The organism is Pontibacter qinzhouensis (assembly GCF_008017455.1).
Lineage (GTDB): Bacteria > Bacteroidota > Bacteroidia > Cytophagales > Hymenobacteraceae > Pontibacter > Pontibacter qinzhouensis.
On the sequence record NZ_VRTY01000043.1, the window covers coordinates 1 to 47,373 of the forward strand.

Annotated in this window: 53 protein-coding genes; 27 read left to right on the forward strand and 26 right to left on the reverse strand. The window is 48.9% G+C overall.

The features are described from left to right. The coding region (locus tag FVR03_RS24740; protein ID WP_222707225.1) for a hypothetical protein at positions 1-223 on the forward strand (223 nt) is incomplete at its 5' end. Between the two features lie 112 nt (positions 224-335). Here the strand turns inward: FVR03_RS24740 and hemB are convergent. Together hemB and rocD are read right to left on the reverse strand one after the other, a co-directional pair. Beyond that, positions 336-1,310, reverse strand: a complete 975-nt coding sequence (gene hemB / locus FVR03_RS12365) for a porphobilinogen synthase (RefSeq protein ID WP_147922065.1) — start codon at positions 1,308-1,310, stop codon at positions 336-338. Between the two features lie 342 nt (positions 1,311-1,652). Beyond that, positions 1,653-2,894 (reverse strand): ornithine--oxo-acid transaminase, encoded by a 1,242-nt coding sequence (gene rocD, locus FVR03_RS12370; protein ID WP_147922066.1) that lies wholly within the window; start codon positions 2,892-2,894, stop codon positions 1,653-1,655. A 415-nt stretch (positions 2,895-3,309) separates the two neighbouring features. Between rocD and FVR03_RS24405 the strand changes: the two genes are divergently transcribed. The 6 genes from FVR03_RS24405 (at position 3,310) to FVR03_RS12395 (ending at position 6,266) form a co-directional block, all read left to right on the forward strand. Further along, positions 3,310-3,483, forward strand: coding sequence for a C1orf53 family protein (locus FVR03_RS24405; protein ID WP_255474200.1), 174 nt, complete (start codon positions 3,310-3,312; stop codon positions 3,481-3,483). Positions 3,484-3,626: 143 nt separating this feature from the next. After that, entirely contained in the window at positions 3,627-3,866 is a 240-nt protein-coding gene (gene rpmB, locus FVR03_RS12375) for a 50S ribosomal protein L28 (protein ID WP_147922067.1), read from the forward strand. Positions 3,867-4,263: 397 nt separating this feature from the next. After that, positions 4,264-4,452, forward strand: coding sequence for a 50S ribosomal protein L33 (gene rpmG, locus FVR03_RS12380; RefSeq protein WP_147922068.1), 189 nt, complete (start codon positions 4,264-4,266; stop codon positions 4,450-4,452). A 3-nt stretch (positions 4,453-4,455) separates the two neighbouring features. After that, positions 4,456-4,608 carry a DUF4295 domain-containing protein gene (locus FVR03_RS12385; RefSeq protein ID WP_147922069.1) on the forward strand — a complete coding sequence of 51 codons (153 nt, stop codon included), beginning with the start codon at positions 4,456-4,458 and terminating at the stop codon, positions 4,606-4,608. Positions 4,609-4,729: 121 nt separating this feature from the next. Further along, complete coding sequence (ftsY, locus tag FVR03_RS12390) at positions 4,730-5,692, forward strand: signal recognition particle-docking protein FtsY (RefSeq protein WP_147922070.1); 963 nt, start codon at positions 4,730-4,732, stop codon at positions 5,690-5,692. A gap of 7 nt (positions 5,693-5,699) precedes the next feature. Further along, positions 5,700-6,266 (forward strand): peptidase associated/transthyretin-like domain-containing protein, encoded by a 567-nt coding sequence (locus FVR03_RS12395; RefSeq protein ID WP_147922071.1) that lies wholly within the window; start codon positions 5,700-5,702, stop codon positions 6,264-6,266. A gap of 190 nt (positions 6,267-6,456) precedes the next feature. On the opposite strand, the gene FVR03_RS12400 is transcribed toward FVR03_RS12395, so the two are convergent. Beyond that, positions 6,457-7,401 carry a manganese catalase family protein gene (locus tag FVR03_RS12400; RefSeq protein ID WP_147922072.1) on the reverse strand — a complete coding sequence of 315 codons (945 nt, stop codon included), beginning with the start codon at positions 7,399-7,401 and terminating at the stop codon, positions 6,457-6,459. A 514-nt stretch (positions 7,402-7,915) separates the two neighbouring features. Between FVR03_RS12400 and rimO the strand changes: the two genes are divergently transcribed. Next, positions 7,916-9,229, forward strand: a complete 1,314-nt coding sequence (gene rimO / locus FVR03_RS12405) for a 30S ribosomal protein S12 methylthiotransferase RimO (RefSeq protein ID WP_147922073.1) — start codon at positions 7,916-7,918, stop codon at positions 9,227-9,229. Positions 9,230-9,380: 151 nt separating this feature from the next. On the opposite strand, the gene FVR03_RS12410 is transcribed toward rimO, so the two are convergent. After that, positions 9,381-9,761 (reverse strand): PH domain-containing protein, encoded by a 381-nt coding sequence (locus FVR03_RS12410; protein ID WP_187270150.1) that lies wholly within the window; start codon positions 9,759-9,761, stop codon positions 9,381-9,383. 164 nt (positions 9,762-9,925) lie between these two features. On the opposite strand from FVR03_RS12410, the gene bshC reads away from it, so the two are divergent. After that, a complete protein-coding gene (gene bshC / locus FVR03_RS12415) occupies positions 9,926-11,509 on the forward strand; it encodes a bacillithiol biosynthesis cysteine-adding enzyme BshC (protein WP_255474196.1) in 1,584 nt (527 codons plus the stop codon). Beyond that, positions 11,509-12,090, forward strand: coding sequence for a 5-formyltetrahydrofolate cyclo-ligase (locus FVR03_RS12420; RefSeq protein ID WP_147922074.1), 582 nt, complete (start codon positions 11,509-11,511; stop codon positions 12,088-12,090). Before bshC ends, FVR03_RS12420 begins: the two co-directional genes overlap by 1 nt. A gap of 216 nt (positions 12,091-12,306) precedes the next feature. Here FVR03_RS12420 and FVR03_RS12425 read toward each other — a convergent pair whose 3' ends face one another. From FVR03_RS12425 to mnmC2, 5 genes are all read right to left on the reverse strand, one after another. Beyond that, a complete protein-coding gene (locus tag FVR03_RS12425; RefSeq protein WP_147922075.1) occupies positions 12,307-12,603 on the reverse strand; it encodes a hypothetical protein in 297 nt (98 codons plus the stop codon). A 261-nt stretch (positions 12,604-12,864) separates the two neighbouring features. After that, the gene (locus FVR03_RS12430) at positions 12,865-13,311 is read right to left on the reverse strand and encodes a MarR family winged helix-turn-helix transcriptional regulator (protein WP_147922076.1); all 447 of its coding nucleotides are present in this window, start codon (positions 13,309-13,311) and stop codon (positions 12,865-12,867) included. Continuing rightward, entirely contained in the window at positions 13,311-13,802 is a 492-nt protein-coding gene (locus FVR03_RS12435; protein WP_147922077.1) for a glutathione peroxidase, read from the reverse strand. The genes FVR03_RS12430 and FVR03_RS12435 overlap by 1 nt, the downstream gene beginning before the upstream one ends. A 312-nt stretch (positions 13,803-14,114) precedes the next feature. After that, complete coding sequence (locus tag FVR03_RS12440) at positions 14,115-14,498, reverse strand: methylglyoxal synthase (RefSeq protein WP_147922078.1); 384 nt, start codon at positions 14,496-14,498, stop codon at positions 14,115-14,117. A gap of 112 nt (positions 14,499-14,610) precedes the next feature. Further along, positions 14,611-15,291 (reverse strand): tRNA (5-methylaminomethyl-2-thiouridine)(34)-methyltransferase MnmC2, encoded by a 681-nt coding sequence (gene mnmC2 / locus FVR03_RS12445; RefSeq protein WP_147922079.1) that lies wholly within the window; start codon positions 15,289-15,291, stop codon positions 14,611-14,613. Positions 15,292-15,409: 118 nt separating this feature from the next. On the opposite strand from mnmC2, the gene FVR03_RS12450 reads away from it, so the two are divergent. Both FVR03_RS12450 and rlmN read left to right on the forward strand, forming a co-directional pair. Continuing rightward, positions 15,410-15,838: a thioesterase family protein gene (locus FVR03_RS12450; protein WP_147922080.1), complete on the forward strand. Its 429-nt coding sequence runs from the start codon at positions 15,410-15,412 to the stop codon at positions 15,836-15,838. A gap of 21 nt (positions 15,839-15,859) precedes the next feature. Continuing rightward, complete coding sequence (rlmN, locus tag FVR03_RS12455) at positions 15,860-16,933, forward strand: dual-specificity RNA methyltransferase RlmN (RefSeq protein ID WP_147922081.1); 1,074 nt, start codon at positions 15,860-15,862, stop codon at positions 16,931-16,933. A 148-nt stretch (positions 16,934-17,081) separates the two neighbouring features. On the opposite strand, the gene FVR03_RS12460 is transcribed toward rlmN, so the two are convergent. Both FVR03_RS12460 and FVR03_RS12465 read right to left on the reverse strand, forming a co-directional pair. After that, the gene (locus tag FVR03_RS12460) at positions 17,082-18,059 is read right to left on the reverse strand and encodes a YihY/virulence factor BrkB family protein (protein ID WP_147922082.1); all 978 of its coding nucleotides are present in this window, start codon (positions 18,057-18,059) and stop codon (positions 17,082-17,084) included. 218 nt (positions 18,060-18,277) lie between these two features. Beyond that, complete coding sequence (locus tag FVR03_RS12465) at positions 18,278-19,732, reverse strand: DUF4403 family protein (protein ID WP_255474198.1); 1,455 nt, start codon at positions 19,730-19,732, stop codon at positions 18,278-18,280. Positions 19,733-20,002: 270 nt separating this feature from the next. Here FVR03_RS12465 and FVR03_RS12470 point away from each other — a divergent pair, with 270 nt between their 5' ends. Beyond that, positions 20,003-21,223 carry a glycosyltransferase family 87 protein gene (locus FVR03_RS12470; protein WP_187270151.1) on the forward strand — a complete coding sequence of 407 codons (1,221 nt, stop codon included), beginning with the start codon at positions 20,003-20,005 and terminating at the stop codon, positions 21,221-21,223. 41 nt (positions 21,224-21,264) lie between these two features. On the opposite strand, the gene FVR03_RS12475 is transcribed toward FVR03_RS12470, so the two are convergent. The 4 genes from FVR03_RS12475 to FVR03_RS12490 form a co-directional block, all read right to left on the reverse strand. Then, the gene (locus FVR03_RS12475) at positions 21,265-21,588 is read right to left on the reverse strand and encodes a thioredoxin family protein (protein ID WP_147922084.1); all 324 of its coding nucleotides are present in this window, start codon (positions 21,586-21,588) and stop codon (positions 21,265-21,267) included. A 194-nt stretch (positions 21,589-21,782) separates the two neighbouring features. After that, positions 21,783-22,436 carry a BT1926 family outer membrane beta-barrel protein gene (locus tag FVR03_RS12480; protein ID WP_147922085.1) on the reverse strand — a complete coding sequence of 218 codons (654 nt, stop codon included), beginning with the start codon at positions 22,434-22,436 and terminating at the stop codon, positions 21,783-21,785. Positions 22,437-22,749: 313 nt separating this feature from the next. Then, positions 22,750-23,484 carry a DUF3891 family protein gene (locus FVR03_RS12485; RefSeq protein ID WP_147922086.1) on the reverse strand — a complete coding sequence of 245 codons (735 nt, stop codon included), beginning with the start codon at positions 23,482-23,484 and terminating at the stop codon, positions 22,750-22,752. Between the two features lie 234 nt (positions 23,485-23,718). Continuing rightward, complete coding sequence (locus FVR03_RS12490) at positions 23,719-24,690, reverse strand: NAD-dependent epimerase/dehydratase family protein (RefSeq protein ID WP_147922087.1); 972 nt, start codon at positions 24,688-24,690, stop codon at positions 23,719-23,721. A gap of 419 nt (positions 24,691-25,109) precedes the next feature. On the opposite strand from FVR03_RS12490, the gene FVR03_RS12495 reads away from it, so the two are divergent. The 4 genes from FVR03_RS12495 (at position 25,110) to FVR03_RS12510 (ending at position 28,410) form a co-directional block, all read left to right on the forward strand. Beyond that, positions 25,110-26,387: a hypothetical protein gene (locus FVR03_RS12495; protein WP_147922088.1), complete on the forward strand. Its 1,278-nt coding sequence runs from the start codon at positions 25,110-25,112 to the stop codon at positions 26,385-26,387. Positions 26,388-26,490: 103 nt separating this feature from the next. Then, a complete protein-coding gene (kbl, locus tag FVR03_RS12500; RefSeq protein ID WP_147922089.1) occupies positions 26,491-27,681 on the forward strand; it encodes a glycine C-acetyltransferase in 1,191 nt (396 codons plus the stop codon). Between the two features lie 225 nt (positions 27,682-27,906). Next, positions 27,907-28,197: a hypothetical protein gene (locus FVR03_RS12505; RefSeq protein WP_147922090.1), complete on the forward strand. Its 291-nt coding sequence runs from the start codon at positions 27,907-27,909 to the stop codon at positions 28,195-28,197. A gap of 18 nt (positions 28,198-28,215) precedes the next feature. Then, a complete protein-coding gene (locus tag FVR03_RS12510; RefSeq protein ID WP_147922091.1) occupies positions 28,216-28,410 on the forward strand; it encodes a PLDc N-terminal domain-containing protein in 195 nt (64 codons plus the stop codon). Positions 28,411-28,924: 514 nt separating this feature from the next. Here FVR03_RS12510 and cdaA read toward each other — a convergent pair. Continuing rightward, positions 28,925-29,776, reverse strand: a complete 852-nt coding sequence (gene cdaA, locus FVR03_RS12515) for a diadenylate cyclase CdaA (protein WP_147922092.1) — start codon at positions 29,774-29,776, stop codon at positions 28,925-28,927. Beyond that, positions 29,773-30,639 (reverse strand): dihydropteroate synthase, encoded by an 867-nt coding sequence (folP, locus tag FVR03_RS12520; protein ID WP_147922093.1) that lies wholly within the window; start codon positions 30,637-30,639, stop codon positions 29,773-29,775. The genes cdaA and folP overlap by 4 nt, the downstream gene beginning before the upstream one ends. Positions 30,640-30,674: 35 nt before the next feature. Here folP and FVR03_RS12525 point away from each other — a divergent pair, with 35 nt between their 5' ends. The 5 genes from FVR03_RS12525 (at position 30,675) to FVR03_RS12545 (ending at position 35,395) form a co-directional block, all read left to right on the forward strand. Beyond that, positions 30,675-31,238 carry a DUF1599 domain-containing protein gene (locus tag FVR03_RS12525; protein ID WP_147922094.1) on the forward strand — a complete coding sequence of 188 codons (564 nt, stop codon included), beginning with the start codon at positions 30,675-30,677 and terminating at the stop codon, positions 31,236-31,238. Then, entirely contained in the window at positions 31,222-32,319 is a 1,098-nt protein-coding gene (locus FVR03_RS12530; RefSeq protein WP_147922095.1) for a BT_3928 family protein, read from the forward strand. Before FVR03_RS12525 ends, FVR03_RS12530 begins: the two co-directional genes overlap by 17 nt. Positions 32,320-32,595: 276 nt before the next feature. Beyond that, positions 32,596-33,657 (forward strand): ABC transporter permease, encoded by a 1,062-nt coding sequence (locus tag FVR03_RS12535; RefSeq protein ID WP_222707226.1) that lies wholly within the window; start codon positions 32,596-32,598, stop codon positions 33,655-33,657. A gap of 475 nt (positions 33,658-34,132) precedes the next feature. Beyond that, positions 34,133-34,642: a shikimate kinase gene (locus FVR03_RS12540; RefSeq protein WP_147922096.1), complete on the forward strand. Its 510-nt coding sequence runs from the start codon at positions 34,133-34,135 to the stop codon at positions 34,640-34,642. A 144-nt stretch (positions 34,643-34,786) separates the two neighbouring features. After that, the gene (locus FVR03_RS12545) at positions 34,787-35,395 is read left to right on the forward strand and encodes a sterol desaturase family protein (protein ID WP_147922097.1); all 609 of its coding nucleotides are present in this window, start codon (positions 34,787-34,789) and stop codon (positions 35,393-35,395) included. Between the two features lie 76 nt (positions 35,396-35,471). Here the strand turns inward: FVR03_RS12545 and FVR03_RS24410 are convergent, their stop codons facing one another. Next, a complete protein-coding gene (locus tag FVR03_RS24410; protein WP_187270152.1) occupies positions 35,472-35,648 on the reverse strand; it encodes a hypothetical protein in 177 nt (58 codons plus the stop codon). Positions 35,649-36,311: 663 nt separating this feature from the next. Here FVR03_RS24410 and FVR03_RS25200 point away from each other — a divergent pair. From FVR03_RS25200 to FVR03_RS12565, 4 genes are all read left to right on the forward strand, one after another. After that, the gene (locus tag FVR03_RS25200) at positions 36,312-37,199 is read left to right on the forward strand and encodes an SRPBCC family protein (RefSeq protein WP_147922098.1); all 888 of its coding nucleotides are present in this window, start codon (positions 36,312-36,314) and stop codon (positions 37,197-37,199) included. Positions 37,200-37,231: 32 nt separating this feature from the next. Continuing rightward, positions 37,232-37,675 (forward strand): VOC family protein, encoded by a 444-nt coding sequence (locus FVR03_RS12555; RefSeq protein WP_147922099.1) that lies wholly within the window; start codon positions 37,232-37,234, stop codon positions 37,673-37,675. 302 nt (positions 37,676-37,977) lie between these two features. Beyond that, positions 37,978-39,297, forward strand: a complete 1,320-nt coding sequence (locus tag FVR03_RS12560; protein ID WP_147922100.1) for a site-specific integrase — start codon at positions 37,978-37,980, stop codon at positions 39,295-39,297. A gap of 200 nt (positions 39,298-39,497) precedes the next feature. Next, positions 39,498-40,565, forward strand: coding sequence for a PDDEXK nuclease domain-containing protein (locus FVR03_RS12565; protein WP_147922101.1), 1,068 nt, complete (start codon positions 39,498-39,500; stop codon positions 40,563-40,565). Positions 40,566-40,603: 38 nt separating this feature from the next. Here the strand turns inward: FVR03_RS12565 and FVR03_RS12570 are convergent, their stop codons facing one another. From FVR03_RS12570 to FVR03_RS12580, 3 genes are all read right to left on the reverse strand, one after another. Next, positions 40,604-41,059, reverse strand: coding sequence for a YhaZ family DNA alkylation repair protein (locus tag FVR03_RS12570; RefSeq protein WP_147922102.1), 456 nt, complete (start codon positions 41,057-41,059; stop codon positions 40,604-40,606). A gap of 34 nt (positions 41,060-41,093) precedes the next feature. Then, the gene (locus tag FVR03_RS12575) at positions 41,094-41,681 is read right to left on the reverse strand and encodes a hypothetical protein (RefSeq protein ID WP_147922103.1); all 588 of its coding nucleotides are present in this window, start codon (positions 41,679-41,681) and stop codon (positions 41,094-41,096) included. A gap of 197 nt (positions 41,682-41,878) precedes the next feature. Then, positions 41,879-42,271, reverse strand: coding sequence for a helix-turn-helix domain-containing protein (locus tag FVR03_RS12580; RefSeq protein ID WP_255474199.1), 393 nt, complete (start codon positions 42,269-42,271; stop codon positions 41,879-41,881). Between the two features lie 236 nt (positions 42,272-42,507). Here FVR03_RS12580 and FVR03_RS12585 point away from each other — a divergent pair, with 236 nt between their 5' ends. Further along, positions 42,508-42,930 (forward strand): helix-turn-helix domain-containing protein, encoded by a 423-nt coding sequence (locus tag FVR03_RS12585; protein WP_147922105.1) that lies wholly within the window; start codon positions 42,508-42,510, stop codon positions 42,928-42,930. 134 nt (positions 42,931-43,064) lie between these two features. Here the strand turns inward: FVR03_RS12585 and FVR03_RS12590 are convergent, their stop codons facing one another. The 5 genes from FVR03_RS12590 to FVR03_RS24415 form a co-directional block, all read right to left on the reverse strand. Further along, positions 43,065-43,658, reverse strand: a complete 594-nt coding sequence (locus FVR03_RS12590) for a hypothetical protein (protein WP_147922106.1) — start codon at positions 43,656-43,658, stop codon at positions 43,065-43,067. Next, a complete protein-coding gene (locus FVR03_RS12595) occupies positions 43,655-44,593 on the reverse strand; it encodes a relaxase/mobilization nuclease domain-containing protein (protein WP_187270153.1) in 939 nt (312 codons plus the stop codon). Before FVR03_RS12595 ends, FVR03_RS12590 begins: the two co-directional genes overlap by 4 nt. Further along, entirely contained in the window at positions 44,590-45,087 is a 498-nt protein-coding gene (locus FVR03_RS12600; RefSeq protein WP_222707227.1) for a MobC family plasmid mobilization relaxosome protein, read from the reverse strand. Before FVR03_RS12600 ends, FVR03_RS12595 begins: the two co-directional genes overlap by 4 nt. Positions 45,088-45,109: 22 nt before the next feature. Next, positions 45,110-46,078 carry a DUF8464 domain-containing protein gene (locus tag FVR03_RS12605; protein ID WP_147922109.1) on the reverse strand — a complete coding sequence of 323 codons (969 nt, stop codon included), beginning with the start codon at positions 46,076-46,078 and terminating at the stop codon, positions 45,110-45,112. 237 nt (positions 46,079-46,315) lie between these two features. Further along, the coding region (locus FVR03_RS24415; protein WP_187270154.1) for a primase-helicase family protein at positions 46,316-47,373 on the reverse strand (1,058 nt) is incomplete at its 5' end.

Genomic DNA, 47,373 nt, shown 5'->3' on the forward strand with positions numbered 1-47,373 from the left:
AAGCAGCAAAGGGGGAAAATACACAAATTGTACTTGTCTAATTTTTCAAGTCAAAACTCGCGTTATTAGGATTTTGTTGGCGCTGAGCCTTTGCCAAGGTTATTACCGCTTGCCCAGACACTCGCAGGAGCTGCGCACGCTGCAAGGTCTTTCCTGCACAATTTCGAAATATTACAAGTTTGACCTCTCAACAATCAACAACGAACAACCAGCAATTATTTAAATCAAAACGGCCTTCCAAAGGTTTTTGCCGTCAGATGAGTCAAGGGTCGGAAAGCCTTACAGTATCCAAGATGGTTGCAAGTAGTTAAGACGCTGCGAGGTCTGTGTATTTCTTATTGCTTTTTCAGGTACTGCGCGTATTCTTTGGCGAAGTAAGTCAGAATTACGTCGGCTCCGGCTCTTTTTATGCCAGTCAGGATTTCGGCCATGGCTTTGTCGTTGTCGAGCCAGCCGTTTTGGGCTGCGGCTTTTACCATAGCATACTCGCCGCTGATGTTGTAGGCGGCAATGGGCAGGTTGGAGTTGTCGCGTAGCAGCTTAATAACGTCGAGGTAAGCCAGCGCGGGTTTTACCATCAGGTAATCGGCTCCTTCCAGGGTGTCGAGTTCGGCTTCTATCAGGGCTTCGCGGCTGTTGGCGTAGTTCATCTGGTACGTTTTTTTGTCGCCAGATTTTGGAGCAGAGCCTAAGGCATCGCGGAAGGGACCATAGAAGGCGCTGGCGTATTTAGCTGTATAAGCCATAATCGCCACCTTCTGAAACCCGTTTTCGTCGAGCACCTTCCGGATGTGCCCAATGCGACCATCCATCATGTCGGAAGGAGCTACAATGTCGGCTCCGGCCTGTGCCTGTGTCAGGGCCATTTTTCCCAGCACTTCCAGCGTCTCGTCGTTTATAATTTCACCGTTTTCCACAATACCATCGTGACCATCGGAGCTGTAAGGGTCCATGGCGACGTCGGTTACCAACGCTACCTCCGGAAAGTTCTGCTTGATGGCGCGGATGGCACTCGGGAAAAGGCCTTCCGGGTTCTGGCTCTCGGTGGCATATTTGTCTTTTATGTCTTCGGAGATGCTCGGGAAAGGAGCAAACACCTTTATGCCCAGGTCCACACAAGCCTGCACTTCTTCCAGTACCTGATCGATGGTGTAGCGGAAAATGCCGGGCATAGAGCTGATTTCTATTTTCTTGTTTTCGCCTTCAATTAAAAACAGCGGAAATATAAAATCGTGTACACCAACAGTCGTTTCCTGCACCATGTTGCGGATGGCCTCTGTCTGGCGGTTACGTCTTGGTCTTCGTATCATTGTGTAAATTATTTTACTGGTCGTCACTTCAGAAAAGCAAAGGTAAGGGGCTTCGCTAAATTAAAAATTAGAAATTCAAAATTAGAAATGTCTGGAAATACACTCCCAGAGCCTTAATAATAGCAATTTGTTAGGTCCCTGATTTTTGAGATGCCATAGTTTTTATAACAGTTTTAGTATGCATGCAAAGATTTGCACATCCCTTTCTTCAATCGGAGAATGAGTGGGTGAGAAAGACATGACCTGGTGCTTCGCTAAATTAACTTCCAGCATAAAACTAGTTTGTGTACCTTCTTACTACCTATAACTACCACCTCTTCTAATTTCTAATTTGCCGAAGCATCAGAAATTCATAATCACGTCTTCTATAATATCGCAGCAGGCGTGCACTTGCTCTTCGGTGATAACCAGTGGTGGTGCAAACCGGATAATGTCGCCGTGCGTGGGTTTAGCCAGCAGGCCTTTGTCTTTCAATGCCACACACACATCCCAGGCGGTACGGCCATCGGCGGTGGGTTCTACAATAATGGCATTGAGCAGGCCTTTGCCGCGTACCAGCGTTACTAGTTCCGGCCGCTGCTGTTTCAGGCGTTCCATGCGTGCCCTGAAAACCTCGCCTATAGCGTTTGCATTTTCGGTTAGTTTTTCTTCTTTTATGACCTGCAGGGCAGCCATGGCTACTACGGCTGCCAAGGGGTTACCGCCAAATGTGGAGCCGTGTTCACCGGGCTTAATGCACAGCATAATATCGTCGTCGGCGAGTACCGCCGATACCGGCAGCACCCCGCCCGACAGCGCTTTACCTAATATCAGGATATCGGCTTTTACCTTATCGTAATAACCAGCCAGCAACTCGCCGGTGCGGCCAATGCCTGTCTGGATCTCGTCGGTTATAAAAAGTACATTGTATTTGCGACAGAGCGCATGTGCGTTGGCCAGGTAACCAGCGTCTGGCACTACTACACCTGCCTCGCCCTGAATGGGTTCTACCATAAAGCCACACACGTTCGGGTTTTCCTGCAGTGTCCGCTCCAGTGCCTCCAGGTCGTTGTAAGGTATAACTTTGTAGCCGGGCATGTACGGGCCGAAGCCTTTAGTAGAATCAGGGTCGGTGGAGAAGGAGATAATGCCGGTGGTACGGCCATGGAAGTTGCTTTCGACCACAACGATTTCTGCTTTATGCGGAGCGATTCCTTTTTTCTGGTAGCCCCACTTGCGGGCCAGTTTAATGGCGGTTTCCACAGCCTCTGCCCCCGAGTTCATGAACAGCGATTTCTGGTAATCGAAATACTCGCAGATGTACTGCTCTGCCAGCCCCAGTTTGTCGTTGTAAAATGCCCGCGAGGTAAGTGTTAGCTGCTGGGCCTGCTCTATAAGCGCGCCAATAATTTTAGGGTGGCAATGTCCCTGGTTCACGGCGCTGTAAGCCGAAAGAAAATCGTAGTAACGTTTGCCCTCCACATCCCAGAGGTACACGCCCTCGCCGCGGGTCAGCACCACGGGCAGCGGGTGGTAATTGTGCGCACCAAACTGGTGCTCGGTATCGATGGCTTGTTGGCTCGAAGTAATGGTTTGCATAGACATAGTTTTCAGGGTTAGAGAGAAACCTACAGTTGCAGGCAGTGGTTATATTTTACAGAGAAAATGCGTAATGGTTGTGAAAGGTAGCATGGAATACGATTTTGTGAATTATTCTAATCAAAAAGGCCTTCCGAAGGCAAAAAGACCCAATACTTTTGTTTTCAGATGTATGCTTCTGTAGCGGCGTTACATGGTAACGCCGTTGCCAGCCGATGGCGTTACAGCCAGCTATAAAAAATGCAGGTTAACAGGCTCAACAGCAAACAGAAAGGCCTTGTTCATTCTACAGCCTCGGCGTTACAGTGTAACGCCGCTACGAAGGCGCTGCTTCTGCGCGGGCAGCTGCAAAATAGACCCTGCTGAAGATTTTTTTCGTTCCGCATTTTGATTGCCTTACCTTTGTTGAAATAAAAAAAGAATTTTGAGCCAGCAATTAAAAGAAGGCGAAGACTATTATCTGAATGAGCAGGGGCTGCTGGTATTTACGGCCAGGTACCACCTGAAACGCGGCTATTGCTGCCAGAACGGCTGTAAGCACTGCCCCTACGGCTTTCGTAAAAAACAGCAGCAGGCTAACCGCGGCGGCAAATAGCACATTGGTTTTTTAGCAGCATAGAGGGCAGGAGAGCCGCTTTAACTAGCTTTGCTATAAAAATATTAGCTATGCTTTTGATTTTCTGTATCTTTTTTATGATCTTTGCACCCCTATTGAAATAATTTAGAAGAATATACAAGATGGCAAGAGTTTGCGACTTAACCGGAAAAAGAGTACAAGTTGGTAATAACGTATCACACGCTAACAACAAGACTAAGCGTAAGTTTTATCCAAACCTTCAGAAGAAGCGTTTTTACATCCCTGAAGAAGATGCATGGATAACCCTGAAAGTTTCTACTTCAGCTTTAAGAACCATTAACAAAAATGGTATTACAGCTGTGTTGAAAAAAGCTGTTGAGCAAGGATATATCCTTTACTAGTAACCATTAACCGGCAACGGGTGCTGCTGGTAGAAGCAAGCTTCGTCAGTAAAGCACGCAACCCGGAAAAGCCATCTGGTAACTTGTAGATAAAGCATACCGGCAACGGAGAGAGCTACTGCTGCGGCAGTTTTCGCCTCGCTCCGTTGCTGTTTTTTTGTATGCGGCTACGGCGCTGATTGCTGTGAAGACGGAGAGAATCCAGGGTGGCGAGATGAAGTGCAGTAAGTATCAGCTTTTTACTTAAGCTCATGCTGAGTCTGGAATCTGATCTGGCGGCTTTAAAAAATAAATAAGAAAATTGCACCAAAGCTTTGAATAAAAACATGCACTTCGTTTGCAATGAATAATTTAAGCTTGTATATTTGCAGTCCTAAATAAAAAATTACTAGTTGAGATGGCTAAAAAAGCAAAAGGTAATAGAATCCAGGTAATCATGGAGTGCACAGAGCATAAAGCTACTGGCCTGCCTGGAACTTCAAGGTACATCACTACCAAAAACAGAAAGAACACTACTGGGCGCTTGGAGCTTAAGAAGTACAATCCTGTATTAAGAAAAGTAACCTTACATAAAGAAATTAAATAGACCATGGCTAAGAAAGTTGTTGCGACCCTGAAAACCGCTACAGGCAAAGACTGGGCAAAGGTAATTAAAGCTGTAAAGTCTCCTAAAACTGGTGCTTACACTTTTAGAGAAGAAATGGTACCTGTTGACAAAGTACAGGAGTTCCTGACCAAGTAATACAACCTGCTACTACTCTACTTTACATAGATAGAATCACGAAGAAGTCCCTTAATATGGGACTTTTTTGGTATATTACCGTGTCACTTGACACAACCTCAACACCCTACACTGAATTAAGATGGGAATTTTTGACTTTTTTGGTAAAGAAAAGAAAAAGGAGTCTCTGGATAAAGGTCTGGAGAAGTCCAAAACCAACTTTTTTGGACAATTAAGCAAAGCCGTAATGGGTAAGTCCACAGTAGATGTGGATGTGCTGGACGAGCTGGAGGAAATACTCGTTAATGCCGATGTAGGGGTAGACACCACCATTAAAATAATCGACCGGATCGAGAAACGGGTTGCGCGCGACAAGTATGTGAGCACCGACGAACTGGACAGAATACTACGTGAAGAAATTGCTGCTCTGCTCGGCGAGAACAAAGCCGGAGACGGTGCTAACTTTGAGCTACCTGCCGGCATAAAGCCTTATGTAATTATGGTGGTGGGTGTAAACGGTGTAGGCAAGACTACGACTATCGGCAAGCTGGCATCGCAGTTCCATAAAGCAGGCAAGCAAGTAGTGTTGGGCGCTGCCGATACCTTCCGGGCAGCTGCCGTAGACCAGCTCATTATCTGGGGTGAGCGTGTGGGAGTGCCTGTTATATCGCACGGCATGAACACCGACCCTGCCTCTGTTGCCTACGATGCCGTAAAAAAAGGCGTAGACATGGGAGCCGATGTGGTGATCATAGACACAGCTGGCCGCCTGCACAACAAAGTAGGCCTGATGAATGAGCTTGGCAAAATTAAGCGCGTGATGCAGAAAATTACCGTAGACACGCCGCACGAAGTGCTGCTGGTGCTTGATGGCAGCACCGGGCAGAACGCCATTCTGCAGGCCCGTGAGTTTACCAAAGCGACAGACGTAACCGCTATGGCCATTACAAAGCTCGATGGGACCGCTAAAGGTGGTGTGGTAATCGGTATTTCTGATGAATTTAAAATTCCTGTAAAATACATAGGAGTTGGCGAGAAAATTGAAGACCTGCAACTGTTCGATAAACAGGAGTTTGTGGAGTCTTTCTTTTCACGCAAAAAATAATACCGGCATGAACAAGCTTTTGCTGTTGCCGCTTTTTCTGCTGGCTAACTGCAGCAGTTCTACCTCTGTTCAGCAATACGATACGCAACAGATGGAGACCACTACCGAGCAAGTACCGCAGGATCAGGAACTGCCTACAGGAGTAGCAGCTTCGCCAGCAGTAGAAAGGCTCCTGCAGGCACAGAAGTCTACACTAAAGCAAGGCATTGCCGGCCGCGTTCTGTGGGTTACCGGTAACCAAATGCCCTCACCCGATGTGCCGCGCAGCAGTGGCAAAAAAGGCGTGCAGCGGCAGGTTTTTATTTACCAGCTCACCAAAGGGGCACAAGCCACTACCATAGATGGTGTTTTTCACACCAACATTCAAACTAATTTAGTAACTCAAGTTGTTACAGATGCTAATGGCTACTTTGCCGTTAGCCTGGAGCCCGGCCATTACTCTGTTTTTTCGAAAGAGGAGCAGGGGCTATTTGCCAACCTGTTCGATGGAGAAGGTCATATTTTCCCGGTAGAGGTAAAGCAAGGGGAGGTAACACCAGTAGAGTTCCTAATAAATTATAATGCTACTTATTAGGCCAATAAGCTTCAAGCATTTCTGTGCTTAAATCTTAGTCGCTAATTGGGCAATTATTTGATCATTTGTTGTAGAGCTTTCGCTCTTTCTCTGCGTTAGTAGTATAGCAAAAAAACGGACCACCGCACCGAAGAATAGTACTGCGTGGTGGCCCTAATAGTATTAAGTTTGTTTTTTGGAATGTAGCGTATTAGCTCTTGTCTTTGCCGTTGTAGTTACTCCACTGTGCTTCTCCTTCCGGTTCGGCACTCTTTATTTCGGAGCTTTTAACTTTGCTCAACTCCTTGTTCATTTTTTCAGTGAGCTTCATTTCCTTCTCAATTCCTTTCTCACGGTTCTGCAAGCCTTCTGTTTCTTTTACATGGCCAATAGGATCTTCAACATAATCCCAGCTTTTGCCAGTAATTGGCATGTTTCCATCATTCCACGGTCCGCGCACACTTTCCCCTTGCGACAGGTTAAAGTACTGGTTCGTGAAACGTGGATCGGCCTGCAGCACCCCCGGCGGGTAATTTGGCTGAATCGTAGATAAGGCTGCTTCAAACATTTCGTAATGGGCAACTTCCCGTGTCATCAGAAATGAAAGCGTTTCCTTTACATAAGGATCGTCGGTGAACTGCATTAAATATTCGTACACCAGCTTTGCCCGCGATTCAGATGCGATATTAGAGCGTAGATCTACAGTTAAGTCGCCGTTAGAATGAATGTAAGAGGCGCACCACGGAATGCCCTGGCTGTTGGTCAGGCGCGGCCCACCAGCGCTCAGCACACCAAACTGCGGGTTCGACATGGCCTGGTGAATAATGTTTTCCTTCGCAGCTTTTCCGTCCAGCACACCCATGATCTCAGACTGGTCAGCAGCATCTTTTAACTCGCCATTTACACCTTTTAGCAGCATCTGAATGGTAGCACCTACAATCTCTAAATGACTGAATTCTTCGGTGGCGATATCCATCAGCATGTCATACTTATCAGGATATGGTTGCTTGGCGGCAAAAGCCTGGCTGAAATACTGCATAGCAGCAGCTAGTTCACCGTTTTCACCTCCAAACTGCTCTAATAGCAATGTGGCAAATCGGGGATCTGGTCTAGAAACCCGTGCGTTGAATTGTAATTCTTTAACGTGATGAAACATAGGTTCCTTAATTTAGATGTTTAACCTCTAAAACGGCAGGTTAACAGATATGTTAAGGACCATCGTTGCCATTCGCCACTATAGTAAGCGGCAGAAGAGGAGTGTTGACTGTTGAAAATCTACTGTACTGCACCTCCTTATAAAGCCCAGAGCTTCTGAATAGGCACATTCGCTCCAGCACTAGCCTCTGCCTCACGGAATAGTCAGACAGCAAACGGCGCACGTAAAACAGGTATTATTCCAGTTAACATTACGTATAAATACGCTGCCTGTAAAAACTACAGGCATAAGCCGATCTTTTGTTTTCCACTATTCTATCATCCGGATGCGTTGCATCCTGTAGGGCTAACTTTATGTTAAAATTTTCTGGTGCAGAGCATCGCTAGCTTCACAAGGTCTTCTTTTATTACCCAAACATATTGTACCTTTGCATCCTGATTTCCAAAACGAACTAATACAGATTGGCATTGGTTTTCAGGTACTAAGAATGAATACCTCGATAACAAATATATAAGTGAAAGTAAGAACACTCAAAAAAGACAAGGTAAACGTAATCACATTGGGTTGTTCCAAAAACCTGGTTGATTCGGAAGTGCTGATGGGGCAGCTGCGCGCCAACGATATGGACGTGGCCCACGAGTCTGACAAAGACGATTCCAATATCATCATCATCAACACCTGCGGCTTTATAGACAATGCCAAACAGGAATCTATTGATACCATTCTGCGCTATGCCGAAGAAAAAGAGGCTGGCCAGATCGATAAACTGTACGTAACCGGTTGCCTTTCGCAACGCTACAAAGATTCGCTGGAAGCAGAGATACCGCAGGTAGATGCCTACTTTGGAACATTGGAAATGCCGCAGCTGCTCAAAAAGCTGGAGGCTGACTACAAGCACGAACTCATTGGCGAACGCCTGATTACCACACCTTCGCACTTTGCTTATTTTAAAATTGCGGAAGGCTGTAATCGCCCCTGCTCGTTCTGTGCCATTCCGCTTATGCGTGGCAAGCACGTAGACCGCTCCATCGAGAGCCTGGTGGGTGAGGCAAAGCGACTGGCTAAAATGGGCACCAAAGAACTGATCCTGATTGCACAGGACCTGACGTATTACGGACTGCAGCACTACGGTGAGCGTAAACTGGCTGACCTGCTCCGGAACCTTTCTGATGTGGAAGGCATTGAGTGGATCAGGATGCAGTATGCGTACCCGTCGCAGTTCCCGATGGAGGTGTTTGATGTCATGAACGAGCGCGATAACATTTGCAAGTACCTCGACATGCCGTTACAGCACATCTCCGATAACATGCTGAAGACCATGCGCCGTGGCATCAGCAAGCGCCGCACCATAGAGCTGGTAGATTCTATCCGTCAGCGTGTGCCAGACATTGCCTTACGCACAACACTTATAGCCGGGCACCCTGGCGAAACCGATAAAGATTTCCGGGAACTGTACGATTGGGTAGAAGAAACCCGATTCGACCGTTTAGGTATTTTCACGTACTCGCACGAAGAAAGCACACACTCTTATTCTTTAGAAGACAACGTGCCGGAAGAAGTAAAGCAGGAACGTGCCGATGCTATAATGGAGCTGCAGCAGGGCATTTCGGTAGAGCTGAACGAAGAAAAAGTAGGCAAGACCTATAAAGTGCTGTTCGACCGCAAAGAAAGTGGCTACTTTGTTGGCCGCACTCAATTCGACTCGCCCGAAGTAGATAACGAAGTACTCGTACCTGCCACCGATGCTTATGTACGCGTAGGAGATTTCGCCAACGTAAAAATCACCGACTCTTCAGATTTTGACTTGTATGGAGAAATTGTTAGCTAGATGCTAGATATTAGATTTTAGAAAAGCCCTGCAGGTGTAATAGCTTGTAGGGCTTTTTAGTTAGGTAACTACTAATTAAGTGGTGGACACCCAATCCTTTGAAATACTGGAGCTGAAGCGGGCAAAAAATCTAATATCTATCATCTAAAATCTACTTAAGAACATACTTGCTCAGTACTTTATAAGCCTCATTAATATTGTCTCCTTTCCTGAAATCCTGTTTTATGGTTGGTGTAGACTCACCAGTCAACCAGATCTTCAGCTCGGCATCCATATCCATAATGCCGGCACTCTCTTTCGAAAACATTTTGATACTGGCGTAGGGGATGCTCTGGTAGTCGGTTTTGGAACCGGTAAGGCCCTGCTTGTTTACCAGGATAAGCCGTTTGTTTGTAAAAACCAGCATATCGCGAATGAGCTTAAAGGCTTTCTCCAACTGCTCATTGTCCAGTAGAATCGGCTGGAATTCCCGCTGTAGCTTCTCAATAGACACTTCCGAGGCGTGTCCCATCATGCCGCTTAATAGTCCCATAGTTTTATCGTGTTTTGTAAGTTTGTTTACGAGTGGCAGCAGGATTGGGATAAAGCCTTTCTGACCTTCCGGCTTTTATCAAACCATAAAACCTGTACATTTGTAGTGACAAATTTTGCAACCCATTTGAGCTGAAGCTGTAAAACGGAGCAGCAGCCATAAGAATGGCAGACGGACCAACCGACATGAAGATAACCAAACTGGAGTACGCCGCTACGGGTGCTTTCTCTCAAACTATACTAGATTACTTGCATGGTAGCGAGCAGTTACAACCTTTCTACAACCATTATCCTACTATTGAAGCATTTGAGGCGCAGCTACAGGAAAAGAGCTTTGGGCAGGAGCAACGCCAGACATTGCACCAGGCCCTGCAGGAACAATATACCTCTGTTGCAGCCATTAACCCAAAGGTGCAGCAAAACATAGACCTGCTGCTGGAGCCGAACACCTACACCATTACCACCGGCCACCAGCTCAATATTTTTACAGGTCCGCTTTACTTCGTGTATAAAATAGTTACGGCCATCAACACCTGTAAAACTTTACGGGAAAAATACCCCGATTACAATTTTGTGCCAGTTTATTGGATGGCAACCGAAGACCACGATTTTGCCGAAATCAACTATTTTAACCTGTTCGGGAAGAAGTATAGCTGGCAGACGGAGCAGCAAGGTGCCGTTGGCCGGTTTACCACTGAAGGTCTGGAGCAATTACTGGAAGAATTACCGGAAGCCTACCCCGTTTTTGAAGAAGCTTACCGCAGCAGCAAGAACTTAGCCGAGGCCACACGGGTCATTACACATGCGCTCTTCGGTGAGTATGGTTTGGTAAGTATAGATGGCGACCACGCTACCTTAAAACAAGCCCTTACACCAGTAATAGAAAAGGAACTGACAGAGCAGCTATCGTATAAACTGGTAACCGAAACAAGTGCACAACTGGAGCAACTAGGCTACAAGCCCCAGGTGTTTTCACGTGAAATAAACCTTTTCTATTTGCAGGACGGGCTGCGGGAGCGGATTGTGCAGGAGGAAGGGCAGTTTAAAGTACTCAACACCGACCTTAGCTTTAGCCGCGAAGAGGTGCTGCAACTGGCAAAGGAGCACCCGGAGCAGTTCAGCCCCAACGTTATTCTGCGGCCGCTGTACGAGGAACTGATTCTGCCGAACCTGGCTTATATTGGCGGAGGAGCAGAAGTGGTATACTGGTTCCAGCTCAAGAAGCTTTTCGAAGCCTATGAGGTAGCTTTCCCGGTACTGATGCTGCGCAATTCGGCGCTTTACATTAACAAAGGCAACGCCAACCGCATGCACAAGCTGGGGCTGGCACCAGAAGAACTTTTCCAGGATTACCAGAGCCTGAAAAAACACCTGTCGGCGCAACTGCACGAAGAGGAAATAAGCCTGGAAGCACAACGCAAAATCGTTGCCGATGCCTTTGCACAAGTAGAGCAACTGGCCCGGCAGGTAGACCCTACCCTGGTAAAATCGGTGGGAGCAGAGACACAGAAAACGGCAAATGCCCTGCAGCTACTGGAGAAGAAGATCTCGAAAGCGCGCGATAACAAACATGAACAAACATTTAAGCAACTGGAGAACCTGAAGGAAAAGCTGTTTCCGGGAGGTAGCCTGCAGGAGCGCCACGACAATCTGCTCAACTACAGCACCAACAACCCCGAGTTTATTAAGGCGCTGGTAGATGCTTTCGATCCGCTTGATTTTACATTTACAATACTGGAAGAGGTTTGATGCAAAAGGAGACACTTCGGAAGCAGATGCTGAAGCTGCGCAGGGCTCTGCCACCCGAGGAGGTGCAGCGGCGTAGCCAGCGCATTGCCGACATGTTTTTTGAGCAGTTTCCGCTACAGGCCGGACAAACCGTGCATGTGTTTCTGCCTATCCTGAAGAACAACGAAGTGAACACCTGGCTCATTATACAGCGCCTGCGCCAGCAGCACCCTGCGGTGCGGGTGGTAGTGCCCATAACCGATGTGCTCCAGAACACGCTCACGCACCACCACCTGACCCATGAAGCGGTACTGATCGAGAACGCCTGGGGCATACCTGAGCCGCAAAATGCGCAGCACGTGCAGGCACAGGAGGTAGATATGGTGTTGCTGCCACTCCTGGCTTTCGACAAGTCGGGGCACCGGGTTGGCTACGGCAAAGGCTTCTACGACCGCTTTCTGGCCGATTGCCGCCCCGATGTGCTAAAGATCGGCCTGTCGCTGGAGCCACCCGTGGAGCAGATCGCTGATCCGAACCCTTTCGATGTGCAACTAAATGCAGTGGTGATGCCTGACCAGGTATGGCGCAATTCCGCTACCTGAAACCCTTCAGCTACCCTTGACTAAAAACAGCGCAAAAGCCTTCGGAAGGGTGTTTTCATTAGAATAATTTGCTTGTTAGTTGCTAATTGTTAAATAGTTAAATTTTGAGTGAGTGTATGAAATGAGGAATTGATCGACTTTTAACTAATCAACTGTCTGTTAAATAAAAAGGCCTGCCGAGTTATCGGCAGGCCTTTTTATTTAACAGACAGTGGGTTACCCTTTGTACACGATTTTGAATTTCTTCAGCTCGTTTACAGGCCCAAATTCAGATTTTTCGATAATGCGGCCTCTCTTTTTCAGGTGCACCTCCATCGGGGCCATGGTTTTAGTCAGGTCGGAGTTAACCACTTTCACATAAAATTTGCGGGCATCTTCCGAAGCTCCTTTTTCAAACTTGTGCTTCGATTGGTTTCCGTTAATCGGGTGACCCGGAATAACATGATAGTTGGTGCACACTACCTCATAAGTAGGCAGGAAAGGTTTCATCACTTTCTTGAGTAATTTTTTCATCTATAGTTGGGTTGTTTTCAAAGCATATGGAAATCCTAATATACTGGTTTGATCTTAATAAGACGCAATTTGTAAATCTTTTTTATTATCAAAAAGCAGAGGATTTATAAATGTATGCAGCCTGTGTTAATGCAAGGCATGTTTGGCTTTAAAGCACAAAAATAGCAGGAAAGTTCATTTTTCGGTAGTGAAAAGCAAAAGCCTTGCAGTTATTTTTCTAAATCAGAATAGTGCCTGAAAGTGCTAAAGTCGAATCCTGTTTTATGTGGGCTGATGCTGCTTTAGTAATTCATCGAGCATAGCTTTAAGCGCAAGCGCTTTATCGAGAGGAAGGGCTGCCGTGGCGGCTAGCTGAGCAGGAATAGCTGCTGCTTTGGCCTTCAGACTAGTGCCTTGCGGAGTAAGAAAGAGCTGCACCTGGCGCTCGTCGGAGGTGGAGCGGCGGCGCTGCAACAGGCCCTGCTGCTCCAGCCGCTTGAGCAAAGGAGTGAGGGTGTTGCTGTGGAGGTGCAGTTTTTCGCCGATCTGGTTTACGCTCAGGCCATCATGCTCCCACAGTACCAACAGCACGAGGTACTGCGGATATGTCAGGTTCAGGGCATCGAGCAGGGGCTGGTAAAGCCGGGTTACCAGGCGGGAGGCAGCATAAAGCGGAAAGCAAATCTGGTTCTCCAGCTTTAGCTGCTCATAGTTTTCTGCAGTATCCATTATTTCTTTTTCGCGAGCAACTGCTGCACGTAGGGTTCTATTTTTTCGGGTTTGGTAATGGGAGCAAAGCGTTTAACGGGTTTGCCGTTGGCATCAATCAGGAATTTAGTGAAGTTCCACTTAATCCGGCTGCCAAACAGCCCGCCCAGGTTCGATTTCAGGTAATTGAACACCGGGTGCGTATTTTTCCCGTTTACTTCTACCTTGTCGAACATCGGAAAGCTCACGCCATAGTTAATAAGGCAACCTTCTTCAATTTCTTTCTGTCCGCCGGGCTCCTGGTTGCCGAACTGGTTGCACGGAAAACCCAGAATAACCAGGCCATCGTCTTTGTATTTTTTGTAAAGTGCCTCCAGGCCTTCGTATTGCGGGGTAAGGCCGCACTGGCTCGCAGTGTTCACCACCATCACTACCTTGCCTTTAAACTGGTCCATCGGCACATCTTTGCCCTGAAGCGTCTTCGCCTCCAGCTGATAAAAATTGTCTTCCATAATAAATCGCTTAAGATTATGTCGCATACGATTTAAATGTCTGAAAAGTTTCCTCAGCATCCAAATGCTCAGATGCCAAAAGTTTTTACATCAAGATTAAAAGATAATAGTTGATGATGTAATTACTCTGGGTTTCAATAATGACCACCTAGCCATTTAACAAGCAGCAGCTAACAATCAACAACCAAATTATTAGAATGAAAACTGCCTTCAGAAGGTTTTTGCTTTCTTTTTAGTCAAGGGTGGTTCGAGGGGTTCAGGCGGCAGGAGGTGCAAGAGCCGGCCAGTTGGGTTAACTAGCCGGCTAATGGCTTAATGAGCCGGAGAGTTTTCGCCGCGCTCCAGCACAATAAAGTTAGCAGAGGCACGGTTCAGCGCAATCGGAATATTGTTGAGCACTGCCGTGCGGATAAGCGTCTGGATATCGTGTTCGTGGCCGTGTGGTGTTTCGGCATCGATAAAGAAAATGATTTTGCTTATTTCGCCTTGCAGGATTTTGGCTGCCAGCAAAATATCGCCGCCACTTGGGCCATGGCCGAACGGCTTAATGTTCATGTCGAGCAGGTCGTTTATGAGCGCTGAGGTGTTGGTAGTACCTACCAGGTCGTAGTGGCGGAGTACTTCCTGGTTTTCTTTTACCCAGTTGAGCAGGTCCGTTTTTTTATTATTATGGGCAATCAGAGCAATTGTGTTCATAAGAAATGATGTCATTAAGCGTTGTTTGCCTGGGTAAGATAATAATTCCTGCCGGTTTTCTGACTTTTAAGGCCTTTAATTATTCGCTTTAAAAGGTAAGCGGCAGGTTTTACTAAACAGCAACAGGTTTCAGGCCGCGTGTCATTTCGCGTTTGCCGGGAGGGCCAGGCAAGGCTTCTATGGTAAAGCCAGCTGCTTTTAAGGCACGTTTAAAAGAACCTTTGGCGCAGTAAGTCACCAGCACGCCACCCGGACGCGTAGCCTCAAACAGCTTTCGGAACATCTCTTCCGTCCAGAGTTCAGGCTGCTTTTCGGGCGCGAAGGCATCGAAATACACAATGTCGTAATACGCTGCCGGCGGGCAGAACTCCTCCAGCGTTTCGTGTATTTTCTGGAGCGTGAAGTATGGAATAATCTCCAGCGGCTCATTCCAGTTGCCCTGGTGCATCTGCTCAAAGTAGTCTAAGAGTTCGGGGTTCAGAATAAAGTTCCTAAACTGAAGTTGCTCTACCACCTCCTGCGAAAGCGGGTATTTTTCGAGGGTATCGTACTGCACAAAGGCTTTTTTTGCCAGTGCGTAAGGGAAGGTTAAAATGGCGTTGAGGCCGGTTCCAAAACCTACTTCCAGTATTTTAAGGTCTTTTTTCTGCTCCAGAATATACTCTAGTCCATGCTTTATAAAAACATGTTGCGACTCCTGTAATGCCCCGTGTACCGAATGGTAATGCTCATTCAGTGTGGGTACATACAAGGTGTTGGAGCCATCTTTCGTCTGCCTGATTTCGAGCTGCATCTTTTTTGTGTTACTTTACAAATGTAAGCAATATTGCGCTATCCGTATCTTGTTTTATAAGTGTTTATGCGTGCTTTTGCAGTCATTACATACTTTAACTAAGCCATACTTTAGCTTTATGCCCCGAATAAAAGTAGCTATACCCGCTCATTCTGCTTTCGAAGCACAACTCCCCATACGTATTACAGACCTCAACTATGGTAGCCACCTGGGCAACGACAGGCTGCTTTCGGTGCTGCACGAGGCACGTGTGCAACTGCTCAGCCACTTTGGCTACAGCGAGCTAGATATGGCCGGTTCGAGTTTGATTATGGCCGATGTAGCCATCGAGTACAAAGGCGAAGGCTTTTATGGCGATGTGCTCACCATTAAAATGGCCATAACCGATCTGCACAAATACGGCTTCGACATAACCTACCATGTGGTGAACCAGCACGACAAAGAAATTGCGCGGGCCAAAACCGGCATGCTTTGCTTTAACTACACCACCCGCAAGCTAGCCACAGTGCCAGAAGAAGTTAAAATTAAATTTGAAACTAATGCCTGAGTAATTTTGTAATTTTGTGGTATGAACTTGATCGCAGACATTCCGATACTCAATAAGAAAGATATCCGTAAACTTTCGCTCGACGACCTGAAGGCCTGGCTGGTGGAGCAGGGCGAGAAGCCTTTCCGTGCCAAGCAGGTTTTTGAATGGATCTGGAAGCATTCGGCCCAGTCGTTTACAGAAATGAACAACGTGAGCCTGGCACTGCGCGAAAAACTAGATCAGCATTTCGATATTAATGCGGTGCAGGTGGCTACAAAGCAGGTCAGCAACGATGGTACTATTAAATCGGCTTTTAAACTGCACGATGGCAACATTGTGGAGGGCGTACTGATCCCGCACGATGAGCGGAAAACGGCTTGTGTAAGTAGCCAGGTAGGCTGCTCGCTTACCTGCAAGTTCTGCGCCACCGGTTACATGGACCGCGTACGCAACCTCGACGCAGCCGAAATCTACGACCAGGTAGTGCGCATAAACGAGCAGAGCATGCAGCAGTATGGCGAGCCGCTCAGCAACATCGTGTACATGGGCATGGGCGAACCTATGCTGAACTACGCCAATGTAATGAAAAGCATAGAGCGCATTACGGCGCACGACGGCCTGGGCATGGCCGCACGCCGCATAACCGTAAGCACGGCCGGCATTGCCAAAATGATTAAGAAAATGGCCGACGATGGCGTAAAAGCCAACCTCGCTCTTTCGTTGCACGCCGCCAACGACGAGAAGCGAAACCAGATCATGCCCATTAACGAGACTAACTCCATAGAGGCTTTGAGCGATGCGCTCCGGCACTACCACCAGGTAACAGGCCGCAAAGTAACCTATGAGTATATTGTATTCGAGAACTTTAACGATTCGCTGCAGGATGCCGAGGAGCTGTTGCGCTTCTCTAAAATAATTCCCTGCAAAATAAACCTGATCGAGTACAACCCGATTGCCAACGCAGACTTTGTAAACACCGACGAAGACAGGTGGCAGAAGTTTATCTACTACCTCGCCGACCGAGGCGTGCAGGTAAACGTGCGCCGAAGCCGGGGCAAAGACATAGATGCCGCCTGTGGGCAGTTGGCCGTTAAAGAGAAAGCCATTGCATAAGGTTTAAGTGGAGAAGCCTTGGATTAAAATAGCTCAAAAAGCTTCTGAAGGCCTTTTTCATTTGAATAATTGCTCTCTAGCCGTATTAAATCAAGAAAGCCATCTTCTTTAGCAGGAGATGGCTTTCTTGATTATAGGGTTATTCGGATCATTCTTCGGTATGAAACCTGCCTTCAGACCGGGGCCTGCCTGTTTCTTGTTTGTGCTTTTCGAACTTAGGGTGCTCCACAATTTCCTGTTCTTTGTAGAATACAGCATGCGCCTTTGGCACAATCTGTCGTCCGAAAACGGTGGCGTATTGTTGCGTTAGCTCAGCTCCTATGAGTACAATGGCAGAGGTGTAGTAAATCCACATCAGGATAACAATAATAGAACCTGCTGCCCCATACGCGGAGCCAGGGTCGCTGGTGCCGATAAACCAGCTGATCAGGTATTTACCAATCACAAAGAGCATGGCCGTTATCAGTGCACCTACCCATACATCGCGCCAGCGTATTTTGGCATCTGGCAGGAACTTGAACATCAGGGCAAAAAGAATGGTGATAATGGAGATCGATATTACAATATCTACCAGGCTTATAAATACAACGCTTATTTCAGGGAAGGCTCTGGTAATGTATTCGCTCAGGAAAGCAATAATGGTACTCACCAGCAGCGAAAGGAGCATCAGAAAAGCAATACTCAGTACAATGCCAAACGAAAATAGCCGCACCTGAATCATTTTAAGAATGCCATTGGTGGGCTTAGGCTTCAGGTTCCAGACCGTGTTGAGCGACTGCTGCAAGGTGGCAAAAAATGTAGTGGAGGCAAAAATAAGTGTGCCGATACCAATCCAGAAAGCAATGCCGCCTGCCTCGCTTATAGCGGCGTTCTGCACAATTTCTTCGATAGACTGCGCTGCGTTGGGCCCTATTGCAGCAGAAATTTGCTCCGAGAGCTCTCCCGACACAGCCTTTTCTCCAAGGAAAAAGCCTGCTGCCTGAATAATGATGACCAGCAGCGGCGGGATAGAGAAAATAGCATTAAATGCTAATGCTGCCGCTAATAAAAGGGAGTTGTTGTCATTAAAGCCAGCAAGGGTGGCTTTAAGTAGCGGCCAGATTTTGCTTAGAGTAGCGTTTGCCATAGGCGGTTAAAGTTCAATAAGATTACTAAATACTGTCTGTGATACGGCTGCCAAACAGAATTAGTTAGTTTAAAGTACTTTGCCTGCAGGCAAGCATTACGAATTGGCCATGGGTTATAGCCTGTTATGCGGGCTTAGCAGCAGATTTTTCAGCTTCAGGTAACTGCTTTTGCGCCTGCTGCTGGTGGCAGCCAATTCGTAACGCTTCTGTGTGCAGCCTATAGTTTATCTATGGTGGCGGTAAGGGTACCTTTGGCGTTCACCACTGCTTTTATGCCGGTTGGTGTCAGGTAAATGTTGTCAGGAGTTATTTCGCGTATGTTGCCGCGCAGCAGCACCGACTCGTGCACCCTGCCCGATTGGTCGAGGGTGGTTTGCAGCATTTTCTGCGCCTCTGTTAGCTGGCTCTGCACGGGTATGTTTACCTGCGCCTGAATAATGTCGACGAACTTGTTTTTAGCAAGCCAGCTGGCGGTGCTCAGGAGCTTGTCTTTGGTATCGAGGGTATAGTCTACGTCGCGCACTTTAATGGAGGCAGTTTGGGCATCGTAGTAGGGTGTGCCGCGCAGGTAAACTTTGCCAGCTATCTTTTTAGTAAACATGCCCGCCTTGGTTTTTCCGTTTACATCGAGCATCAGAATAAGCTGATTACCACCTGGTGTAATGGTCGCATTGGTAACGGTTACCTGGTTTTTGTCGCCATCGAACTTATAAGTCTGCCCTGCTACCTGTGCCTGCAGCAGCTTGCTGGCATGCTCATACGGTATGTTGGCCGTAAGCCCGATCTGGATTTCGTCAGATAGGCGGTTGTCGATAATCAGCTTTGGCAGTTTCTTGTTCAGGGGCTGCTGCGGTTTGCCATCGGTGGTAACCGAAATAAACGAGGTAATGCCAATACGGGTGCTGAGGGTGCCGTTTTTCATGAGCAGCGGGGCTATGCGCACATCCTGCGGCACAATGCTGAGCCAGGCATTCAGGTCGTTATCTAGTTTCATGGGCTCCTGCACCATTAGCCAGGCATCCGACACGTATTTGCGCATGTCGAGGTACTGCTGCAGCTCCTTGTCGAGTTGCTTCGATATGCTGCTCATTTGAGTTCTGATGGCAGGCTCTACAAAGCGAGCCAGACCAATTTTGAGCGGACCCAGCTGGATGGTCGGTTTCGTATTGCCCCACTCAAAGTCGCCACTGGTAATGGTGTTTATTTTGTAGTCTTCCGTCAGGCCAATGCGGCTCTCTGTTTTAATAACCATGTCGAAGGCAGTGTCTTCGGTTTTGTCTATGGCCGGGCACAGTTTGCAAGGGTCCCACTTCCAGCGGCCTTTGGCATAAATGTGCAGCGGAATACTAAAGTAGACTTTGTCTTTCTCGGCCCTGATGCTCAGCTTACCGTTTTTAGATACTGTTACGGCTACATTGTCGTCGTCGAGTTTATCGTCTTTGTATAATATGCCGGCAATTTCTTTGTTCAGTTTTTCTTCTATGGTGGCAATAGAAACCGACACCGGAATGGTGATAGACGATAAACTAGGCTGGTACACCGACGCAGCCGATGCGCCGGTTGCAGGAGCCTCGGTGTTAAGTTTAGAAGTACTGGAACAGCCGGGCAAAACCATGCTGCTGGTAATCGCCAGAAAAAGGAAAGCGATTAGCTGAAGTGTTAATTTTCTCACGTGTATGCTGATTTTAAAAAAGCGGTGCAAGTTATGCTTTTTAGTTTAGCTGCTCTATACAAAGTGCCAAATGAATTTTTGTGTTAGCAGTTGGACTTCAGAAGCTTATCGTCTTTGGTTTTAGTGCCCTGTGCCGGTGCATATGGCACAGCGAGCGCTATGCTAAAACAATGTTTTACCCATAGTAATTCCTTTTAAGCCCAGTATGTAGAAATGAATAAGAACTGGTATATTGCGCATTTTTAGGACAAAACCCTTTGAATTTTGAACTTGAATAGCTTCGAAGAGAAACTGCAGGTATGGCTGGAGCACCCCAAAACGTTTAAATTACTTTTGGCTATAGTAAGTGCCTTATCTGTCCTGTTTCTGGTGCAGACTTACAGAAAAGCTTATCGTGCTATTGGCTACGACCTCACCAGCTACCTGCTATCGAGTGAGGCACTGCTTGCGGGGGCAAATCCTTACCAGACCGATACGGTGTTTCCGTACATCTACCCGCTGTTTCTTTGTGTGGCCATGGTGCCTTTGGCGCTTGTTCCGTATTGGCTTGCCGTGTTTGTGTGGTTTGGCATGTGCCTGGGTGCCCTGTTTTATTCGGCTACGCTGCTGCTGCGGCTTTATAACCCGGAGTTACCTGCTAAAAAAAGGGGAGTGCTTTTTGGAGTATCGTTCCTGTTTATGTACGCCATCTTTAGTAGTAACTTCCTGAACGGGCAAATAAACCCGATTATCCTGCTGCTGGCTGTATTATTCATCTACTATTACCTGAAATCTGATAAAGGAAAAGCCACCTGGTTTCTTTCGGCTGCCATTATAATAAAGCTAACGCCGGCCATTTTTCTGATGTACCTGTTCCTGAAGCGTGATTTTAAATATCTTTTGCTGGTGCTGGGCCAATGCCTGGTACTAGGGCTGCTGGTGCCATGGCTGTTTGCAGGTAATAAAGTATGGGAGTGGTATGGGTATTACCTCGATATTTTCCTGAAGCCGAAGCTGGCCGGGCAGAGCGAAGACATCGGGCCGGTACCTTTTGCAGTGGTGCACTTCGTAAATTATGTGTTGCCACAACTGCCAAAGCTGGTTGCCTTTGCCGTATCTGCTTTGCTGGTGCTGCTGCCGATCCTGTACGTGCAGCTGGTAAACCACGAGGCCCTAAAAAAGGACAAGGTCAAGAACCTGCTGCTGTTCTGCCTGTATATGCTGGCTATGCTCCTGATAAGCCCCATGAGCGAAAAGCACCACCTGGTTCACGTGTACCCTGCTATTATGGTTATGATAGGAACTATGGCCCTTGCCTCCGGTAGCGCAGCCAATCTGAAGCTAAACCTGTGGCTGCTAGGCGCTGTTGTATTACTTCTGTTATTTGGCCAGATGCTGCCGTTTGGCTATCTGGTGGCTGTTTTACTTTGTTATGTTTTTGTGTTTCGGCAGCTTGTGTTGCTTCGGGCCGGTAAAATAGCTATGCTTGGAACCGGTTATGAAGGCTGGTGATGTCTGGAAGCCACAGAAGCAGACGCGTTCTTGCCTTAGCGTTAGTCAGAAAGGAGTTTAGCCAGCATTTCCTTTATACCTTGTTCAGTAGAAACAATGCCGCAGTCTAACAGGGTCCCTTTCCGGTAGGTGGCAAAAAAGGGAGTACCTGTCATTTTTACTTCTTTGCTCGAAATCGGGTTCTCGCGGGCACTCATTCGTACAAATGTTACCTGCTGGTAAACTGGTTCGGTCGCTATTTTCCGGAACGATGGAGATAAAATTTTACAGATAGGGCAGTCTTCGTCTGTAAACTTTACGATTACTTTCTCTTTCTCAAAAATAAGTTTTCGTAATTCGTCGTCGTTAGATTCTGTTATGGGCATTGTGTTCGGTGCGTAGTTATGACCCTATTAGACGCAGAAACGCAGCTGCAGGTTAAGTAGTTGCTCTGTATTTGTGTGCCTGGGTACTGTCAGATGAAACCTGCCATAAGTTAAGGCTCCATGGAAGGCATAAAAAAAGAGTAGTGCTTTACAAGCTACTACTCTTTGTAAAATCTGGTTAAGCAAATAATAATTTAAAACGCATAGCCAATTCGGATACCACCTGTCGAGAATACATTAAAGGAAGTACTGTGGTAGCCATCTATGGTCTGGTCTGATGGACCACTTGATTTATATTCAACCTTAACATCGCGGTCTTTGCGGTAGCCAAAGCCTGCGCCAAATTCAAATCCGGTAAAAAAGTTCTGCGCTATATAAAAGTCCATGCCAGCTACCACGTTTAAGCCCAGGCCAAAGGCACCGCGCTCAGATGGTGATCCTGATCTGGAGTTAGCGCCACGTACCACCACATTGTCGTCTTCGTAGCGGGCACCGGAGAAGCTGATTGGCAGTTCTGCACCCACGTAAGGAGATAGTCTGTTGGTACCGGCAAAGTGCTTTTCAACGCCAGGAGCAATCGAAACCGATGTGTTGCTTCGGTTAGCATCATCATCTATTTTCTCGGCGTTATGAGACACACCTACTCCCAGGCGGTAGGCCATTTCGTCAGTTGCAAAACGACGCAGCTTAATCTGCCCTCTTTGCAGAAAAGTGCCATTGTTTAAGTTTATGCCCACTTCTGCTGTGGTGCTACCTGCTGTTGCTTTCAGGTTGCTGCCACCGTCTTGTGCCTGAGCACCAAAAGTTACTGCCAATAGAAGTGCCGCTAAAGAAACTTTGATTTTCATAATTTTTTGTAGGTTGAAGTTATATTTATCGGCGCGAATATATATAAATCTAAACTTTTAGTCTGGCTACTATTGTAGCTACATGGTTATTTGTGGTACTTAGTTAGGCATCAACAGCTGGCAAAAACATGCTGTTTGGCGTTATTACAGTGTTTTCTAAACTTTTTTGCTGTCCAGATTTCTTGTCTGAAAAGAACAAAATTTTGTGTCTGGCAACTGGTTCTTAGAAGGATTTAGGTGCATAAGCGTTTAAATTCTGCTAATGAAAATGCCCTTCCAAAGCATTTTTGCGGTAAAAAGGTCAAGGGTTATGTTACCTGTTGTTGCTACACAGCCACCAGTTCCGGGTGAGCGGCTGGGTTTGGTGCAGGACCTCCGCCAGTTGCGCATCGTTCTGGAACTGAAGCTGCTTTACCAGCCTGTACTCCACGTGCACGCACAGCTTTTTTTCTGCGAACGGCCAGGGTTGCACCTGCACATCGCCATCGGCCAGTTGCCAGGCAGTGTAAGTTTTGCCGTCAGGACCTTGGGCTATTTCTATGGCGCGTGCTCCGGCAGGCAGTTCGTTTTTGCAGAGCAGCAGCGATAAGCTGTCGCACCAGTTTAAAATGGCGTAGGCCTGTTGGGCCTCTTTTAGTTTGATGTTGAGGCTCTTTCTGCAGTTTTTTTGCAGCTCCAGTTGCTCATCCAGAAAGGTATCGGTGGCGTTAGAAGTACCACGCAAAGGCTCATACAACAACGACAGGTGCATTGAGGTGAGCAGCGTAACCCAACGGCTCTGGAACCGGACCGCATGTGCCAGCGCCTGTGCCTGCTCCAGGCTAACGGGTAGTTGCGTGAAATCGGCTGGGGCACCGGCCTCTGTCAGGCCATCGTGGCCGCGCCAGGTTTTCTGCCTGTTGTCGTGGTTGCCGATGGCGAGCAGGGTTTCTACCCAATGGCTACACTGCAGCTCCGGCTTCAGGTGGTAGGCCAGCTGCGCCGCCAGCACCCCATGGGCCTGTTGGTAAATGATTTCCCAGCCTTGTGGAACGGTGTTTACAATCATACAAGAACCTGCTTTGGTAACTGTAGGATGAAGACGTGAAATGATGGTCTTTAGATGCCACAATTGCTTCCCCAAATAAAAAATAAAGACTATACTGGCCTAAGGCATCCGGAAAAGTAGTTTATAGTATAGCCAGCTTCTGAGTTTTAAAATCGGCTGTGCACCCTTGGCGCAAAACTGTTAAAAAGCCTTTGGGAGGGTATTTTCATTAGAAAAATTCCGCAGTCGAGCCTTCTAAGCCTCAAATGGCAACTGTTGCTGCAGGTTCTCCAGCATGTCGGCGGTCATGGCATCGAGGTCATAGGCGGGTTGCCAGCCCCAATCCTGACGGGCCACCTGGTCTGAAATGGTTTGTGGCCAGGAGTCTGCGATCTGCTGGCGGTAATCTGGGTTGTAAGCTATCTCGAAAGAAGGAAGTATTTTTTGAATAGAAGCTGCAATTTCAGAGGGTGAAAAGCTCATGCCGCTCACGTTGTAAGACTCCCGGATGCTGATATTCCGGGCGGGGGCCTGCATCAGGTCTATGGTGGCTTTTATGGCATCGGGCATGTACATCATGGGCAGGTACGTGTCTTGGTGCAGGTAGCACTCAAATGGTTTGCCAGCTGCTGCTTTACGGTAAATATCTACTGCATAATCGGTGGTGCCGCCACCCGGCAACGATTTATACCCGATTAGCCCGGGGTAACGCAGGCTGCGTATATCTAGCCCGTGCTTTTTAAAGTAATAGGCGCACCATTGTTCGCCGGCTTGCTTACTGATGCCATACACAGTGCTGGGGTTCATAACAGTGTGTTGCGGCGTTTGCTGCCGGGGTGTATCTGGCCCGAACACAGCTATGGAACTTGGCCAGAATACCTGGCTTACGCCGCATGCCAGTGCCAGGTCCAGTACATGAAACAGGCCATCCATGTTCAGGCGCCAGGCAAATTTCGGGTCTTTTTCGCCGGTGGCCGAAAGCACTGCGGCCAGGTGGTAAATCTGGGTAAAGTTATAGCGGGCGGCAAGGGCGGTCATTCCTTTCGGGTCCAGGACATCAATCTTCTCGAAGGGACCAGAAGCGAGCAGGTCGGCCTGCTTCGGCTCAAAAATATCGGCTGCTACTACCTGGTCTGCACCATAGAGCGTGCGCAGGGTTAATGTAAGTTCCGAACCCAGCTGCCCGCAGGCTCCAATCACCAAAATCATTTCTCTTCTGTATGCCATCTTCTGAGTTGCGGTAGTACGCCGTATCGTCACAATACTCAAAGTTGAATCTTTAAGTTGTAAAAACAAAGCGCGCAAAAGCAGCAGCACTCAAGGTGGTGAAAGCGAGGCAGAAAAAGAAAACACCTGCTGGGAGCAGGTGTTTTCTTAAAACTAAACTTATCCTATTATTTACTTATCTAACGGCTCAAAGGTAGGAGAACAAACCTACACCTGAAACTGCCGGCATCAGAATTAACCATAATTTAACTTCCGTTAAAATAGCACCAGTCATTAGCCTGCAGGGCAAAGTCATTTTTAATATATTTGTAAGAACGAGCCGTATGTAAAGGTAAGAGAGGCATGCCTATAAGTTTGCAGGCCCCTGGCTGCTTTACAAGCACCGACTAAACGCGCTGGAATCGATGTAGACTATTTCTATGACTTTTGAAGAGTACCTGATTAAGAAACGGATAAACAAGGCAGCCTTTGAGGCAGCAGAGCCAGCACGCTACGATGCCTGGGAGGCGATGTACGCCCAAATGCACCCGAACAGCTTTTACATGGCCCACAAAATGGTGCTGAACGATGTGCGCCTGAAGTACCACCTGCGCGAAGAAGATATTCCGAAACCAGCGCCAACCATAGCCGCACCACGACCTGCCGCCCGACGTGCTGCCCCAGCAGCGCAAGCAACTACCCAGCCATCGGCTGAAGCTCCTGCTCCTGCACCACAACCGGCAGCAGAGGAAACTGCACCCGGGCAAGCTGCTGCTCCACCACGACCTAAACCAGTTGTGCGGCGGCCAGCCATACCTGCCAGGCCTGCAGCAGAAGGTGAGGCTACAGGGCCAACTGAAGCCAAGCCAGAGGAGGCGGCCACACCGGCTGCTCCACGCCCAAGGCCAGTTGTAAAGCGCCCTGTTATCCGGAAACCAGCTGAGCAAGCGGCAGGGGCAGCGCCTGCACCAGAGGTAACTGCCACTGCGGCTACACCTGCTGCACAAGCGCCAGCCGAACCAACGGAAGCACCTGAAGCAGCTAAGCCAGCTCGTCCGCGGCCGGTTATAAAGCGGCCTGCGGTGCTGCAGAAGCCACAGGAACCAGCTGCCACAGCAGAATCGGAAGAACCTACCGATGCAGCAGCTACAGCCACTAGTGCGCCAGAAACGCCTGCACCAAAACCTCCGCGTCCACGGCCGGTTATAAAACGGCCTGCAGCAGCTACACCACCACCTGAAGCGCCTGAAACAACTGAACCAGCCGCTGAGGCCGCGCCTGCTCCAAAGCCGCCTCGTCCGCGCCCGATCATCAAAAGACCTGCAGTAGCTACAACAGCGGCAACAGAGGGGGCAGCAGACAAACCAGCAGCCGAAACAGCTCCGGCAGAAGCCTCTAACCCTGCAGCTGCCACACCGGAATCAGCCGCTGAAACGTCAGCTTCTGCAGAGGCACCGAAGCCACCACGGCCGCGCCCGGTAATCAAAAGGCCGTCCGCACTCGTAAAGCCAACAGAGCAGGAGGCAAGGCCAGTAGAAGATGAGCCCGCAGAGGCTCCCTCAGCAGCAACTCTACCTGCACCGGAAGTGCAACCGGCTCCGCAGCAACCCGAGGCGGAGAGGCCAGCGGTACCTGAGGAGGAACAGCCGCAAGAGAAGTCAAAGCCTCCGCGACCACGCCCGATTATGCGCCGCCCTCCTCCGAAGACAGAAGAGTAAATGTAAAAAGATAGCAGACACAGCAGCGAAGGCAATTTTGGAAAGGAATATTTCCGGGAGCTAAAGTCTGCTATCTATAATCTACCATCTAACATCTATAAAAATGTACGAAACGTTAAAACCTGACCTGGAAAAACAACTCGCCGATATACAGGAAGCCGGCTTATATAAAAACGAGCGCATTATTACCACACCGCAAGGTGCTGCCATAGATACCACGCAGCAGGCCCATGTGCTGAACTTCTGCGCCAACAATTACCTTGGTTTATCGGCGCACCCCAACGTAATAGAGGCCGCCAAAGCCGCCATCGACACGCATGGCTATGGCATGAGCTCGGTGCGTTTTATCTGCGGCACCCAGGATATTCACAAAGAGCTGGAGCAAAAGCTGGCCGATTTCCTGGGCACAGAAGACACGATACTTTATGCCGCTGCCTTCGATGCTAACGGAGGTGTGTTCGAGCCACTTTTCGATGCAGACTCAGCTATTATTTCTGATGAGCTGAACCATGCCTCTATTATAGATGGCGTTCGCCTCTGCAAAGCACAGCGCTTCCGCTACCTGCACAACGACATGGCCGACCTGGAGGCAAAGCTGCAGGAGGCACAGCACGCAAAACATCGCATAATTGTAACTGATGGCGCTTTCTCTATGGATGGCACTGTAGCCCAACTCGATAAAATTGCGGAGCTGGCAGAGCAGTACAAGGCCGTGCTGATGGTAGACGACTCGCACTCCACCGGCTTTATGGGCAAGACCGGCCGTGGCACACACGAATACCACAACATAATGGGCAAGGTCGATATTATTACCGGTACCCTGGGTAAAGCACTAGGCGGTGCTATGGGTGGTTTCACCTCGGGCCGAAAAGAGATTATAGACATGCTGCGGCAGCGCTCGCGCCCGTACCTGTTCTCTAACTCGCTGGCACCCGCTATTGTAGGAGCCTCTATTGCCGTGCTCGACACCCTCAGCGCCACCACCGAACTGCGCGACAAGCTGGAATGGAACACGAAATACTTCCGCGAAAAAATAACCGAAGCAGGTTTCGAGATCAGGCCCGGCGACCACCCTATTGTGCCGGTTATGCTCTACGAGGCACCGCTGGCACAGGAGTTCGCTGCCCGCATGCTCGAAAAAGGTATCTACGTTATCGGGTTCTATTATCCGGTGGTTCCAAAAGGCAAAGCCAGAATAAGGGTGCAGCTGTCGGCGGTGCACGACAAAGAGCACCTCGACAAAGCCATTGCCGCCTTTACAGAAGTTGGGAAAGAGCTGGGCGTGATCAAGTAAAAAACATTATTGTTTGAATTTAGAAAAGCCGCTCCTGCTATGTAGAGCTGTCCTGACAAATCAGCAATTCATAAATGAAAAACTGATGAAAATGCTTCTATAAAGGCCGTTTAAGCATATTTTTCAACTTTTCTAATTTTGAATTTCTAATTTTTAATTTAGCGAAGCTCCTATGGGAGTGGCTTTATTTTTTTCTATCTTTAATTAGATTAACTGAAACAGGGGATGAACAATATAAAGATAAAGCCAGGCCAGGTAATGCTCGGCACTGTGCTGACATGGGTGGCTATGTCGTTGTTTGCCTACTCCACAGCTGGTTTGCGTGGCGATGAGGCGAACATAACCGGTACGCTCCTCCAAATTACATTTTATTTTTCGCTGCTGCTGTCGGTAGAGGCCTATATAAATATGTTGCTGAACCCACAGTGGACACGCGTAAACCTGGGCACCATTATGTTGCTCTGCGCTCCTGCGCTTATGTACCTGGTGTGGTATCTTAGTCAAATGCTATTTTAATTATAGAAGTCGTTTTACATGGATTTTGGGTCGTTCAACCTGGTTATTTTTATACTTATACTGCTGAACTACCTGCTGGTAGTGTACAGCCTCTTTCACCTCATCTTCAAAACAAATTACACCTTATGGGACCGCCTTCTCTGGATGGTACTGCTCTGGGTGCTGCCAGTGCTGGGCCCGGCCGGCTATTGGTTCTACTGGAAAAGAGGGTAAGGACAGGTATAGCCCCTTTTTGAGAGTTGAGAGTGTGATAAGTTAAATTTATTCCCTTAACCAGCCATTCAACAGTCAGCCGGCAATTATTCACTGATGTTACGCACTAATGCCCTCTGTAAAGCAACTGTATTTGCAGCTCCCCTCAATATAATTGCTAACCCAGTAGCTCATATTGTAAATCCCAGTTCTTGGGTTGAGCGCCTTTGCAGGTTTCCGGTGCCGCGGGAGCGGCGGCCCGCTTGCGGGCAGGAAAGATGCAGCAGCGCGATGCCCAGGAACGAGGCCTCGCTTATATAGGGCCCCTTCCCCAGCCTTGAGCGCTGGGATCCAAACTATATTACAGAAAAGCTTGAGGGCACTGCATAAAACAGCTACAAAAAGTATTGGAACCTACTTAGAAGAGCCTCCTCATTAGATGGTGCGCAATATCGATTATTCAAATGAAAATTGCCTTCCGAAGGATTTTTGCTGTTTTTGCCTCAAGGGTACGATAATGCCAAAGCCACTTTATTTACGCTACGTTTACTGGTTTCTCAGAAGAAGCAGAGGGGGCAATAGGTTTCTGCTGGTCGGTATCGAAGAGGAGCTGGTTTAACTTCACGCGGAGGTCGGCAGAGGAGAGGTTCCGGAATACTTCGCCGTTGCGCACCAAGGCAATCTGCCCTGTTTCTTCCGACACCACCAGCACAATGCTGTCGGTAACTTCGGTAAGGCCGATGGCAGCGCGGTGGCGCAGACCCATGGAAGCCGGTATGTCGTTGTTCTCGGTTACGGGCAAGATGCAGCGGGCAGCTTTAATGCGGTTGTTGGCAATAATAACGGCACCATCGTGCAGCGGACTGGTCTTGTTGAAGATAGACATGAGCAGGCGTTTCGAGATTACGGCATCAATCAAATCGCCCGATTCGGCATAATACTTTAGTTCGGAGCTTTTGGAGAACACAATGAGGGCTCCGGTGTTTTTACCGGCCAACGATTTGGCGGCTTCTATAAAAGGGGTAAGGCTCAGTTTCTCGGCCTGCTCGCGCCTCCACGGAAAGCTTTTGAAAAAGCGGTCGTTGTTGAAGGCGGTGGTTTTACCGATCAGGAGCAGGAAACGCCGGATTTCGGGCTGGAACACAATAATGGCTGCCAGCACACCCACACCCATAAACTGGCCCAGAATAATACTCAGCAACTCCATGCCCGCTGCTCTTACTACCAGGTACAGCAGGTAGATAGAGAGCAGCCCCAGGAAGATCTTTAACGCCACACTGCCTGTCAGGAGCTTGTACAGCTGGTACAGCAGCACTGTTACAAGCAGAATGTCAATTATTTCGAGCCATCCTATCTCCAGAAATCCTATAGCAAATAATGGAATCAAAGCGTAGTTTTAGTAAATAAGTCTATTGTCTGTTTTGTTTCTTTTACGTCATGAACGCGCAAAATGTCGGTACCTTGTATTAATGCGAACATATTTAATGCAATTGTTCCAGGCAAGGCCTCCGATTGATCTATTCCGAGAAATTTATACGTCATGGATTTACGCGACAAACCTACCAGCAGCGGCAGTTCCAGCATGGCGAATTCCTGCAGGCGGTTAAGCAGCTCAAAATTCTGATCTACGGTTTTAGCGAATCCAAATCCGGGGTCTAAGATAATGTCTTTCACGCCTGCTGCTGTCAGGAGCGCCAGCTTTTGTTGCAGCTCATCCAGTATATCTACCACCAGGTCTTCGTAAGAAGTGAGGCTGCTCATGGTTTTGGGCGTGCCGCGCATGTGCATGAGCACGTAAGGTACCTGCAGCCGGGCAACAGTCCCGAACATGGCCTCATCAAGCGTGCCAGCCGAAATGTCGTTTATAAGAGCGGCACCACTCCCGATAGCTGCTTCGGCTACCCTGGCCCTGAACGTGTCTACTGAAATAATGGCTTCAGGAAAAGCCTTTGCAATGGCTTCGATGGCCGGAACAACCCGCTCCAACTCTTCCTGCTCTGCTATGTCGGCAGCGCCGGGGCGGGAGGAGTAGCCGCCCACATCGAGTAGGGCAGCACCATCGGTGAGCATCTGCTCTGCCTTCTTTAAGGCCTCCTCTACAGAACCAAGGCGGCTGCCGGCATAAAAGGAGTCGGGTGTTACGTTCAGGATACCCATTACCTGCGGCGTGTTCAGCGACAGGATTTTTCCGTTGCAGTTAAGTGTTCTTTTTTTATGAAAAAGCGTATCTTTCGCTCTTGCTGTAGGCATCTGTATCAAATGTTTTTAAAATTAAAATTAAAAAGTTGATTAGTCAAACCATTCAGGAATATAATCAGGTAGTAAATAGCTGCAAAGATACTTTCGTTAAGAAGACGGCCGACTACGGCACCGCCTGGCGTGTTTTGCGGCTGCCTTCCATCACCGATCAGATTTTCATCAAAGCCCAGCGCATCCGCTCCATCCAGGAGAAGGGGGTGCAACTGGTGCAGGACGATATCAGCTCTGAGTTTGTAGGCATCATTAACTACAGCGTTATTGCGCTTATACAGGCCGCGCTGCCCACCGATGCACCTATGGCGCTGGAGGCCGAAGAGGTGGAGAAACTGTATACCGAACAGATTCAGGAAAACATGCTGCTCCTGAACGCCAAGAACCACGATTACGGCGAGGCATGGCGCGATATGCGCGTGAGCTCCATTACCGATATTATTCTGATGAAGCTTTACCGCACCAAACAGATAGAAGATAACCAGGGGCAAACGCTGATCTCAGAAGGTGTGGAAGCCAACTATCGCGACATGATTAACTATGCTGTTTTCGCCCTGATCAAATTAAACTTTGCCTCTCCTCATGAAGCTACTAAGTAAGTTCTGCTGGCTCTTTGTGGGCGTACTTTTTATTTTTTCGGGACTGATCAAAATAAACGACCCGGTAGGCACCGCCATTAAGCTGGAAGAGTATTTCGAGGTTTTTGCCGAAGATATAGCTTCTTTCTTTCATGTGTTCAAGCCCATGGCGCTGTTCCTCTCCATTTTCCTGAGTGCGCTCGAAATTGTGCTGGGCGTGGCGCTGCTGGTCCGCTGGAAACTGAAGCAGGTGCTGGTAACGCTGCTGCTGCTGACGGTCTTTTTCTCTTTCCTGACGTTTTACTCAGCTTACTACAACAAGGTAACCGACTGTGGCTGCTTCGGCGATGCCATTGTGCTCACGCCCTGGCAGTCGTTCACAAAGGATATTGTGCTGTTGGTTATGATTGTGGTGCTGCTCTTTACACAGCGTTACCTGCAGCCGCTTACTAATTTTAAAACAGGTGCATCAGTTGTAGGAGTTGCTGCTGTCTTGTCGGTGGGCATTGGCTGGTTTGCTTACGAGCACCTGCCGTTTATCGATTTCAGGGCTTACAAAGTCGGCAACCACATTCCTTCGCTCATGAAACCTTCGGCCCCGCTGCGTTACAAATACGTGATGCTGAAGGACGGTAAAGAGCTGGAATTTGAGGAGTACCCGATGGATGAGCAATACAAGTTCAAAGAGATGGTGGCCATTAACCCGGAAGACGGCCCGAAGATAACCGACTTCAACGTCTGGAACGATGAGGGCGATTTTACGCAGGAGGTGCTGACGGGTAAAAAAATGCTGATAGTGGTGCAGAACGTGCCCAAAACCAACCGCGAAAGATTTGCAGACATCAACAAACTGGTAGCCGCAGCAGAGCAGGAGGGCATTACACCATTAGTGCTCACCTCTGCCAGCCGCCAGGAATTCGAGGAGTTCCGGCACGAGGTAAACCTGGCTGCCCCTTACTATTTTGGCGATGGCACCGTGCTCAAAACCATGATCCGCTCTAACCCCGGCATCATGCTGCTGCAAGACGGCACTGTAAAAGGCATGTGGCATTATAACGACACACCGGAGATAGGGGAGGTGCAGGAGTTGTTGGTGAAGTAGAGGTTCACTACTTTAATTTAATAGCGTTTAATTTGATGGCGCGAGCGAAGATGCTCGCGCTAATGTACTTTAAAAGGGAAAACGCAATTAATTTGCTGAAATCAAAACATGCACCCGCTGGTGCGAGCTTGTAGTTCGTGCCTCCTAATAATAAATGGTTAGGCTGAAGTTTAGGATAGCAAAATGAAGTATGAGCTACAAGCTCGCACTAGCGTAAAAAGACAATTTTCTGAAATTTAAAAATATACATACACTCAACCACTCAAAATTTAAAACTTGAAACTACTAGGATTTATACTGAGCCGACTGGGGCATGGCCTGCTGATACTGCTGGGCGTGCTGGTGGCCGTGTTTTTCCTGTTTAATGTGCTACCCGGTGACCCTGTGGCGCTGCTGGCCGGCCAACGCTCCGACCTTTCTACCCGCGATGCCATTACTAAAGAACTGGGGCTGGACAAGCCGCTGCCGGCGCAGCTGCTGTATTATGTAAACGATGTGTCGCCGCTATCGGTGCACGAGGCTACGGAGGCGAACCAGCAAAAGTACGATTACACCACCTTAGTTAATGTTGGCAATGATGTGGTAGTCTGGAAAATGCCTTACCTGCGCCGCTCGTTCCAGAGCAACAAAAATGTAACCGATATCCTGCTCGACCACTTCCCCGGTACACTCTGGCTCGCTGTGGCCGCCATGATTATTGCGCTTGTGCTGGGTATTTTGTTTGGCGTGCTGGCCTCACTGCGCCCTCACAGCACCCTGGATCATGCGCTGGTTACTACGTCGGTGCTGGGTATTTCGGTACCGTCTTTTGTGGCAGCTATTCTTATTGCTATTACCTTCGGCTTTTACTGGAGCCACTGGACCGGCCTCAGCCTGACGGGGCAACTTTACGAGATCGATCCGTTTGAAGGCCGCCAGCTCATGCTCCGCAACCTGCTACTGCCAGCTGTGGCGCTGGGCATAAGGCCGCTGGCAGTTATTGTGCAGCTCACGCGCAGCTCCATGCTCGATGTTATGTCGCAGGACTACATCCGTACGGCAAAGGCAAAGGGCTTGAACCAGCGAAGGGTTATTGTGGGGCATGCGCTTAAAAATGCGCTGAACCCGGTCGTAACGGCTGCTTCGGGTTGGATGGCATCGCTGATGGCAGGCGCTTTCTTTATAGAGTACATCTTTAACTGGAAGGGACTGGGAGCCGTTACCATTCAGGCAGTGCAGAACCTGGATTTTCCGCTGGTAATGGGAGCTACTTTATTTGTAGCCTTCCTGTTTGTACTCATCAATATTTTTGTAGACCTGCTCTACACCCTGCTCGACCCACGCGTGAAACTGGATTAATTAATACGCTGCAGTAAACAAAAGCAGCTAACGGTACAGGAGCAAAGCTCTGGTAGCATACCATCTTCAGCGCTTCAGCACGAGCAGCCCTTGAACAAAAAAGCGCGAAAATCCTTCCGGAGGCCGTTTTTATTAGAATAATCGGTTAATTTCTAAATTATTTAATGGCTGAATTGTAAGTGTAAATATTCAGGTAATGCCAGGCTATCCTGAATGAGTGAATAACCCTCAACTATCGCTTTTTAACCAACAAACAGGGGCTGCCATGTGTAAGCTAACAACTGTTTTTTTTAGCTTTGGCACCTCTCTGAAGACAAATCAGTTAAAACGAATTATGCCAAATTAATTGCTGCCTTCTATCTTGCTGCGCGCTGCAATAAAGTCATAAGGAGCGGGTTTGGTGCGTTTTTTGCTAAATATTCAATATTCTAAATGTATTAGTGCAAAAATTTATTAATCTGGTAATCTACAGGCGATGCTACTATTTTTAGTCGGAATGATGGGCTCTGGCAAATCTACGCTGGGGCGACAGCTGGCCAAGCACCTGCAAGTGCCTTTTGTAGACCTGGATGAGTACCTGGAAGGGCGGGAAGGCCGGACCATTGCGCAGATTTTTGAGCAGGACGGCCCTGTGCATTTCAGGATGCTGGAGCGCAGGGCGCTTGAGGCGGTGGTGCAGGAATACAGCCAGGCTGTGGTGGCAACAGGTGGGGGAGCCCCTTGTTTTCACGACAACATGGCATTTATAAACCTGCACGGTGACAGTGTTTTTCTGGATGTGCCGGTGGAAGAAATACTCAGAAGGCTTGTAGCTACAGATCTGCGCACGCGCCCGCTGCTGGCCAATAAATCAGAGGCAGAACTTAACCTGTTTCTTACCAGTACCTTAGCCGAAAGAAGAGCTTTTTATGAAAAGGCCACTTACTGTTTAAGCGAAAAAGTTTATAACATTGATGCCTTGTTAGCGTTAATCAACAGTAAATAGCAAGCATCGTTAGTAGTAGTGGCCCAATGATAAAGAGAAAGTATTCATCTTTGTAGATTGTGGCAGACAGTAAAATGCTGCAGTTTTTTGACTCATTAGCAACTCAGTGTACAGCTGAAATAAAATTGTAATTAGTAACCTCTTATGAAACCGAACCACAAAGGACGCGCTCAAATCTTTCAAAATCCCGTTCTGGAAAGACTTACGAGAACCCACATTGCCCTTCCTATTATCATTTTTATCAGTATTGCGGGCGGGCTTATTTATTACGGTATTACCTATAGCTTTATAAGTGTAATAGAGGCCTCAGCTTTGTTTATGCTGGGCTGGCTCATTTTTACATTGCTGGAGTACCTGGCCCACCGGTTTATCTTCCATATGGATACCAACACGCCGCTAAAGAAAAATATTCAGTACACGTTTCATGGCAACCACCACGAGTTCCCGAAAGACAAGGAGCGTCTGGCTATGCCTCCGATCGTGAGCGTGTTTATCGCTTCGCTACTGTTCTTTATTTTTAAGCTGGTATTTGGGCCATTGGTGTTTGGCATAGTGGCTGGCCTCTTGTTTGGCTATGCCCTATACCTGTTTGTGCACTACGCGGTGCACGCTTATGCACCGCCTAAAAACTTTTTAAACATATTGTGGCTGCACCACAGCATTCATCATTACAAAGACCCTGAAGCAGCCTTTGGCGTATCGTCGCCGCTCTGGGACTATATTTTGGGTACTATGCCTAAAAGAAATAAATAAGCAGCAACTTTAAGCTGCAACAACTAAAAAGGGAGCCTTAACAGCTCCCTTTTTTCGTTTCCTATAGTTTATTTAGTTATCTCCGGCCTCCAAGCTTTCTGAAAATCCAGATAACGATGAGTACGATAATGACAATGATGATAACTGCTGTCCACATACCAGCTTTAAAGATGTCGCCTATAACCTGGCAGCTGCTGAAGGTAACCATCAGCATGATGAGCAGAGAGAAAATGTAAGGTCTTATGTTTTTCATAGTTTCAGTTTTTTTGATGAGGAAGTGATCAGGGCAGTGCCTGGTTTTTCTGCTTCCTTAAATGTATGACAATATTACCATGTGTATAAGGAGAATACTGTTATTCTGAACAAAAGGTTAACTTAAGCAGGTGGCTAATCTTTTTTTGTCGCCTAAATTAGCTCTTATCATGACCATACCCTTGAGCCTGTAGGCACCTAAAAAGCTTCGGAAGGGCAAAATCATTAGAATAATTTGTGAATAGGAACGGACTGTCTTATTTTAGTTGTAAGAGTCTTTTAATCAGGAGTATGTGGTAGCTTTAGTGAGCCTTAAGCTAAGTGCAGGGCAACAGCAGGTACCGTAATGGTGTGGATAACTAATGTTATTAACATTATTACTAACATTTTTAGTTGGTAACTAAAAGCTTTAGCTGGCGCTGCAGCATATATAGTGTTGGCTTGGGTAAGCTCGCGTAGTTGCCTGTTTGTAGTTCTGCGGCAGGAGTACTTTAAGTTGGCTCTTCTTGCCTAACCGACTTTAACCTGAAATAGGAATGCCACAAAAAGTTTATTTGTCGCGATCAGCCCTTCTTTTGTCATTTTTGCACCTCATCGGTCTGCGATCGGAAAGCTAAATTTGTAATATCAATAAGGCAATACGTTAAACATAACCAATTTACCCATGGAAACGACAGCAAAAACCACCAGCATTACAGTACGCGCAACCGTACAGGCACCGGTAGAGAAAGTATGGCAGTACTGGACCTCGCCACAGCACATTACCCAGTGGAACAATGCCTCTGACGATTGGCATACGCCCCGGGCTGAAAACGACTTAAGTGTTGGCGGCCAGTTTACCTCGCGAATGGAGGCAAAGGATGGCAGTATGGGCTTCGACTTTAAGGGTACCTATACCAAGGTGCAGGAGCACGAACTGCTGGAATACGAACTTGAGGATGGCAGAAAAGTGCAGGTGCTGTTCGCTGGTGCCGCTAAAGAGACCACCATTACCGAAACGTTTGATGCGGAACAGACTCATTCTCCGGAGATGCAGCAGGCAGGCTGGCAAGCCATTTTAGATAATTTCAAACGCTACGTAGAATCATCTGTTGACCTGGAGACCCTGCACTATGAGATAAGCATTGGTGCCAGTGCTGAAAAAGTGTACAAAACCATGCTTCAGAGCGAATCTTACAGTGCCTGGACTGCCGTCTTCAGCCCATCATCACATTATAAAGGCTCCTGGGAGAAAGGAAGTAAAATCTTGTTTCTGGGAGAGGACAATGACGGGAACATCGGGGGCATGGTGAGCCGGATAAAAGAAAATATACTGAACAGGTTTGTGAGCATAGAGCACCTGGGCATGGTGCAGAACAACGAAGAAACTACCAGCGGCGCAGAGGTAGCAGGCTGGGCAGGGGCTATGGAAAATTATACCTTTACGGAAGTAGAAGGAGAAACCCAACTTTCTATAGACGTGGATACAACCCAGGAGCATAAAGCTTATTTTGCGGAAGCATGGCCAAAGGCTTTGCAAAAATTGAAGGCAATGTGTGAAGCCTCCAACTAAACATCTTTTAAACTAACAATAATTAGACTCACATGGCACAAGTAAGCACCTACCTCAACTTCCCGAGCCAGACAGAGGAAGCCTTTAACTTCTACAAAGCTGTTTTCGGCACTGAATTTATTGGCGGTATTTCCCGCTTCGGAGATATTCCTCCGTCTGATGACATGCCTCCTGTGGCGGAAGCCGATAAGAACTTGATCATGAATGTGGCCTTGCCTATTTTGGGTGGGCATGTGATTATGGGAACAGATGCGACCGAGTCGATGGGCTTTAAGTTGAACATGGGCAACAACATGTACATTATGCTGCAACCCGATACGCGTGAGGAAACGGAGCAGCTGTTTAAAGCGCTTTCGGCTGGTGGTGCGGTAGAGCAGGAGCTGCAGGATATGTTCTGGGGCGATTACTATGGCAGCTGCCGCGATAAGTTTGGCGTTGGCTGGATGTTTAACTGCGACCAGAAAAAAGAAGCTTAACCAACACCGGTAAAAGCTGGCGATAGTAGCGGCGGCTTTGTGAGCAGAACGTTTGTAAACGAAAAAGCCACTTATCGATTTTACTCGAAAGTGGCTTTTTAAAGCTCCCCCTCTTGGGCTCGAACCAAGGACCCCATGATTAACAGTCATGCCAAAGGTGTTTATTGTTAGTTTTAAATATTCGTAAAAAGCCTGTTTTTAGCCAAATTAAGCGGTTTTTGTTTCTCCTTGTTTAGCGATATTCCTTGACTTTTTGATGGTTTGTGTGCAAATTGTGTGTACAGAAACTTATTTGCACACACATGATACCTGTACTTACTTCCGTAATGCTGGATACCAGAAGGACCTTGAAAGACGGTTCCTTTCCGGTAAGGTTACGGCTAACCTATCAACGACAGCGCAAATATTACAACACTAGCTACTCTTTAAGCGAGACAGAATTCTCTAAAGTTCAAGCTGAAAAACCTAAGGGGAAATACAAGGAGCTGCAGATAGCCTTCCAGGCGATAGAGCAGAAGGCCTTAAGTATCATTCGAAACCTGGATGTCTTCACATTTGAGCAGTTCGAAAAGAAGTATTTAAAAACTGCCGTCAAAAATGATGTCTTTACTGCCTTTGAACAACAGGTAAAAAACCTGGCGGAAGAAGGCAGGGTAGGGACGGCCAGCAGTTATGAGAGTGCCAGCCTTAGCCTGCTCTCTTATATTCACAAGCAGCCCTTAAACAGGAACAAAGGTTTAACCAGGGCGAAAGCAAACGAGAAAAAGGAAAATCTGCTGAAAAAGCGGAAACCTCTGGCTTATGCTGCTATCACGGTTGATTTCCTGATGGGCTATGAGAAGTGGATGCTTCTACACGGCAATTCCATAACCACTATCGGTATCTACCTTAGAGCAGTCCGGGCCATCTACAACAATGCTATAGCTGCCGGAGAGGTGACCGTAGACCTGTACCCGTTCGGCAAAAGGAAATACCAGATACCTTCCGGGCGGAATGTGAAGAAAGCCCTGACACTGGCAGATATCGAGAAGATCTTCTCCTACCAGCCTGCTTCTGAAAATGAAGGCCGGGCACGGGACCTGTGGGTTTTTTCCTACCTATGCAACGGGATAAATGTAAAGGATATAGCCCGGCTGAAATACAAACAACTCGATAAAGACACCATCACATTTGTCAGGGCTAAAACGGAACGCACCAGTCGCCAGAACCTTAAAGCTATCACGGCCATGCGGACACCGGAGATAGACGAGATCATCGAGAGATGGGGCAATAAACCTGCTTACAGTGAGGCTTATGTGTTTCCCTTACTTGAGCCTGAACTGTCAGCGAAAAAAGAACTGGCAAAAGTTCAACATGCCACCAAGACCATCAACAAGTACATTAAGCGCGTGGCGGCTGCGGTTGGCATTGAGAAGAATGTGAGCACTTATACCGCCAGGCACTCTTTCTCTACTGTTCTCAAACGTGCAGGAGCACCGATAGAGCTTATATCCGAATCATTGGGGCACTCTAATCTCAGGACTACTGAAAGCTACCTGGATAGCTTTGAGGATGATGTGAAGAGGCAGTACACAGCGCAGCTGACAGCTTTCAAGAATGCCAGTCTCGGTAAGCTTAGTTAAGCTTTATATCCTATAGTTTGATCCTAATAGAGTAGTAAGTATGATTTTATTCCGCACTTTGCAGTTCGCGAACCGGGAACTTTAACGATCTTGAAAACGCAGATGTATGTGTCCGCAGAACATCTAACGGCAACCTGGATACCCTGATTGCGGAATCAACCACACTGAAGTAGCAATAAAAAAACTGAGGAACATGTGCTATGCCTGATTTACCAAATAATCATCCAGCGGAAGAACAGCTTTACGGAAGGGTTTCGGAGTTAATTGAACTTGCCCGCCGGAAAGTAATTACCAGCGTGAATACTACAATGGTAACTACTTATTTTGAGATAGGCAGACTGATTGTAGAGCATGAGCAGCAGGGGAAAGAACGGGCCGCGTATGGCAAGGAAACTTTGAAGAACTTGTCACAATTGTTAACAGCCAGTTTTGGGAAAGGATTCTCCGTTGATAATTTGGAGCGAATGCGTTCTTTTTATCAAACTTATGGATCTCAGATTTCCGCAACGCCGTCGCGGAAATCTGAGATCTCTGCCGCTACACAATTACAAAAGCCAAATTTTAAATTATCGTGGTCGCACTACATTAAACTGATGCGGATTGCAAACCCGGAAGAGCGGCGGTTTTACGAGATCGAGAGCATCGAAAATAACTGGAGTTTAAAGGAGTTGCAGCGGCAGTTCGACAGCGCCCTATACGAGCGTCTGGCCTTGAGCCGCGATAAAGAGCAGGTGAAACAATTGGCTGAAAAAGGGCAGCAGCTACAACAGCCGCAGGATGTAATTAAAGACCCGTATGTGCTGGAGTTCCTGGGGTTGAAGGAGGAAGCTGCTTTCTCCGAATCGAAGCTGGAAAACCATATTATAGATGAACTGCAACACTTTTTGCTGGAGCTGGGCAAAGGCTTTGCTTTTGTGGGGCGGCAGGTGCGCTTTACCTTCGATGAAAAGCACTTTCGGGTAGACCTGGTATTTTATAACCGCTTCCTGCGCTGCTTTGTGCTGCTCGACCTGAAAATTGGAGAAGTGAGCCACCAGGACCTAGGCCAGATGCAGATGTACGTCAACTACTACGATCGCTTTGTGAAGACCGACGACGAAAACTCAACCATCGGCATTATTCTCTGCAAAGAGAAAAACAATGCCTTGGTAGAAATAACGCTTCCCAAAGAAAACAACCAGATTTTTGCGAGCAAGTACCAGACTTTCTTGCCTAGCAAGGAAGAGTTGAAAGCGGTGCTAAATGAATCAACAGAGACTGAAGAATAAGTAGGAGGTGAGGAATGAAATACCGGGGAAATAACTCATCATATCACCACCTCAAAGCCAGCCTCAGCAAAAGCCACACCATTAAGGTAGATAGCTACACGGTGCCCGCCCGGGAAATGCTTGCGGGTGGTCATTTGCTGGAAAGAATGGCTTTTGCTGAACACAGCTTGTCCGGGTTCAAAAAACTTCTCGACCAGTTTAAATACTTTCATGCCATGTTTGCCGCTGGGCCTTGCGTAATGGATTACATATTCAATTCTGATTTTTTGCGGCTGCCTTACCGCAAGTAAGAACCGGAAGCTCAACCTGGAGCCGATACTGACGGTAGGCGTTTCCACTAGCAGATCGGTTATTTGCGCCTCCTGCACTGCTTGCAGTCCAAATAAAGCCAGGGCGTGTAGGTTGCCTTTCCTGATCAGTCCGCGACAGGCATGCCGGATGATCCAGTCTGTTTTTTCGTTTGTTCCCAGCCAGGCAGCGGAAATTTCCAGCACGACGTCCGGATGGTCTTTAGAGATGTCGTTCAGGTTATTGGCTACGCTTCTCCGTACATAGTTCTGAGGAATCGGCCTTTAGTGCTTCCAGGATAGGTAAAACAGGCGAAGGATCCTTTCTTAAATCCGGAAGCCCTATGGCCCAGGGCAAGCGGGGGCGGCACCCTTCGCTGGCCAGCCTCCTGAGAAGATGATTTTCATGAGTGGCCCACCGTTGCATCTGCTCCATCATGGGCGCAGGATGCAGCTGAATGAAAGGCCGTACGGCAAATTCAGAACTGGAGTAAGAAGTAAAAGCTGCCAGCGCCGCAACAGATTCTTCATAATATTCTAAACCGTACACCTCCACAAAGTCAGGGAAAATGATTCCTGCCAGGCCTGTATAGCCTGGTGCTATGTTATAAAGTACGTCAAGCTGTTGCGTATAGGGCAAGGGTAGAAACCGGTGCACACAGCGGGTAATGTGCCGCATCCTTTCCTTCAGCTCCCGCCTTTCCCAGAGCTCATCCAGAACTGCCTGGATAAATTCCTGTTGCTGAAACATGGGATAATGCTGTGAAAGGTTAGTCGACAGCCTTTGCACCAGAGCCTTGTTGTAAATATCCTTTAATAGTACCGACATCAGATGGAAGCGTATGATCTGCCTGCAAAATAAACATATGTTATGACAGCAGTATGTCAGTAGAGCTTATAGCTAAAGGTCGGAAAATTTCGGCCTTAACCGACTTGTGGCGTTTTCCAAGAAAAGCTATTTATAAAACAGAAACCCGCCAAGTTTATTGCCTGACGGGCTTTGTATTGAATATCAAAAAGTATAAATCAATCCCTCTTGAGCAGCCTCTCCATCAACTCCAACTTCTCCCGCTCGCCCTGCAGTAAGCGCTCATAAAGCTTCTTATTTTCTTCAATAACTTCCATCAGCTTATCTAATGGATTAAATGTACAGTGATTATTAAATGTACTACTACTGCTATCATTAAAGCTATTAAAATAATTTATAGCTGCCTCCTCACTAAAATTCTTGATCGCCTCCGCTTGCACCCCCAACACACCGGCAATTTTCACCAGGGTTTCCTCTTCCACCGCCTCACTTGCCTCTATACGCGATACCGTCTGCTGGCTCACACCCAGTTCCTGGGCAAGGCTTTCCTGCTTGATGCCGCGCAGCTCCCGGATGCGGCTGATCTTTCTCCCGATGTGTGCTGGTTTCATAGTCGTTTCCATGTACCAAATATAGTATTTCCAGGCGAGTAAATAAAACAGCCTGTTGAGTAAAATACCCGGCGTTTGGGTTCGGTACACAGAACGGAATTGGCATCTTAGGTTGAAGCCATTCAACAGGTCCTACAATTTATTATAGGACCTTTTGATACCATAGGATAACAGATGAAAGTCTACGAAAGGTTTTACCACCATGCCAGGTTTACAAAGCCGCCACCCAAAAGACCATGAAAGAAAAAGAGCAAAAACCTCACCTTGGCCGCAACTTGCAGCGTGCTCGCGAGATGCTGGGCCTTAAACAAGCGACCTTTGCCGGTGTGCTGGGTAAGAGTCAGCAAAGCGTTTCGAAATGGGAGCAACAGGAAACGATTCCAGACGAGTTTTTAGAGACACTGGCAGCAGGCCTGGGTGTAACAGCTGCTTTTATCAGGAACTTCGAAGAGCAGAAAGCAATCCGCCACTTTCAGCGCAGTTTCCTTACCCCCGATGCCGATACGGATCATCATCCCATGGATAAAGTAGCGGAGCTGTTTAAACTGCTGGTGCAAGCCGAGAAAGAGAAAATGGAGTTGCTGACCAACACGCAAAAGGCCATTCAGGATCTGGCCGACCTGGTGCAGGAGGTGAAACGGCAGCTGCCGACAACGTAAACTTCTTTATTACTCGCAATGGCAACGCGGCGTATGCATGGGTGGAGGAAAAAGCAGGCCAACGTTTTAATTTGATGTTCTGCACTATATAGGCACGAAGATGCTGACCTGTAATAGCCAAAACTTTCCGGTGGTTACTCTTGGTTCGTGCCTCCTGCTGCCTTGCTGGCTGGTGTCAGTTGTTTTGCCTCCTGCTGTTTCACCCATGCCGCTGCCTCCTCCGGATTAAGTGCGTAGGTAGAGTCCGCCCACCGTGCCGCCTCCGGGTAGGTCTGGCGGACCAGACGGAACTTGATCTCACTTTCCTGCAGCCTGCTGTTCTCCCGGTACAGGCTCAGGCAACCTCCGGCTACTAGAGCGGTTATCAGCAGGAGCATCACACCTCCTAATATGAAGCCTCTGGACCTGTCCTCGAAATGGTGGTGGTGCCGGACGGGCAGCACCTTGGGCAGCCTGGTGATCGTTTCCCGGAACGAGTTGATCTGGGCATAGATCTGCAGGGCCGGCAGGCTGAAGTCATGCCGCCTGATGAGGGCTTTGAGCTCCTCCAGCTGCCTGGAGATGTCGGGTGCAGGAGGTGCCTGCTTCTCTTGCTCTATCTCTTTCTCTAGTTCCGGCCTGGCAGGAGCCGGATCCTTTTGCTGCTCGAGCTTTTCAAGCCGTCTGCCGTGGAGGGCCAGCACGCGCTCCGCGTCGGCCACTCTTTCTTCCAGTTCTTGTGGTGTCATAGGTGTCTTCTCTTTTTCTTTCTTCGTTTCTTTTTCCTGAAGTGATGATGGTTTAGCGCCTCCTCCGGCTGGCCCTGGGTTGGTGCCAGGCTAATTGGGTGTCGCGCAAGGAAGGCCTCGGTAAAAGCGGCTCTTTCCGGTACAGTAGTCTGGCTAGCCTGGTGCCTTAGCTGCGGTCTCATTTCCGGAGCTAACAGCGCTTCCTGTTGCCTGTTGCGCTCAAGTTGTTTGCTGATGCCCTTGTAGCTGAAGTTTCGGGAAATGGCTGAGCCCTTGAAGCTAATCTCCCCCTGGCGGAAGCTGATGCCCTGCACCTGCTCCGTGCCGCTTCTGTACTTGTAGTGAAGCGTGATACCTTTCTGCTGCAGCAGCGCCTCCAGTTCCTGCCAGCTGGTAGCCTTGCCCAGTGCGGAGCTGATGGCATCGTGCAGCGCGTACTTTGTCTTGTCCGCCCCTGTGAGGTGCTGGCGGTTGACCTGCTCTTTGCCCGGTGCCAGGTAGTAGCCGTGGCGCTCGGTCATCTCCCTGCACACTTGGGCATTGCGGCGGCGCTGCAGCTTGTCCGGGATGGTTTTGCCGTGGTAGTCCACCCGGTTGTAGACGATGTGCAGGTGCGGGTGCTCCCGGTCGCGGTGCTCGACTACCAGGTACTGCGTGTCTTTGATACCCATCTTCTCCAGGTACTCCCTTGCCCGCTCCGCCATCACCTCCTCACTGAGTTTCTCCTTGTCATGAATGCTCCAGCTCAGGGCGATGTGGCCCACGGCTTTACCCAGCTCTGGATTGAGCTGGCGCTGCAGGTGGAAGTCAGCGACCATAGCGGAGACGGAGTCCGTGCGGATACCTTCCGCTGCCAGCACCCGCGCTCCTTCTTTCTGCACCACATAGCGCACGCAGCCCGAAAAGCTTTTGCCGGTCATGACCTTGCCGATCATCTGCGGGAGAGGGTTTGCAGGAGGCGGTTGATCTCCTCCAGGGCCTGACGACATTTGCCCTGCACGGAGAGCAGTCCTTCTCGGTGGGCCAGGCGGGCGAGCTGGTTAAGGTTGTTTGCCAGCCCCGAAAGCATACGCAGCTGGGCTGCCTCCTCGGGAGAGAGTCGCGCCACGACCGTTGCCTTTTTGGCCGCCACCCGGAACCAGGCCGAGGTGCTCAGCCCCGCCTCCCGGGCCTTGCCCCTGACCAGGAGCCGCTCGGTCTCCGTCAGCCGCACCACCAGGGTACAGCTGCGCTTGATGCTTTTAGCGGGGCGGCCGCCTTTCTTTCGCTGCGGTTCCTGCCGCTTTTCTCTGCTTGTTTCCATGTCTTTGCTTTCGGTATGATGTGAAATAAATTCCCTGCTGCGACCACCGGGAGCACAGGGGCAGGAAAAGGTTTTTGTATGACAAAAACACAAACTTGCTCCCCCTTTCCAACAGCCCTCCTTCACGACGCAGGAAGATGGTGCCCTTTCAAAGCCCCGGCCTCCGTCGCTGCCGCTTAGCCCGCTGCTGCCGGGCTAAGAGATAATCATTCACATCCTGGTGACTTTGGTAGAAGGAGGAGGCGTCGATAGCTTTGGTATGGTATTGGAGCAGCCGCTCGGTCAGCCGCCTCCCGGCCTCATCCCGGTCAAGGAACAGGTATACCTCCCGGTGTTTTTCCAGCAGCTCCAGGCTCCTGGCAGCCAGGGCCACGGAGTTGAGGATGATGAAATTGGAAGAGGGCTGCAGGCGGTGTTTGAGCTCGAGCAGGGAGAGGAAATCCAGGAAGCCCTCCAGCAGGCAGACGGATTTTCCTCCCTTATCCAGGAAGGTGATGTCCTTGGGGGAGGAGGAGCCTTTGAACCAGGCGTTGCGCAGCTCGTAGCCCCCTGAGCAGTTGGCAAAGCCGACGGCCCGGTGCTCCTTTTCCCCGAGGGCAAAGCGCACCTCCCTGCAATAGTCTTTGGCCGTCCCGTGCCGGATGCCCCGCCCCCGGAGGTAAGCGGCCAGCCCGCTGCCCCGGCGCAGGGGCTGTGTCTCCAGGATCCTGATGCCGGAAGAGGTACCGGGTGGAGTGACCGTCTCCTTTTGGACGGCATCCTTTCGTAGTGAATGCTTCCAGGTGCCGGGCACGTCCGGGGGAGGGACCGGCTCCTTCCGGATAGCAGGGTTTGCCTGTGAAAAGAAGAATTCCTCCGAGAGGAGCCGGATGGTCTCCTTCACCTCCCCGTTGCCGCACAGGCGCAGGGCCAGGTCGAAGAGTTTGCCGCCCTCGCCCGCCCCGTGGTCGTACCAGCGGTTGAGCCGGGTGCTGACCTTGAAGGAGGGGGTGCGCTCGGCCGGTCGGATGGGGGAGATGTACCACCAGTCCGCGCCACGCGTGTAGGCGGGCCGAAAGCCCTGGCTGGCCAAAAAGTCGGTGATGGCCAGCCCGCTGTTGATCTGCTGGATGTTCATGTTTTTCCCTTTCAGAAGCAGTGTTATAAAAGACCGGGTAAGAGCGTTGCTTTTTCCTGATGATTTGATGAGGTATGTCTTTAACTTCTTGATACTAAATAAAATAAGTCCTCATCAAAGCCTCATCACGCTGTTTAGCTATGATGAGCCTGCTCATCGTACTCATCATTTCTCATCAAAAAATAAGTAGTATGATGAGGGTGTAAGTAATTGATTTACAATATTTAAAAGCTGTTTTTAGTAGCTCTCATCAAACTTTTGCCGGATCCAGTCCTGGCAAACGCTGTAGTAGCGTCCTGTGAGCCTTACCTGGTAGGGCTCCCCCTGCGCATTGTAGTGGTAAGTCGTGTACATCAGGCTGTTGGGAGCGGGTACCAGTTGCCACTCCCCCTGGAGCACCTGCCGCACCTGCTGGCGCGTGAGGCGGGGCTGGTGGCGACGCAGCAGCTCGAGCAGGTCCTTGGCCGTGAAGTGCAGCTCCTGCTCACCCGTGGTCTCGAAGAGCTCCCGCAAAAGCAGCAGCAGCTCGGTCTCCACCCGGTTGCGGCTGCCCTGCATGACGCGCAGCAGCGCCTCGGTGCGCAATTGCTTTTCGGAGAACCACATCCGGGAAAGGCCCTGGGGCACGGAGAGCGGCCGTCGCAGCAGGTAGTGGAGGAAGTGAGGGACCTCCCGCTTCATCTCGTGGAGCAGGTGGATGTTCTCCTGGGCCAGCACCGGTACCTTCCGCACCCAGTAGCGGGTCTCGGTCGGCTCTATCAACAGGAAGCTCTCCTCGTTGTTGGAGCAGAGGACGAACTTGCCGAAAAACTCGGTCTCCCGCCGGTCCTTTCCCTTGGCCTCGATCTTGGCGGTGCGGGCCGTGCTCAGGTTCTTGATTTTCTCTGAGTCCTCCCTTCGGCCCAGCAGCACCTCGTCCACGGCGATGAGCAGCACGTTCATCCAGTCGGAGTTGAACTGGGAACGGAAGTCGCTGTTGCCGTTGAAGGTCACGTTCCGCCCAAAGAGCAGTTTGAGCAGGTTGAGAAAGGTGGTCTTGCCCGTCTTGCGCTCCCGGGACACCAGGCAGAGCACCGGCAGGTGCTGGGTGGGGCTGCGGTAGAGGAGCGTGAGGTAATCGAGCCCCAGCTCGTATTGCTCCCCGAAGATGTGGCGCAGGAAGGCGAGCGTGTGCGGGCAGGGCCCCTCCGCCGGCTGCCAATCGAGCGGGTGGTAGAGGTTGTAGAAGCTCCCCACCGCCTCCTGGAAGTGCAGGTGGCTGGGCACGCAGCAGAAGCCGTCGTAGCGGCGGACCT

Coding starts and splice junctions, on each gene's coding strand:
- FVR03_RS12490 (WP_147922087.1), bottom strand. CDS start 24,690: ATGGCATACAGAAGAGAAATGATTTTGGTGATTGGAGCCTGCGGGCAG.
- FVR03_RS24410 (WP_187270152.1), bottom strand. CDS start 35,648: ATGAAAAACATAAGACCTTACATTTTCTCTCTGCTCATCATGCTGATG.
- FVR03_RS12580 (WP_255474199.1), bottom strand. CDS start 42,271: ATGAAACCAGCACACATCGGGAGAAAGATCAGCCGCATCCGGGAGCTG.
- FVR03_RS12440 (WP_147922078.1), bottom strand. CDS start 14,498: ATGAACACAATTGCTCTGATTGCCCATAATAATAAAAAAACGGACCTG.
- rlmN (WP_147922081.1), top strand. CDS start 15,860: ATGAACTTGATCGCAGACATTCCGATACTCAATAAGAAAGATATCCGT.
- rpmB (WP_147922067.1), top strand. CDS start 3,627: ATGGCAAGAGTTTGCGACTTAACCGGAAAAAGAGTACAAGTTGGTAAT.
- FVR03_RS12400 (WP_147922072.1), bottom strand. CDS start 7,401: ATGTTTCATCACGTTAAAGAATTACAATTCAACGCACGGGTTTCTAGA.
- FVR03_RS25200 (WP_147922098.1), top strand. CDS start 36,312: ATGGAAACGACAGCAAAAACCACCAGCATTACAGTACGCGCAACCGTA.
- FVR03_RS12395 (WP_147922071.1), top strand. CDS start 5,700: ATGAACAAGCTTTTGCTGTTGCCGCTTTTTCTGCTGGCTAACTGCAGC.
- mnmC2 (WP_147922079.1), bottom strand. CDS start 15,291: ATGCAGCTCGAAATCAGGCAGACGAAAGATGGCTCCAACACCTTGTAT.
- kbl (WP_147922089.1), top strand. CDS start 26,491: ATGTACGAAACGTTAAAACCTGACCTGGAAAAACAACTCGCCGATATA.
- FVR03_RS12575 (WP_147922103.1), bottom strand. CDS start 41,681: ATGTCGGTACTATTAAAGGATATTTACAACAAGGCTCTGGTGCAAAGG.
- FVR03_RS12555 (WP_147922099.1), top strand. CDS start 37,232: ATGGCACAAGTAAGCACCTACCTCAACTTCCCGAGCCAGACAGAGGAA.
- folP (WP_147922093.1), bottom strand. CDS start 30,639: ATGCCTACAGCAAGAGCGAAAGATACGCTTTTTCATAAAAAAAGAACA.
- FVR03_RS12475 (WP_147922084.1), bottom strand. CDS start 21,588: ATGCCCATAACAGAATCTAACGACGACGAATTACGAAAACTTATTTTT.
- FVR03_RS12420 (WP_147922074.1), top strand. CDS start 11,509: ATGCAAAAGGAGACACTTCGGAAGCAGATGCTGAAGCTGCGCAGGGCT.
- FVR03_RS12505 (WP_147922090.1), top strand. CDS start 27,907: ATGAACAATATAAAGATAAAGCCAGGCCAGGTAATGCTCGGCACTGTG.
- FVR03_RS12540 (WP_147922096.1), top strand. CDS start 34,133: ATGCTACTATTTTTAGTCGGAATGATGGGCTCTGGCAAATCTACGCTG.
- FVR03_RS12435 (WP_147922077.1), bottom strand. CDS start 13,802: ATGGAAGACAATTTTTATCAGCTGGAGGCGAAGACGCTTCAGGGCAAA.
- FVR03_RS12605 (WP_147922109.1), bottom strand. CDS start 46,078: ATGAACATCCAGCAGATCAACAGCGGGCTGGCCATCACCGACTTTTTG.
- FVR03_RS12480 (WP_147922085.1), bottom strand. CDS start 22,436: ATGAAAATCAAAGTTTCTTTAGCGGCACTTCTATTGGCAGTAACTTTT.
- FVR03_RS12565 (WP_147922101.1), top strand. CDS start 39,498: ATGCCTGATTTACCAAATAATCATCCAGCGGAAGAACAGCTTTACGGA.
- FVR03_RS12425 (WP_147922075.1), bottom strand. CDS start 12,603: ATGAAAAAATTACTCAAGAAAGTGATGAAACCTTTCCTGCCTACTTAT.
- FVR03_RS12450 (WP_147922080.1), top strand. CDS start 15,410: ATGCCCCGAATAAAAGTAGCTATACCCGCTCATTCTGCTTTCGAAGCA.
- FVR03_RS12560 (WP_147922100.1), top strand. CDS start 37,978: ATGATACCTGTACTTACTTCCGTAATGCTGGATACCAGAAGGACCTTG.
- bshC (WP_255474196.1), top strand. CDS start 9,926: ATGGCAGACGGACCAACCGACATGAAGATAACCAAACTGGAGTACGCC.
- ftsY (WP_147922070.1), top strand. CDS start 4,730: ATGGGAATTTTTGACTTTTTTGGTAAAGAAAAGAAAAAGGAGTCTCTG.
- FVR03_RS12460 (WP_147922082.1), bottom strand. CDS start 18,059: ATGGCAAACGCTACTCTAAGCAAAATCTGGCCGCTACTTAAAGCCACC.
- FVR03_RS12495 (WP_147922088.1), top strand. CDS start 25,110: ATGACTTTTGAAGAGTACCTGATTAAGAAACGGATAAACAAGGCAGCC.
- FVR03_RS12385 (WP_147922069.1), top strand. CDS start 4,456: ATGGCTAAGAAAGTTGTTGCGACCCTGAAAACCGCTACAGGCAAAGAC.
- FVR03_RS12545 (WP_147922097.1), top strand. CDS start 34,787: ATGAAACCGAACCACAAAGGACGCGCTCAAATCTTTCAAAATCCCGTT.
- FVR03_RS12485 (WP_147922086.1), bottom strand. CDS start 23,484: ATGATTGTAAACACCGTTCCACAAGGCTGGGAAATCATTTACCAACAG.
- hemB (WP_147922065.1), bottom strand. CDS start 1,310: ATGATACGAAGACCAAGACGTAACCGCCAGACAGAGGCCATCCGCAAC.
- rpmG (WP_147922068.1), top strand. CDS start 4,264: ATGGCTAAAAAAGCAAAAGGTAATAGAATCCAGGTAATCATGGAGTGC.
- rocD (WP_147922066.1), bottom strand. CDS start 2,894: ATGTCTATGCAAACCATTACTTCGAGCCAACAAGCCATCGATACCGAG.
- FVR03_RS12590 (WP_147922106.1), bottom strand. CDS start 43,658: ATGACACCACAAGAACTGGAAGAAAGAGTGGCCGACGCGGAGCGCGTG.
- FVR03_RS12410 (WP_187270150.1), bottom strand. CDS start 9,761: ATGGGACTATTAAGCGGCATGATGGGACACGCCTCGGAAGTGTCTATT.
- FVR03_RS12510 (WP_147922091.1), top strand. CDS start 28,216: ATGGATTTTGGGTCGTTCAACCTGGTTATTTTTATACTTATACTGCTG.
- FVR03_RS12595 (WP_187270153.1), bottom strand. CDS start 44,593: ATGATCGGCAAGGTCATGACCGGCAAAAGCTTTTCGGGCTGCGTGCGC.
- FVR03_RS12530 (WP_147922095.1), top strand. CDS start 31,222: ATGAAGCTACTAAGTAAGTTCTGCTGGCTCTTTGTGGGCGTACTTTTT.
- FVR03_RS12585 (WP_147922105.1), top strand. CDS start 42,508: ATGAAAGAAAAAGAGCAAAAACCTCACCTTGGCCGCAACTTGCAGCGT.
- FVR03_RS12430 (WP_147922076.1), bottom strand. CDS start 13,311: ATGGATACTGCAGAAAACTATGAGCAGCTAAAGCTGGAGAACCAGATT.